Here is a 57,671-nt window from a genome sequence, read left to right as displayed (position 1 = left end):
TCCATCCTCCGGCACGGAAGCCGAGAAGCTGATGCCGGTCGCCCCGAGCCCGATGGAGCTCGACGTGTTCGGCATCGTCCGAATGACCGGCTGCTCGCTCGCGAGCAATTGCTGAATCGTGCCGATCGTCAGGCCTGCGATGAGGGAGACGATCAGTTGGTTCGGGCGAAGATGCGGCTTCAGGGCGAGCAACGCCGTCGCCGAATCCTTCGGCTTCATGCCGAGCACGACGATATCGGACTCCGCGAGGGCGGCGTTCTTCTGCTCTTCGGTAAGCGCCGGCACGACGCCGTAACGCTTCTGCAGCTCGAGCAGACGGTCGCCGTTGGAGCGGTTAAGAACCGTCACGTTGCCGGGAGCGGCGACGCCGGTCTCGACGATTCCCCGAACGATCGCTTCCGCCATCGAACCGGCTCCGTAGAAAACAATTGTTTTATTAAGCAGTGAAGAAGATGAAGCTGATGCGGTTGTCATGGCGCTTAATCACTCCTGGTCGATTTATAGTTTTGTTAAACCCAGCCAATTATCCGCGCACTTGACCGTTGCCCTTGATGATGTACTTCGTCGAGGTCAAGGCAGGCAGCCCCATCGGCCCGCGAGCGTGCAGCTTCTGCGTGCTGATGCCGATCTCGGCGCCGAAGCCGAACTCGAAGCCGTCGGTGAAGCGGGTGGAGGCGTTGTGGTATACGGCCGCCGCGTCTACTTCCGCGAGGAAGCGTTCGGCGTTCGCTTGCGTCTCGGTAACGATGCACTCCGAATGCATCGTGCCGAAGCGGCGGATGTGGGCGATCGCTTCGTCCACGCTGTCCACGAGCTTCACATTCAGAATGTAGTCGCCGTATTCGGTCGCGTAATCCTGCTCGGTTGCGCTCTTGATCCACGGAAGCAGCGATTTGGCGCGCTCGCAGCCGCGAAGCTCCACGTTCTTCTCGCGGAATCGTTCCGCCATGGCGGCGAGGCGGCTCTCGGCATAAGCGGAATGGATAATCAGCGTCTCCATCGCATTGCATACCGATGGCCGCTGGACCTTGGCGTTAAGCGCGATCTCTTCGGCCATGCTTGGTTCGGCCGTGGCGTCCACGTACGTATGGCAGATGCCGGCTCCCGTCTCGATGACGGGCACGGTCGCATTCAGAACGACGTTCTGAATAAGAGAGGCTCCGCCGCGGGGGATGATGACGTCGATCAGCCCGTTCAGCTTCAGCATCTCGTCGACCGAAGAGCGGTTGGCGTCTTCGATCATCTGCAGCGCGTCAGCCGGAAGCGCGGTGTCGGCAAGCGCCTGCCTCATCAATTCGACGATGACGCGGTTCGATTCGAGGGCGGCGGAACCGCCGCGCAGAACGACGGGATTGCCTGTCTTCAGGCAGAGGCCGGCGGCGTCGACGGTCACGTTCGGCCGCGCCTCGTAGATCATGCCGATCACGCCGAGCGGAACGCGGTGCTTCTCGATGTGGAGGCCGTTCGGCCGATCGAACGACTCAAGCACCGTTCCGATCGGATCGTCCAGCTCGACGACTTGCCGCAAGCCGTCGGCAATCCCTTCGATCCGGCTCGGGTTCAGCCTCAACCGGTCGAGCAGCGACGAACTGGTGCCGTTCGCTTCGCCGCTGCGGATATCCTTCGCGTTCGCTTCCAGGATCGCGTCCTGCCCGGCGATAAGCGCGTCCGCCAGCTTGAGCAGCGCCTCGTTCTTCTCCTTCGTCGTCGCCAGATTCATGGCTGCCGCAGCTTCCTTCGCCAGCGCCGCCTTCGTTCTTACTTCGCTAATTCTCGCTTCGCTAATTTTGACTTCGCTCATGATTGTGACGCCTCCTTCACGTGGGTCGTTACCCATTCGTCTCGATGAATCACTTCGATCCGGCTTGGCTCGACGCGCCTCAGCGCCTCGTCGCTCGACAGGCCGGCGGCCGCCGTCACTTGCCAGGAGGCGTAGTTGGTGACGCCTCTGCCAAGCGTTCGTCCGGCCGCGTTCACGACCTCGACGACGTCGCGCGGATGGAATTCCCCGTCGATGCCCGTTATTCCGGCAGGGAGCAGGCTCCTATGGCCGACAAGCAGAGCTTCCTCGGCGCCCGCGTCCACGATGATGCGGCCTTGCGGAACGGCAAGATAGCCGATCCACTTCTTCTTCGCCGGAAGCGAGTGGAGGGAGGTCGTGAAGTAAGTGCCGCGTCCTTCGCCCTCCGCCGCTTTGCGCAGATCGCCGGGCTCCGTCACCCGGCCGATGAAGGTCGACACGCCGCCGCCCATCGCGATCCGCGCCGCCTCGATCTTCGAGCGCATGCCGCCCGTGCCGACCGCGGAGCCGGCGCCGCCGGCGATCCGGTACAGCTCTTCGGAGATGACCTCGATGCGGTCGATTCGCTGTGCGCTCGGGTCCTTGCGCGGGTCGGCGGTGTACAGACCTTCGATGTCGGTCAGAACGTAGAGCTCGTCGGCTTTGACCAGCGCCGCGACAAGCGCGGACAGCGTATCGTTCTCGCTGAACTTCAGCTCGTCGATGGCGACCGTGTCGTTCTCGTTGATGACGGGAACGACGCCGAGCCGCAGCAGCTCCTCGATCGTGCGCTGCGCATTCTGCGACCGGGACCGATCGCTGAAGTCCGGCCGGGTGAGCAGAATTTGGGCGGCGGCGATGCCGTGGACGGAGAACGCCTCCTGATAAGCTTCCATCAGCAGCGCCTGACCCACTGCGGCGGCCGCCTGCTTCTCGTAGACGAGCTTGGGGCGGGAGGTGTAGCCGATGCGCTTGAAGCCGGCCGCCACCGCGCCGCTTGTGACAAGCAGCACCTGATAGCCGCTTCGCCTAAGCCCAGCGATCTCCGTTGCGAAGAAGCGCACCTTCTCGCGGCTGAGGCCGCCTTCCTCGGAAGTAAGCGAGCTGCTTCCTATCTTAACGACGATTCGTCGCGTCATTGCCATCACAATCCTCTCGTGCGAACTTGATAGGGGGAAGGGGCATCCGGATACAAAAAAAGAAACTTCCGTCCTTCACACAAAGGACGGAAGTTCCCTTCCGCGGTACCACCTTCGTTGCTGCCGCCATAGCTTCCGTTAACCAACGGGGCGTCAGCCTCTCGAGATCCTGGTAACAGCAGGAGCTGTCCGGCTCGTCGCCGGCCGCTCGGGGGCGGGAGAAGCGGTCGCATTCGTCGAATTCTTCCAGCCAAGGAATTCGATCTCTGGCGAATCGGGTCCGCGTCATTCCCCTTCATAGCGTTTACGATCGGGAGCCGCCCGGACGCCGGACGGCTTCATGTACTGCTTAGCATATCACGCGCCGCAAGCCTTGTAAAGGCAAGATGGCCTTGTTCAAGCCTTGTTCAGCCCTCTTCACGCGGGGGGAGGCATGGTGCGCTCTCCGCCCGCCATGGCAACTCATCTGCACCTGCCATAGCTGCCTGGGAGCCCGCGCTTGAGTAATGGCTGCTCATCTGGAGAAGCCGTCCGGAATTATCCGAATATCCGCAGCCGGCCGATTCGCTCGGCGACCTCGCGAAGCCGCTCTTCCGGAGCGAGCAGGCCGAGGCGCACGAAGCCTTCGCCGTGCTCGCCGAAGCCGATGCCGGGAGCGACGACGATGTCGGCTTCCTCAAGCAGCTTGTCGGCGAAGGATGCCGATGTGAACCCTTGCGGAACGGGGAGCCAGCAGAAGAACGAGCCGGCCGGCTTAGGCGCATGCCAGCCGATCGCCGCCAGGCCGTCATACAGTGCGTCGCGCCGGCTCTCGTAGACGCGCACGAGCTCGGCGACGGAATGCTGCGGCCCCGCGAGCGCCTCGGCGGCAGCTTCCTGGATGCCGCCGAACAGGCTGCAATAATAATGGTCCTGGATCAGATTGAGCATCTCGACGATCTGCTTGTTGCCGAGCGCGAAGCCGACGCGCCAGCCGGCCATATTGTAGGACTTGGACAGCGTGTAGAACTCGATGCCGACGTCCTTCGCTCCCGGCGTCTCAAGGAAGCTGACCGGCCGGTTGCCGTCGTAGCCGATGGCGCCGTATGCGAAGTCGCTGGCGACGACGACGTTGTTCTGCTCCGCGAAGCGAACCGTCTCTTCATAGAAGGAACGGCTGGCGACCGCCGCCGTCGGGTTGTTCGGGTAGTTCAGGAACATCAGCTTCGCGCGTGCCAGCTTGTCTGCCGGGATCGCCTCGTAATCGGGCAGGAAGCCGTTGCTCTCAAGCAGCGGCATAAACGCCATCTCCGCTTCCGCCAGCGCAACGCCGGACCAGTAGTCCGGATAGCCGGGATCGGGAACGAGGCAGACGTCGCCGGGATTGAGCAGACACTGGCTGATCTCGACGAGTCCCGTCTTGCCGCCGAACAGCACCGCCACCTCGGTGTCCGGGTCGAGGTCGACATTGTAATCTTCCTTATAACGCTTCGCAACCGCCTCCTTCAGGAAACGGAATCCGCGGAAGGGGGGATACTTGTGGTACAGCGGATTGTCGGAGGCCGTCTTCAGCTTCTCGACGATCGTCCGGGGCGTGGGGCGGTCCGGATTGCCCTGGCCCAGATTGATTACATCGCGGCCGGTCGCCGCTCTTGCGTTCGCTTTGCCGACCAACGCGGCAAAAAACTGTTCAGGCAGCGACGTCAGACGGCGCGCCGGTTCGATTCGAATCGTCATAATTGCTCGTTCACTCAGCTTTCGGTGCAATTTGTCGTATCTGGTTTGTCCTTGAAGGAGCGGCGCGTCCTGCTGTCGTGCTCATGAATGTTAAAAACCGCATTCATTTTCCGACAAATCGCCTCCGACAACCGCTTTTATGCTAAAAACCGCATACAATCGTCCCCAATGAGCCGTTGCTTGCCGTTTTTATGCTAAAAACCGTATTCATCTCGCGAATAACAGCCCCTGGCGCCAAATGAATGTTAAAAATCACATATAATACGCGAACCCTTGACTCCTGCCATGCGCAATCCCGAAATCGTTAATCGCACAAAGCCAGCTTGTCCGGAATATAAAAACTGTAGCACAACGAAGGCGCAATGAGCAATCGGAAAAGCCGGGAATGAGTCAGGTTGGGCGAGAGAGGCGTGGAGGGAGAGAGGCATGGAGGGAGAAAGGGTCGCGGGGGGAGATAGGGGCGTGGAGGCAAGGGATAGGCGCGTGCCCCTGAGTTTAGCGCGAGTTTACTGTGAGTTGATCGTGTGTTGGCCGCGGAACTCTGGACCTTGTCGCCTCCGCCAGGAATAAGGTACGATACGATTAGAGGAAAGGCCCGCGTATGGCCGCACGATTGAACCCGAAGGAGAGCTTGCCCCATGTCTAATCCCAATCCCGATTCCAATTCCAATCCGAATCCCAACCCGCTGCGCATCGCGCTTATCCAGATGCATATCGACGCCGGACAGCCGGAGTCGAACTTCGCCCGCCTGGAGGAGCGGCTGAACGAAGCGGTCGCCGCCTCGCCGCAGCCGGACGTCATCGTCGTGCCGGAGATGTGGAACACCGGCTACGCGCTGGAGCGCATCCGGGAGCTGGCCGATCCGGCCGGGGGCCGAACCCGCGCCTTCATCTCCGAATTCGCGAAGCGTCACGGCGTCAACATTATCGCGGGCTCGATCGCGGAGCTGCATGAGAGTGAAGAAGCGCAGCCGGCGAAGGTGACGAACACCGTGTACGGCTTCGGACGCGACGGCGGGCAGATTGCCGAATATTCGAAGATCCATCTGTTTAAGCTGATGGACGAGCATCTTCATCTCGAAGCGGGGGAGAAGCCCGGACGCTTCACGCTGGAGGGAGTGCCGGCCGGCGTGATGATCTGCTACGACATCCGCTTCCCGGAGCTGGCCCGCATGCTTGCTCTCCAGGGAGCCAAGGTGTTGTTCGTGCCGGCGGAATGGCCGCATCCCCGCCTCCATCATTGGCGCACGCTGCTCCAGGCGCGGGCGATCGAGAACCAGATGTACGTCGTGGCGTGCAACCGGTCGGGCAGCAGCGGAACGACGCACTTCTTCGGCCATTCGATGGTTATCGATCCTTGGGGAGAGGTTGTCGCCGAAGCGGGGGAAGAGGAGACGATTCTGACCGCCGACATCGACCTGAACCTCGCGGACGAGGTGCGCGGGCGCATTCCGGTGTTCGCCGACCGCCGCCCGAGCCTGTACGAATAAGTTAATCTTTCTGTTTATTGAGGTCCTCCATCGTCTTGCGGAAAATCTCGATAAAAGCTTCGGCCGCATTGGACAAATAACGGCCTTTGCGATAGGCGATGACGAGGGTGCGTGTCGGCTTGTTGTTCAAACGAATGTAGACGGGGGCATGGACGGCGCCGAGTCCGCTTCTGGCGACCATGTGAGGCACGAACCCGATGCCCATCCCGGCGGCGACGAGCGACTGCACCGTCTCGATGTTGCTGCTCTCGAACACGACGCGCGGCGCGAATCCGGCCTGCTGGCACAGGTCGTAGGCGATCGCCCGGAAGCCTTGGCCCCGCTTGAGCAGAACAAACGATTCGTCCTTCATGTCGGCGAGGTCGATCGCCTCCTTGGCAGCGGCGGCAAGGCGATGGTCGGGAGGGACGGCCAAATAAATCTCTTCCTCGATGATCGGCTCGTACGCGAGCGAGGGCTCGATAAGGGGGAGCGACAGCAGGCTCACATCGGTGCCGCCGCTGGCGGTCAACTGTTCAAGCTGGGTTGTCGTCTCTTCGACGAGGGCGATCTCGATGTTCGGGTGCGACAGCCGGAAGGCGGTAAGCACGTCGGGAAGGACGTGCGCTCCGGTAATCGGCAGGCTTCCGACGAGAATCCGGCCTTTGCGCAGGTCGGCGATGTCCTCCATCTCCTGGCGGAGCTGCTCGGTCATGTCGACGATCTGCTTCGCTCTCTCGACGAAGATGGAACCGGCATAGGTCAGCTCGACGGAGTTTGTGCTCCGCTTGAACAGCAGGATGCCGAGCTCCTTCTCGAGCTTGGACAACTGCTGGCTGAGCGACGGCTGTGCGATATGAAGTTTCTCGGCGGCACGGGAGAAGTTGCGTTCGATCGCGATCTGGATGACGTAATGAAGAAGACGGAGCTCCATTCCCGGTCTCCTCTCTTGGGTGAATTGGAATCATTATAGCACGAAACTATAGAAGAATGATAAATGATAGGCTGGATCTCCTTTCCGCTAGAATCGGAAGCCGGGGCCGGCTACAATTAATTGAACAATGTCTCGAAGCGGGGGATTGCTCGTTCACGATTCGGACACATTTTCCAAGGGGAGCTGATCTGATCTGAATCGGCCAATAGGGGAAAACCCGTACTGGGCAAGCGATGCGGCGTTTAGGTGGATAGGTTCAACCTATAACCCTTATAGTTATTATATCTTGGAGCAATGAACGAAGCGGTGATATAGTAGAGACATGATCATACGACGGGGTGAATGAACAATGAGCAAGAAGACGATGTTCGAGAAAATCTGGAACAATCACGAGATTTATTCCGAAGCGGGCAAGCCGAGCATTCTGTACATCGACCTGCATCTGGTACACGAGGTAACGTCGCCGCAAGCGTTCGAAGGCCTGCGCATGACGGGCCGCAAGGTTCGCCGTCCGGACCTGACGTTCGCAACGATGGACCACAACGTACCGACGCAGGATCGCTTCAATATCGCCGATCCGATCTCCAAGCAGCAGGTCGATACGCTGACGAACAACTGCAAGGAGTTCGGCGTCAAGCTGTACGACTTGAACACGATCGACCAAGGCGTCGTTCACGTTATGGGACCTGAGCTGGGCCTGACCCATCCGGGCAAGACGATCGTGTGCGGCGACAGCCACACTTCGACGCACGGCGCATTCGGCGCCCTGGCGTTCGGCATCGGCACGAGCGAAGTCGAGCACGTTATGGCTACGCAGTGCTTGCAGCAAGCGAAGGCGAAGACGATGGAAGTGCGCTTCGTCGGCAAGCGTCCGGCCGGCATCACGGCGAAGGACCTCATCCTCGGCCTGATCGCCAAGTACGGCACGGACTTCGCCACCGGCTACGTTATCGAATACACGGGCGAAGCGATCCGCGATCTGTCGATGGAAGAGCGCATGACCGTCTGCAACATGTCGATCGAAGGCGGTGCTCGCGCGGGCCTGATCGCTCCGGACGAGACGACCTTCAACTACTTGCGCGGCCGCGAATACGCTCCGCAAGGCGAAGATTTCGACCGTGCGGTCGAGCAGTGGAAGGCTCTTACTTCCGACGAAGGCGCCGTGTACGACACGGTTGTCGAGCTTGACGTCGAAGCTCTCGTTCCGCAAGTAACCTGGGGTACGAGCCCGGGCATGGGCACCGGCATCTCCTCCACGGTTCCGTATCCGGAGCAACTGCCGACGGAGAACGAACGCAAGGCCGCCGAGAAGGCGCTGGAATACATGGATCTGAAGCCGGGCACTCCGATGTCCGAGATCCCGATCGATTACGTCTTTATCGGATCTTGCACCAACGGTCGAATCGAAGACCTGCGCGCGGCTGCCAAGGTAGCCCAAGGCCACAAGGTCAGCCCGAACGTAACGGCGATCGTTGTGCCGGGCTCCGGCCGCGTCAAGATTCAAGCCGAGAAGGAAGGCCTGGACAAGATCTTCACCGCGGCAGGCTTCGAATGGCGCGAAGCGGGCTGCTCGATGTGCCTCGCGATGAATCCGGACGTTCTGAAGCCGGGCCAACGCTGCGCTTCGACTTCGAACCGCAACTTCGAAGGACGTCAAGGCCGCGGCGGACGCACGCACCTGGTATCTCCCGAGATGGCTGCCGCTGCAGCGGTCCAGGGCAAGTTCACCGACGTTCGTGGCTGGGAATTCCGTTCCGAAGTCACGGTATAAGAAGGGAGATTCGATACGATGGAAGCATTCAAACAACTTACGGGCATCGTCACGCCGGTCGACCGCGTGAACGTGGATACAGACGCTATTATTCCTAAGCAATTCCTGAAGAGAATCGAGCGCAGCGGCTTCGGCCAATTCCTGTTCTTCGAATGGCGTTGGGACGAACAGGGGAATGTCATTCCCGAGTTCAGCCTCAACCAGGAGCGTTACCAAGGCTCCAGCATCCTGATCTCCCGCGCGAACTTCGGCTGCGGCTCCTCGCGCGAGCACGCTCCTTGGGCGATCATGGACTACGGCTTCCGCGTCGTTATCGCTCCTTCGTTCGCGGATATTTTCTACAACAACTGCTTCAAGAACGGCATCCTTCCGATCAAGCTCAGCGAAGAGCAAGTCGAGGACCTGTTCCAACGCACGAACGCGAACGTCGGCTACAAGCTGACGGTCGACCTCGAGAACAAGGTGATGACGGACGGCGCGGATCTGACGATCCACTTCGACCTTGACGAGCACCGCCGTCAATTCCTTCTGCAAGGCCTGGACGACATCGGACTGACTCTGCAGCACAGCGATCTGATCGCGGCTTACGAGTCCAAGTACGAAGCGCGTCTGGCGAACAAGTTCTGATTAAACGCGTCAGGAAGCGATAAACGCTCTTCTGGCGAGATACACGGCAGCAAGCAAGGCTCCGGTTTCCGATACGGCAATATTCGGGAACCGGAGTCTTTTTTTCCTCTTCTTCTCGCAACTTTTGACGAATACCCTCGTCTAATGTTTCATGGACAAGCTGGGTGGGTACCCCATCGGCAAGATAGACTTCCAGAACATTACACACTGAGGTGAAGCATGAAGAAGTGGACGTCCCTGTTGTTTGTCGTTGCCGTCATGCTGTTCATGGCTTGCGGAACCGCCTCTGCTGAGACGGTGGCTCCGAAGCTTGTGCTGGACGGCAAAATTCTGAACCCCGTTGAGCCTCCGGCCTTGATCGGCAACTACACGATGGTGCCTGTGCGGATCGTCGGGGAGAATCTGGGCTACAAAGTCGATTACGACAGCAGCAAGAAGCAAGTGACGGTGTCGAGCGAGACCTCGAAGGTCGAGATGGTGCTCGAGCAGAAGTCGGCGCTCGTCGACGGCAAGGTCGTCGCCCTGCAGGCGGCACCGACTGCGAAGTCGAACAGCACGATGATCCCGTTGCGGTTCGTTGGAGAAGCCTTCGGACTGCAGGTGTACTGGGACAATCCGACCAAGTCGGTGTACCTGTACAGCCCTACCCCGCCGGCGGGGAGCACCGGGAGCTCGGGAGAATCCGGCGGCTCCGCAGGTGGAAGCGATTCCGGCAGTACGGGAGGCGAAGCGAGCCTGCCGGAATCCGGAGGCACGGAGACTGGCGGCACGGACGGATCGACGGGAGGGACGACGGTCCCGCAGACGACGATCACGCAAGTTCAATCGGTCAGCTACGCGGACAATTCGATCGTCATCAAGTACGCAGGCGGCTTCCTCGTGCCGAAGACGTCCGTCCTGACGGGACCCGACCGGATCGTCATCGACCTGCCTTCGTCGCAGTTCGCGACGAACTTCGAACCCGCGCTGGGGGTTGACGCGAATTCGGTGGTGAAGTCGCTCGGGGAGCTGGCGGTAACCGATCACGCCGCCTTGACGAAGATCCGCTACTCGCTCTTCTCGGACAGTCCGAAGACGCTGCGGTTCGTGCTCGATCTCAGCCAGAAGTGGAGCTACGAGATCGTGAACGACGCGTCGCTTCGAACGCTTACGGTCAAGCTCGTCGATCCGTCGACGGTGACGACGACGAAGCCGGACGTGGGAGCGGGAACGTACACGGTTGTTCTGGATGCCGGACACGGCGGAAGCGACCCCGGTGCGCCGAGCATTACGGGCAAGTTCGAGAAGGACTTCAATCTGGCGGTTATTCTAAAGCTGCAAGCGATTCTGGCGGCGGACACAAGGCTGAACATCGTCCTGACCCGTTCGGGAGATACATACCCGACGCTGGCGGATCGCTACAATCTGGCGAACTCGATCAGCGCCGATCTGTTCCTGTCCGTGCACGGCAACAGCAATACGAAGAGCACGGTGACGGGAACGGAAGTCTACTATACGAGAGACGACAGCCTCGCCTTCGCCAAGGCGGTTCAGACGTACGCGACGCCGACGACCGGCCTCAAGGACCGCGGCGTCATCAAGCAGAGTCTGGCGGTTACCCGCGAGACGAAGATGCCGGCCGTTCTGTTCGAAGCCGGTTATCTATCGAACGCGGGGGACGAGAGCGTCATGTTCCTGGAGACGTTCCAGAGCAATGTCGCCCAAGGCTTGGCCAAGGCTATCAAGAAGTATTTGCAGCTCGAGTAGCAGGCTGCCGCATTCATAATGATGGAATAGGAGAGATAGAGATATGGCGATTGCTATGCGAGGCAAGTCCTGGATCAGCTTGATCGTGATTCTGACTCTAGTATGGACCGGGTCCGCGTTGCAAGCTCCGCGGGCTTCGGCCGCGGCGGCGACGCCGTTCTCGGACGTGGCGGCGGGGCATTGGGCCGAGAAGCACATTGCCAAGCTGGCTCTTCAAGGATTGCTCAAGGGCAACGAAGGGAAGTTCTCCCCCAATGCCGCATTGAGCCGTCAAGAGGCGGTTCTGATCGCAATTCGCTTCATGGGGCTGGAAGACAAGGTGGATTCGAGCGCCGTCTCGTTCCCGGACTCATTCTATGTCGATAACTACTTCAAGACGTATATCAACTTCGCCTTCAAGCAGAATTTGATCGATATGGCCGAAGAGTTCGAGCTGGCGAGCGCGGAAGCCGGCAAGAATTGGGGAAGCAGCCCGGCAACTCGCGAATGGGTGGCCCGGCTGCTCGTCCGCGCGATCGGCATGGATGCGGACGCAAGCGCCGCCGCTTCGACGGCAACCTCGTTCGCGGACAATTCCGCGATTGACCCGGATTATCTCGGTTACGTGAACGTGGCGGTGCAGCACGGGCTTGTCAAGGGCACCGACGGCAACAAGTTCGATCCGAAGGGCACTCTGACGCGTGCCGCCGCCGCCACCTTGTTCAGCCGGGCGGAGTCGCAGATCGCAACGTCCTTCTCGGGACAAGCGTCCGGCATCTGGCTGAAGATCAGCCCGACGGAGCTGAAGATGCTCCATTCCGACGGCACGATCACGACGTACGGCGTGACGGACAGCACGCTTTTCTCGCGGGCGGACTCCGAGAGTCTGCTGAGCGAGAGCGACCTTACGCTTTACGGCAAGGCGATCGTCATCGGCTCCGGCGACGGCACGGCCGCGTATGCGGAGCAGCTTGACGATACCGCGCAGGTCCAGGCCGTCGAAGGAGAGCTTGTCGTCGTCAATTCGAGCAAGAGCCTGATCTCGCTGCTCGCGGGCGAAGACGTAAGCTCGTATTCGTTCGATTCGGAGATGCTTCCGGTCGTTACGGATTCGGAAGGAAGCTCGATCGCGCTTGGCGACATTCCGGCGGGAGCGAAGCTGAAGCTTCTGATCGACGGCTTCAGCAGCTCGAAGCGGGTCGTCGCGGTGTCGCTGACGACTTCGACGGTGAACAAGACCGGCAGCGGCACGATCGTCGGATACGATTCGACGCTCGGTACGCTTACGGTCAAGGACGATGCGACGGCGGTTGCAGAATCGCGGAATATCGCGGCGACGGCAACCATCCAGAAGGACGGCCAATATGTCGGCAAGAGCGAGCTGAAGGCCGGTTCGTCCGTCTCCTACAAGGTTGTGGACGGCCAATATACGGACATCGTCATCACCAAATCTCCTGCGGAAGCGGTAACCGGTTATTTCTTCAAGGCGGATACGACGGAGCAGACGATCCAATATACATCGGCTCTGAACTCGAGCGATATCAAGGCCAAGTTCTATGACGACGATATTACGGTGTCGATCACCGGAGTTGCGGACGCGGATCTTGACGATCTGTACAAGGGCGATCAGGTTGAGCTTACCCTTGACGAATCCGGCTACGTCGTCGCCATTCAAGTGACCAACCGCTCGATCAAGACGTTGACGGGAGGAACGATCTCCTCGTACGTAGCGGACGACGGCATTCTGGTCATCAAGGACAGCGATGGCAAGTCGACAGCCTATTCTTTGGGCTCTGGCACTCGATACAGCTATAACGGCAACACAATCACGAAAGCAACCGCCGTGAGCTACTTCATTAAGGGACGCAAGGCGGATATCGGCTATTCGGATTCCAATCTGTACTATATCGATATCATCTCGAAATACAGCGGTACCGTCCTCGCTAACAATACAACGAGCCGTGTGCTGACACTCGAACTTGCGGACGGCTCCACACAGACGCTTTATTACGCTTCGCCTGCGGTCGAACTGTTCGGGAACTCGAGCGCTACGTACGCGAGCATTGCTGTCGGCGACAGCGTGACAGCATACCTGACGAGCGATCTGTTGAATGTCGTCACCATACAGGTGAACAAGACAGCCCAGCTTGAAGTCGTGTCGGTCGACACGAGCGCGAACAAGCTGACGGCGAAGAACGCTACGACCGGCGTCGAGACGACGTGGACGATCGATTCGTCCATCAAGTTCTACGGCGAGAGCGGAGCCGCCTCGACGTTGTCCGCACTCACGGCGGGAATGACGATCAACGCGGCGCTGCTCGGCAACACGCTGAAGTCGGTTCAGACGGTGCGCGTCACCCTCGGGCAGTTGGAGTCGGTGAACGCCGCGGCGAGCACGCTTACCGTTCTGCCTTACGGCGGGGCGTCGACCGTCGTCAACACGACCTCGACGGTGGTCGTCACGAAGAACGGCGCGACATTCAGCTCGCTGTCCAATCTGCAAGCCGGCGACCGCGTTGAAGTGCGCCTGAACGAAGCCGGGCAGACGGTCGTCACCGTTCTGGCTCCGGTGACGAAGACGGTCTGGTATGTGAACGCATCGACAGGCATTCTGAACTTCCTGAAGTCGTCGACCGGCGTATCGGACAGCGTTACCGTCAGCTCTTCCGCTTACATTCATTCGGGAGACACGACGATCGCCTTGTCGAGCCTTGGCAACGGAGACTCCGTTACCGTGTACTCGATTCGCAGCAAGGCGGTCGAGATCGTCAAGAACTAATCGCAATCGAGCGCCGTTGAGGCCGTCCTCCGCGATCCTTCGGGATCGGGAGGGCGGTCTTTTCCACAAATAATACGTTGTCCGGGGCATTCCCGTTCGGGAAGGGTGTTGCCGCCCGTCCGAAGATTCGGTACACTTGGGAAGGTAAATCGTCTTGCTATATTCCTGTCGATAGGAAGATTGGAGTTATCTTATGAACGCTGCGAGAATGAGGCATATACTGGATACGATAGCCGGCATGTTCCCGGATGCGCACTGCGAGCTTAACCATCGCAACCCGTTCGAGCTGACGATCGCGGTGCTGCTGTCTGCCCAATGCACGGACGAGACGGTCAACAAGGTGACGGCTTCGCTCTTCGAGAAGTATCGGAAGCCGGACGATTACTTGGCCGTTCCGCTCGAGGAGCTCGAGAACGACATTCGCCGTATCGGCTTGTACCGCAACAAGGCGGCGAACATCCAGAAGCTGAGCCGGATTCTTATCGATAAATACGACGGAGAAGTGCCGCGCCGCCATGAGGAGCTGACAGAGCTTCCCGGCGTCGGGCGGAAGACGGCCAACGTCGTCGTCTCCAATGCGTTCGACGTGCCCGCGATCGCCGTCGACACCCATGTGGAGCGCGTCTCCAAGCGGCTGGGCATCGCGAAGGCGGACGACAGCGTGCTCGAGGTGGAGAAGCGGCTGATGAAGCTCGTTCCTCGCGAGGAGTGGACGATTACGCATCACCGGCTTATTTTCTTCGGGCGATATCATTGCAAGGCGCAGAACCCCGCGTGTCCGGTGTGTCCGCTTATGGACGTCTGTCCGGAGGGCAAGCGGCGGATGAAGGCGGCGCTGAAGCCGGCTCCCGCCCGCAAGCCTGCCAAGGCCGAGAAGCCGAAGGCGGCCGCGGGCAGCCGCGCAAGCAGCAAGGCGAAGCAAGCCAACGAATCTTGAGGATCGAGCGTCGGGAGACGCTTCCGCATCGGGGAAAGGATATCGAAATGACGCTACATGGGACGGATACGAATCAGATGGAATTAACGAAGTACGGGAATGCGCTGCGGCGAATGGGAGAGACGGCCGGAGCGGCAGGCGACGGCATTCAGGAAGAGAAATTCGGCGAACTCGCCGACAAGCTGGACAGGGGGCTGCTCACGATCGCGTTCTGCGGACACTTCTCCGCCGGCAAGTCGACGCTCGTCAACGCGCTTATGGAGGCGCCGCTGCTGCCGTCGTCGCCGATTCCGACGACGGCTAACGTCGTCACCGTCCGCGATGGGGAGCCGGGCGCCCACGTTCTGTTCCGCGCGAAGGACGGGAGCGTCGTCGAGACGCCGAACCTGCCGGTCGAACGGCTTAGCGATCTGGCCATCGACGGAGAGGGTGTCGCGTCGATCGACGTGACTTATCCGGTTCCCTTGCTGCGCGGGGGGCTGGCGCTCGTCGATACGCCGGGGGTGGACTCGACCGACGGGGCCCACCGCGCCGCGACGGAATCCGCCCTTCATCTGGCTGACGTCGTGTTCTTCGTCAGCGACTACAACCACGTGCTCTCGGAAGTGAACTTCCGCTTCATGCGGACGCTCCATCGCTGGGGCAAGCCTACTTATCTGATCGTCAATATGATCGACAAGCACCGGGAAGAGGAGGTCGGCTTCGCGGCGTTCCGCGATGGACTGCGCCAGGCGATGAGCAACTGGCAGATCGAGCCGGCCGGCATTCTCTTCCTGTCGCTGCGCGAGCCGGAGCATCCGCTCTCGCAATGGGAGGAGCTGATCGGCGTCATCGAAGCGCTGAAGCCGCTCCGGGCGCCGCTCATGCTGCGCAGCGCCGGGAGGTCGGCGGAGTACCTCGCCGAGCAGTTCCGCGAGCACGTGAAGCAAGGCCATGCCGAGCGCGCGAACGAGCTGGCCGAGCAAGCGGGAGGCCTTGAGGAGATCGCGCGCCTCGGTGCGCAGCGCGAGCGGGTCGAGGCGCGGCTGGCAGAGCTGGATGCGGAAGGCGAGACGAGGCTGCTGGGCTTCCGCGACCGGCTCGACAAGCTGCTCGGCAACGCGAACCTGACCCCGGCGGAGACGCGCGAGCGCGTCAGGGAAGTGCTCGAGTGCCTGCAGAGCGGCTTCAAGGCCGGCGGCTGGTTCGGCGGCGCGGCCAAGACCGAAGCGGAGCGCGAGCGCCGCCTGCAGGAGCTGGCCCGCGACTTGAACGGGCAGTTGGCTGCGAACGTGCAGAGCCATGTTGCGGAGCTGCTGCGGCAGGATGCGAAGGAGATCGGGCGGAGCGGGCCGGAGCTTGAGGCGAAGCTGGAGAAGCTGACGCCCGTCGTCGCGCCGGACTGGATTCGCCAGGTTGCGAAGCCGGGAGCGGCCGCGGACGGCCAGGCGACGCTGCACTTCTCCTCGGAGCTCAGCGCGGCGCTTAAGGGGCTCGTCCGCAGGGAGGCGCTGCTGCTCGCCGAGGAGCTGGACGAGGCGCGGAAGCCGGCCCGCGAGGCGGAGCGCGGCACGCTGCTTGCCGAACGCGGACAGTTGTCGTCCGGCGAGGAGGCGGCGGCGCAGCTTGCCGCGCTGGAAGAAGAGGAACGCGAGGCGGAGCGCGGGCTGCTCAGCCTGCTTCCGGACGCGCCGGAAGCGGCGAACGCGGTTCTTCCGGCGCCGCGCGAGATCGATGCCGCCGAACTGGCGACGCGCACGGATTGGGCGCGCGGCGAGACGGCCGCAGTGCCGATCGCGGAGGCGGCCGGGGCGGAGCGCGGAGCCTTGAACCGGGCGGCGGGCGAGCCGGCCCAGCCGGAGACGGCGTTTATCGGCGCGCAGCAGGGCGCGGCAGAGCTTCTGGAGCGCGCGGCAGGCTTGCTGGCGCCGTTCCCGATGCTGCGGAAGCAGGCGGAGGGGCTGAAGGCGAAGGCGGAGAGGTTCCGGGCGAACCGCTTCACGATCGCCTTGTTCGGCGCGTTCAGCGCCGGCAAGTCGTCGTTCGCCAACGCGCTTGTCGGCATGCCCGCGCTTCCCGTGTCGCCGAATCCGACGACGGCGACGATCAACCGGATCGTGCCGCCGGAGGACGGCTATCCGCATGGAACGGCGCTGATCCGGATGAAGACGGCGGAGGCGATGCAAGAGGACGTCATTCATTCGTTGAACCGGATCGGCATTCCGGAGAAGGACATCGAAGGGGCGGCGGGCGATGTCGGCTCCCTGCTGAGGCTCGCCGCGCGGATGTCTCCGGATGAGCTCCACCCGAAGGGACGGCCGCATCTTGCGTTCCTGCGCGCCGCCGCGTCCGGCTGGAGCCGGTACGGGGAGAAGCTCGGCCTCGAGCTGAAGGCCGAAGAGGAGGAATATCGCCGCTTCGTGGCGGAAGAGGAAGCCTCGTGCTTCGTCACCTCGGCGGACCTTCATATCGATGCTCCGCTGACGCGGAGCGGGGCGGTGCTCGTCGATACGCCGGGGGCGGATTCGATCAATGCCCGGCATACCGGCGTCGCCTTCCAGTACATCAAGGATGCGGATGCCGTGCTGTTCGTGACCTACTACAACCACGCGTTCACGGAAGCCGACCGCAACTTCTTGAACCAGCTCGGAAGCGTCAAGGACGTGTTCGAGCTGGACAAAATGTTTTTCCTCATCAACGCCGCCGATCTCGCATCCTCGCGGGAAGAGCTGGACTCCGTCGCCGAGCACGTGGAGACGCAACTGCTGAAGCACGGAATTCGCAAACCGCGGCTGTATCCGGTGTCGAGCCTGAACGGACTGCGGGCGAAGCGGGAGCGGTCCGCTGCGGCGCTGCAGGCGTCGGGCCTCGCAGCCTTCGAGAAGGCGTTCCGCGAATTCTCCGAGGAGGAGCTCGGCGGCCTCGCCGTCGCGGCTGCGCAGAAGGAGCTGGCGCGCATCGACGGGCTGTTGGCGAAGCTGCTGGAATCGGCGAACGAGGATGCCGCCACGAGGGAGGCGCGCAAGCAGCGGATGCTCGGCGTCGCCCGCGAGCTGCAGGAGCGCATGGAATCGTCGAAGAACGAGGCGGCCGTGCAGCCGATCGTTCAGGAGATGGGCGATCAACTGTACCATCTGCGGCAGCGCGTGAAGTATCGCTTCGGCGAGCACTTCATGGCCGCCTTCCACCCGTCGGTGCTGCAGGACGACGGGCGCGATCTGAAAAAGCTGCTGCCGGCCTGCTGGGCGGATCTGCAGCGAAGCGTCGGCGAAGATCTGCTGCAGGAGCTCCGTTCGGCCGGCCTGCGCGTGGAGAACGCTCTTCATAAGCTTGTGGCGAGACGGATCGAAGAGGAGGCGGCCGCCGCTTCGCTCGACGGCTTCGTTCCCGAAGCTCCGGCGAAGTCGAAGCTGGAGCTGCCACTCTCCGAGCCGTTCCCGTCGGCGCTCGGCGTAGACGCGAAGCGGCTGTGGAACGCCTTCCGCAGCCCGAAGCACTTCTTCGAGAAGAACGCCAAGGCCGCGCTGCGCGAGGAGTTGGAGGCGGAGCTGCTGCGCGAGGCCGACGTCTGGCTCGAGCAGGTGAAGCAAGTTTGGACGGAGCGGACCGCCGCCGCGTTCCGCACGGATTCGGCGCGCGCCGCCGAAGGGCTTGCGGGCGAACTGACCGCGTTCGCGCAAGGGCTGGAGATCACGATTGGGGAAGCGGGCGAGGAGCGGAAGCTGGACGACCTGCGGAAGCAATGGGCAACGATCACATTATCGTCACAGAAAGTTCACGTTTAGTTCACGTTTGCGCTCGAATAGGTTCAAATTCGGCCTTTTTCTATCGTGTCGTCGATAGAGGAAGGCCTTTCCTTATGTTTGCGCTTCTTTGCACGGAAATGGGAATTGACTGCGGCAAGTAGGGGAGGATACGGCATCATTTCGAAGAAATCCAAGGGAACCGGGGCGTTCGGGGAAGTTCCTCCCTCCCCAGGACGCCATATCCTTTCCTTTGTCGTTTGAAGGGGAGAGCGCTTCCTGTTACACTGCGCACGTAACCGACATCAAGGAGGAGTGGCTGTTTTGAACGTTTTTCGCGGATTGCGGGCGTTTTTCTGGCAAGACAAAGGATTTCTCCTGGGCGCCGTGCTCGGGCTGGCCGTCGCTACGGCGCTGGGGCTTGGCTACCCGCTGCTGCTTCGGGTGCTGATCGACGACATGATCGTACCGGGCGAATACGCGGGTCTCACAGGGCTCGCCCTGCTCGCGGTCGGAATTATCGTCCTGAAGGCGTGCAGCCAATACGTCCATGGCTTCAGCGGGGGGCGGCTCGGCAATCGCCTTGCTTACCGGTTAAGGCAGGCCAGCTACAAGAAACTGCAGGAGCTGTCGTTCCCCTTCTACGACACGGCACGAACGGGCGACCTCATGTCCCGCCTGACGGCGGACATCGAAGGCATTCGCAACTTCATCGGCTTCGGCTTCGCGCAATTGCTGAACACCGCCTTCCTCGTCCTGTTCGGCTTCATCATGATGGCGACCATCGATTGGCGCCTCACGCTCATGACGATGGCGATCATTCCGGTTCTCGGCTACATCGCGGTGAAGTTCGAGCTCGGCATCCATCCGGTATTCCGCTCGATCCGGGCGGCTGTGAGCCGGTTGACGGTCAGCGTCCAGGAGAACATCATGGGCGTCCGGACGGTCAAGTCGTTCCCAAGCGAAGAGCATGAGATGAAGAAGTTCCGCTCCGGCAACGAGAACTATCGGGACAACCACCTGAATCTCGCTTCCGTCTGGGCGAAGTATTTTCCCGCTATCGAATTTATTGCGAACGCAAGCGTCGTGCTGCTGCTCCTCGTGGGCGGAATCATGGTCATCAACAAGTCGCTCACGCTCGGCTCGCTCGTCTCCATGAACGGGATGCTCGGCATGATCGTTGCGCCGCTCTGGAACCTCGGCTTCCAGATCAACAACTATACGCAGTCCAAAGCGGCCGGAGAGCGCTTGCTGGAGCTGCTGAACAAGCCGATTCATGTGAAGAACAACGAGCACGCCATCGTGCTTGAAGATAAGGACATCCGCGGCCATATCCGGTTCCGCGACGTCAGCTTCCGCTATCCGAACCACGAGAAGCAGCCTTCCGCCTTGCTGGGCATCGATCTGGATGCGCCTCCCGGATCGGTCATCGGCTTGCTCGGCGGGACGGGCTCGGGCAAGTCGACGATCGTGCAGCTGCTGCTGCGGGCGTACGATGTCGGAGACGGCTCGATTACGCTGGACGGCATCGATATCCGCGATCTCGACCTGGCGACGCTGCGCCGGCAATCGGCGATCGTGTTCCAGGAATCGTTCCTCTTCTCGACGACGATCCGCGAGAACATCGCCTACGGCAAGGCGGACGCATCGGACGAGGAGATCGTCCGGGCGGCCAAGCTGGCCCAGGCTCACGACTTTATCATGGAGCTGCCGCTCGGCTACGATACGATTGTCGGGGAGCGGGGCATGGGGCTGTCGGGCGGTCAGAAGCAGCGGATCGCCATCGCCCGCGCGCTGCTGCTCCAGCCGCGCATCCTCATTCTGGACGATTCGACGAGCGCGCTCGATATGGAGACGGAGCACGTCATCCAGCAGGCGCTCCGCGAGGTGATGAAGGACCGCACGACGTTCATCATCGCACACCGCATCTCCTCGCTCCGGCAAGCGGACGAGATTCTCGTCATGGCGAAGGGGCGCGTCGTTCAGCGCGGCAAGCACGAGCAATTGATCCGGCAGCCCGGACTCTACCGGGAGACGTATCAGACGCAGTATGCGGATCGACCGGAAGAGAGCGAACGCGAACGGCCGAACGGGCAAGAGAGGAGAGTGACGGGATGAGCCGCCAGTTCAAGTATCAAGACGACGAGCTGATCGAGAAGGCATTCAACTGGAAGCAGATGGGGCGCCTGTTCACCTTCGTCAAGCCTTACCGTAGCGACGTGAACAAGGTCGTCTTCGTCATGACGGTGTTCGGAATGCTGACGAAGCTCGCCATTCCGTTCCTCATCAGCCAAGCGATCGACAAGGCGCTGAGCCCCGAGGACGGAACGGGGAGCCGAGGCTTGCTGGCCGGGATCATGGGCGTTATGCTGGCGATGTTCCTGCTCCGGTGGTGGGCGCAGCGCTACACGATCCTGAAGACGAACGAGATCGGCCAGAAGGTGATTTACGATCTTCGCACCCGGCTGTTCAATCACATTCAGCGGCTGAGCTTCCGCTTCTTCGACAAGCGTCCCGCCGGCTCGGTGCTCGTTCGCGTCACGAACGACGTCAATTCGCTGCAGGACCTGTTCACGAACGGCGTCGTCAACTCGGCGATCGATATCGCCCAGCTCGCAGGCATTATCCTTATTCTGCTGGCACTTAACTTTAAGCTTGGCCTTGCGATCATGATCACGGTGCCGCTCATGTTCCTTGTCTCAACCGCCCTGCGGAAAAAAATCCGCTTCGCCTGGCAGACGGTGCGGATCAAGCAGTCCCGCATCAATTCGCATCTGAACGAGAGTATCCAGGGGATTCGCGTTACGCAGGCGTTCGCCCAAGAGAACGAGAACATCGCGTTCTTCGACGGCATGAACCGCAGCAACATCCGCTCGTGGAACTTCGCTTCCGCGCTGAACCAACTGTTCGGGCCGGTCATCGAGGTGACGTCCGCGGTCGGCACGCTGATTCTGCTGCTCTACGGCACGCACCTGATCCGTACGGGGGATATGACCGTCGGCCTTCTGGTCGCCTTTATTACGTACATCGGCTACTTCTGGGAGCCGATCACCCGTCTCGGGCAGATGTACTCGCAGCTGCTTATCTCGATGTCCTCGGCCGAGCGCATCTTCGAGTATCTGGACGAGAAGCCGGCCGTTGCGGAGAAGGAGGAGGCGATCGAGCTGCCCGAGGTGAAGGGCGAGGTCGTCTTCGACCAGGTCGAGTTCGGGTACGAGGCGGACCGTCCGGCACTGCGCAGCATCAACCTGAACATCAAGCCGGGCATGACCGTGGCGCTCGTCGGCCACACCGGCTCGGGCAAGAGCACGATCGTGAACCTGCTGTGCCGGTTCTATGACACGGTCAAGGGAAGCGTTCGGATCGACGGCATCGACGTCCGCGACATCCAGCTCGACAGCTTGCGCAAGCAGATCGGCATTGTCATGCAGGACACGTTTATTTTCTCGGGGACGATCCGCGACAATATCCGGTACGGGCGCCCTGATGCGACCGACGCGGAAGTGGAAGCGGCCGCCCGTTCGGTGCGGGCGCACGAGTTCATCTCGAACCTGCCGGGCGGTTACGACACCGAGGTGGAGGAGCGGGGCAGCGCGCTGTCGATGGGACAGCGGCAACTGCTCAGCTTCGCCCGGGCGCTGCTCGCCGACCCGCGCATTCTCATTCTCGACGAGGCAACGGCCAGCATCGACACGGAGACCGAGCTGCGCATCCAGGAAGCGATGCGCACGCTGCTCGCGGATCGGACGTCGTTCATCGTCGCCCACCGCCTGTCCACCATCCGCCACGCCGACCTGATCGTCGTGCTCGATCACGGCGTCATCGTCGAGCAGGGCAACCACGAGCAGTTGATGAAGCACGGCGGCCATTATCGCAACCTGATCGACGCCCAGTACCGCTTCTTGTCGGCGTAAAGTAAGCTATGCTATGCACTCTGCACGAGACACCGCCCCAAGGCCATCCTCGATGGCTTTGGGGCGGTTGCGTTCTGAGGACGACCCTGCAATACTTGCATGTGAGCCTGTGACAGCCAGCCTTCAAACCCATGCTTCCAGCGGAATGGCCGAGGGTTCTCGATAGGCGGGCGGACAGAGTGGTCTGCATACCCCCACCCTGTATATGGCGCCGCATTGCCGGCTACCGCCCCTCCCCTTTTCGCAAAAGGGTGCCTTATCCCATCTGATCAGTGTCCTAATTACTGGAAAAAAAGGGGGCCTGAACAGCAGGGATAAGGCACCCTTTTTTTGGGAGGATGAAAGGCGCATGTGACGGATAATCTTATTTTTGTTCGATATGGATATATTATCCACATTCGGGACTCTGGTTGCCGTGCGCGGACAACGAACCAAGAACCAAGCTATTCCTGCAACAACTCCGTACAGCTCCAATTTCCTTCCGCTTGAAGAGGCGTGGAGAGAAGGAGAAAGGGCGAGAGAGCTAAGTTAGCTGCATGGGCGAAAAAAAAGGGGAGATTGTACTTTGAAGAAGAGATGAAGCGAGGGACGAGGCACCAAACGCAGTTCGTCGGCAGTTGCCGTCTGGAAGAGGTGCCGAACACTCAACTGTGGGAGAGACAATCAAACTTGCGCGTATCAACGGACATCTGGCGGATAAACCTAACCGGAGAAACAAACAACATTTCCCAAATTTGAAAATACCGACAAGAAGGAGTATCTTGGATTATCAGAAAGACCGATAGCCGCATAATGCCCCCGGATGGATCGCAACGAAGCAACTGAGCCTGCCTGACGGTGGAATCATGCGAAATCCGAGTCAAAGGATCTTGGCGAGAAGGAAGGAGCATTACATATGGCTTCAATGGCGGACGATTCCAGGTCGCCAACTGAATATACACCCAATGCTGGCCCGACACGCGCCAATGGGTCCGGCCTCGATCCCGGCCTCTATCCGGGCCCGCGCGAGCCGTCCAGGCGGTCGCGGCGGCTGTGGCCGGTGCTCGGCTTCACGATGCTCGGCTGCCTGTTCCTGATGCTGGCGGGCTTCGGCTGGGCGGTGCGGGATACGTGGAATCCGTCCCGCGGCATCGCGCTCCCCGAATCGTCCGCTCCCGCGGCGGCAGCGGGGGATTGGGCGTCCAAGGAAGAGGCGCTGGCGATTGCGATCGGCGACTCGCTGACCCGGGGCATGGGCGACGATACCGGGAACGGGTACGTCCGCGGTGCGCTCGACTTGCTCGGCGAAGCGCGCGCCCCGAAGAAGGTGCGGCTTCTGGCCAACATGGCGGTGAGCGGCCTTACGGCGACGAAGCTGAACGAGCAACTGCGAACGAAGAGCTTCGCCTCCTCCGTTGCGCAGGCCGATCTCGTCCTGTTCACGATCGGAGGCAACGATCTGTTCCGCTCGGCCGGAACCGGAGGCTCGCTCGACCAGGGCGGAGATCTGTCGCTTAAGCGGCTGGCGGACGAGCTGCCGGCGACGAAGCCGAGGCTGGCGGAGACGTTCAAGCTGCTGCGCGAGATCAATCCGGGAGCCCGGCTCGTCTATGTCGGCTTGTACAATCCGTTCTACGACGTTCCGCAAGCGCGGCAGATCAGCGGAACGATCGCGGCGTGGAACGAGTACGCGCAGGACCTCGCGATCGAGGACGGCAACGCGACGGTCGTGCCGACCTATGACCTGTTCGAAGCGCACGTGGCCGGCTATTTGTCGTCCGATCATTTTCACCCCAATGGGGTTGGTTATTCGCGAATCGCGGAGCGGGTCGTGCAGGCGCTGAGCTGACCCTCGCGGGGCAGGGCTCCCGTCGATTCCACTCTCAACCAGGAGGATACCCGATGAAGATGCATACCCTTGAGCGCGAGGTCGTCCTGTCGGTGCAGAACGTGAAGAAGGTCGTCTCGGGCCGGACGATTATCCGCAACATGACGTTCGACGTGCGGGCCGGAGAGGTGTTCGGCTTCCTCGGACCGAACGGCTCGGGCAAGACGACGACGATCCGGATGCTGGTCGACCTCGTCAGACCGACGGAGGGCGCCATTCTCATCTGCGGGGAGGATGTGAACCGCAGGCCGGAGCGCGCGCTGCGCCATGTCGGCTGCATCGTCGAGAACCCGGAGATGTACCCGTTCCTCACGGGCTGGGAGAACCTCGAGCACTTCGCGCGCATGCTGCCGGACGTGAGGCCGGAGCGCATCGCGGAGGTCGCGCGGATCGTCCACCTCGACCATCGCATCCACGACAAAGCGAAGACATACTCGCTCGGCATGAGGCAGCGCCTCGGCATCGCGCAGGCGCTGCTCGGCAAGCCGCGGCTGCTCATTCTGGACGAGCCGACGAACGGCCTCGACCCGAAGGGAATCCGGGAACTGCGCGCCTTCATCCGCGAGCTGGCCGCGCAGGGGCTGAGCGTGTTCGTCTCCAGCCATCTGCTCGGCGAGATTCAGCTTCTGTGCGACCGGGTCGCGATCATCGCCCGGGGGGAGGTCCTTGCGACGGGACCGGTGGAGCGGCTGGCGAGCCGGGCGGTGTCGTACACGGTGTGGCAGTTCGATCGGCCGGAGGCGGGAAGGAGCTTGCTGGCGCGAAGCGAGGCGGTTCGGCTGGTCCGCGAGGACGGGCACCGGATCGACGATTCGGCGCTGGCCGCGCTGCCGGGGGCGATTGTGACGGAGATGGACCAGGGGACGATTCCGGAGTGGATTCGCCGCTTTACGGACGAAGGCATCGGGGTGGAAGCCGTTCACCGGACGGCCCCGTCGCTGGAGGAGCTATTCTTGAAGCTGACGGAGGGAGAGACGGTTGGGTAACTGGTTCGCGCTCGTGCAGAACGAGGTTCTGAAGGTGTGGAGAAAAAGACGTTTCGCCGTTCTCGTGCTTGTGCTGCTTGTTCTTATTCCGATTTTCGTATACGCTCAGATGAAGATTGCGCACGGCGACGCGGTTAAGTTCACGGACTGGCGTTCCGTGGTGCAGCAGCGCATCGCGGACAACATGAACGCGCTGGCGAGCGACCGCATCCCGGAGGAATGGAAGCGCTGGAAGCGCGCTCTCGTGCAGCAGTTGCAATACTATCTGGACAAGGGCATCAACCCGGACTCTCCGAATGCGGTGACGTTCACGGCGGATTTTCTCGCGAATGCGGTGACGCTGTTCATCCCTCTGATGGTGCTCGCGATCGCAAGCGATCTCGTCTCGTCCGAGCGGGCTTCGGGCACGATCAAGATGCTGCTCACCCGGCCGGTGCGCCGGTGGCGAATTCTCGCGTCCAAGCTGGTCGCCCTGACGCTGTACGTGTCTCTCGTCATTCCGACGACGGCGCTTCTCTGCTACTTGATCTCGGGGCTTGCGTTCGGATACGAGGGATGGGGGGCGCCCGTGTTCGTCGGCTTCCGCCTCCACGGGACGGCGATCGACACCTCGCTTGTTCACGCGGTTCCGCAAGGCGTGTACCTGCTGATGGAGATGGGGCTCGTCTGGTTCTCGGCCATGACGGTCGCCGCGATCGCCCTGATGGTGTCCGTTCTGCTGCAGAGCGCCGCCGCAAGTCTCGTCACGATGATGGCCGCGGTCATCTCCGGAACGATTCTGGCGAGCATGGCGTCATCGTGGCACAGCGCCAGGTTCCTGTTTAACGTGAACCTGAATTTACCCGCTTATTTGCGGGGAACGCCGCCTCCGATCGAAGGAATGTCGCTCGGGTTTTCCCTTGCGGTTCTAGCGGTCTGGGGGATCGGGGCGCTGGCGGCGGCTTTTGCGGTCTTTACGAAGCGCGATGTGTTGAATTAGAATATACGTCAGTGAGTTCAAGCGAACAGTAAGCAAGGAGGACCCTACGTGGCCGATCAATTAGACCTATTCGCCGAAGCGGCGGCGCAGGCCGGAACGGAATACGGCGCGGACGATATCCAGATTCTCGAAGGCCTGACAGCGGTGCGCAAGCGCCCCGGCATGTATATCGGCAGCACCACTTCCACCGGTCTTCACCATCTGATCTGGGAGATCGTGGACAACGCCGTGGACGAGCATCTGGCGAGGTTCTGCACCCGGATCGACGTGACGGTTCATGCGGATCAGTCTGTAACGGTTGTCGACAACGGCCGCGGCATTCCGACCGGCATGCACAAGTCGGGCGTTCCGACGCCGCAGGTCGTCTACACGATTCTGCACGCGGGCGGCAAGTTCGGCGGCGGCGGATACAAGAAGTCAGGCGGCTTGCACGGCGTCGGCGCTTCGGTGACGAATGCGCTGTCGGAATGGCTCGAAGTCGAGATTTACCGTGAAGGCAAAATACATAAGATGAGATTCGAGACCTGGACGGACAGCGCCGGCAAGGAGCACGTCGGCGAGCCGGTGGGCGGCCTGAAGGTGCTCGGCAATACGTCCAAGACCGGGACGAAGGTTACGTTCAAGCCCGACCCGAAGGTGTTCCACGGCAATGTGACCATCAACTACGATACGCTGTCCGAGCGTCTGCAGGAGATCGCGTTCCTCAACTCCGGCCTGAAGGTCGTGCTGACCGACAAGCGGTCGGGCAAGGAGGAGACGTTCCACTACGAGGGCGGCGCGAGCGAGTTCGTGCAATTCCTGAACGAAGGCAAGACGGTGCTGACCGATGTCGTCCACTTCACGACCGAGAAGGACGAGATCGAGGTGGAGGTTGCGCTCCAGTACAACGACGGCTACACGGAGACGATCGCATCGTTCGTCAACTCGATTCCGACGCGCGGCGGCGGCACGCACGAGACCGGCTTCAAGACGGCGTACACGCGCGTCATGAACGAGTATGCGCGCAAGATCGGCCAGCTCAAGGAGAAGGACAAGAACCTCGAGGGCAGCGATCTGCGCGAGGGCATGATGTGCGTCATCAACATCAAGATGTCGGACGTGGAGTTCGTCGGGCAGACGAAGGACCAGCTCGGCAGCGCTTCCGCGCGCGGCGCGGTCGATGCCGTCGTCTCCGAGAAGATGGCCGTGTTCCTTGAGGAGAATCCGCAGACCGGCCAGCAGCTTATCCGCAAGTCGGTTCAGGCGGCCAAGGCGCGCGAGGCGGCCCGCAAGGCGCGGGAAGAGATCCGCAGCGGGAAGAAGCGAAGCGACAGCCCGAGTCTCGGCGGCAAGCTGTCCCCGGCACAGTCGAAGGACGCATCGCGCAACGAGCTGTTTATCGTCGAAGGCGATTCCGCCGGCGGCTCGGCGAAGCAGGGCCGGGATTCGAAGTACCAGGCGATTCTGCCGCTGAAGGGCAAGCCGATGAACCCGGAGAAGGCGAAGCTCGTCGACATTCTGAAGAACGAGGAATACAAGGCGATTATCGCGTCGATCGGAGCCGGCATCGGCTCGGAATTCGACGTCGAGGAGAGCAATTATTCGAAGATCGTCATCATGACGGATGCCGACACGGACGGCGCCCATATTCAGGTGCTGCTCCTGACCTTCTTCTACCGGTACATGAAGCCTCTGATCGATAACGGCAAGGTGTTTATCGCGCAGCCGCCGCTCTACAAGATCACGCGGAAGTCGGGCAAGCTCGAGACGGTCCGCTACGCGTGGACGGACGAGCAACTGCAGAATTACATGAAGGAGATCGGCAAGGGCGCCGAGCTTCAGCGGTACAAGGGGCTCGGGGAGATGAACCCCGAGCAGTTGTGGGAGACGACGATGAACCCCGAATCCCGGACGCTTCTTCAGGTGCAGGTCGAGGACGCGGCGAAGGCCGAGCGCAGGGTATCGACACTGATGGGCGACAAGGTCGATCCGCGCAAGCGCTGGATTATCGACAACGTCGACTTCACCGAATACGAAGAATAACCTCGGAGAGGGGAACAACCTAAGCGATGAGCATGCTCGAACAATTTCTGCCGGCGTTCCTGGAAGAGGTCGTCGGCGACCGCTTCGGACGCTATTCCAAATATATTATTCAGGACCGCGCCATTCCCGACGTTCGCGACGGTCTGAAGCCGGTGCAGCGGCGCATTCTGTACGCGATGTACGACGGAGGCAACACGCCGGACAAGCCGTACCGCAAGTCGGCGAAGACCGTCGGCGACGTTATGGGCAACTACCACCCGCACGGCGACTCGTCGATCTACGAGGGCATGGTGCGCATGGCGCAGCCGTGGAAGATGGGCCATACGCTCGTCGACGGTCACGGCAACTGGGGCTCGATGGACGACGATCCGCCGGCGGCGATGCGCTACACCGAAGCGCGGCTGTCGGCGATCGCGATGGAGCTGATCCGCGACATCGAGAAGCGGACCGTCCTGTTCAAGGACAACTTCGACAATACGGCGAAGGAGCCGGTCGTGCTTCCCGCGCGTTATCCGAATCTGCTCGTCAACGGGGTCAGCGGCATCTCGGCCGGCTTCGCGACGGAGATTCCGCCGCACAACCTGAGAGAGGTCATCGACGCGTGCGTCGCCTTCATGGACAAGCCGGACATGACGACGGCCGAGCTGATGGGGATCGTCAAGGGGCCGGACCTGCCGACGGGCGGCATCATCATGGGCGAAGAGGGCATCCGCGAGGCGTACGAGACCGGCAAGGGCCGGATGTACATCCGCTCGAAGACCGCAATCGAGGACATGCGGGGCGGCAAGCAGCAGATCGTCATCACCGAGATTCCGTACCAGGTCGTCAAGGCGAGACTCGTGAATGCGATTGATAACCTGCGTCTGGAGAAAAAAGTCGAAGGAATCGCGGAGGTACGGGACGAGAGCGGGCGCGCGGGGATGCGGATCGTCATCGAGCTGAAGAAGGACGCCGATGCGGAAGGCATTCTGGCTTATCTGCTGAAGAAAACCGATCTGCAGGTAACGTACAGCTTCAACATGGTGGCCATCGTCAACAAGGCGCCGCGTCAGCTTGGGCTGAAGGCGATCCTTGAAGCCTACATCGCCCACCAGAAGGAAGTCGTCACGCACCGCACGCAGTTCGACCTGGAGAAGGCTGAGGACCGCGCGCACGTGCTCGAAGGGCTTGTCAAGGCGCTGAACTTGCTTGACGCGATCATCGAGACGATCAAGGCGTCGAAGAACCGTCAGGACGCCCAGAACAACCTGGTGGCGAAGTTCGGCTTCTCGGAACGGCAAGCCGACGCCATTCTGACGCTGCAATTGTACCGTCTGACGAACCTCGAGATCACGTCGCTCGAGAAGGAGCACGCGGACACGCTGAAGAAGATGCAGCAGCTCCGCGCCATTCTCGACAACCCGAAGAAGCTCATCGGCGTCATCAAGGACGAGCTCGGCGAGATTCGCGGCAAGTACGGCATCGACCGCAGATCCGTTATCCAGGGCGAGGTGGAAGCGCTCAAGGTGAATCTGGAGGTGACGGTGCCGGCGGAAGAGGTCATCGTGACGCTCAGCCGCCAAGGCTACGTGAAGCGCACGAGTCTGCTCAGCTTCACCCGTTCCGGCGGCGACATGGGCAGCTCTGGCGTGAAGGAAGGCGACGGCATCCGCTGGAGCCTGACGCCGAACACGCTCGATTCGCTCCTGCTCTTCACCCAGAAGGGGCAATACTTCCTGCTGCCGGTTCACCAGATTCCGGAGTTCAAGTGGAAGGACACGGGAACCGCGATCGTGAACGTGCTTCCGCTTACGAAGGACGACCGGATCGTCAGCCTGATCCATGTGAAGCCGGGCGATTGGCCGGATGCGGAAGGGAAGGGCGGCAGCTTGTCCTCGCTCGTGTTCGTAACGCGCGGCGGCCAGGTGAAGCGAACGCCGCTCGCGGAATACTTCACGACCCGCAGCAGCGCGATCGCCGCCGTGAAGGTCGGCGCAGGGGATGAAGTCGTGAATGTCTACCTCAGCGACGGCACGGGCGAGGTGATGCTTGTCACGGAGCAAGGCATGAGCATTCGCTTCCTCGAGAGCGAAGTCAGCCAGCAGGGCCGAGTGGCAGGAGGCGTGCGCGGCATCTTGCTCCGCGAAGGGGATGCGGTTGCGGGCGGCTTCGCCGTCGGCGGCGATGAAGGGGAGATTCTTGTCCTGTCCGATCTCGGCTACGCGAAGCGTTCGCTGCTGTTCGATTATCCGCAGCAAGGGCGCGGAGGCAAGGGCATTCAGACATTCGAGTTCAAGGAAGGCAAGCGTGTGAAGCCGAACGGAACGATTCTTGTCGGCGCTTTCTTCGTCCGCGAAGCCGTCGTGCTTGAGGCGGTGACCGCCGGCGGCACGTCCCTCGAATTCGACTCCGAAGCGGCGCCGATCGACGATCGCAAGGCGCACGGGAAGGCGATCGGGCAAGTCGAGCGGGGCGATCTGCTGACGGAAGCGTTCCATAAGCCGATCCATAAGGCTCAATCGTAGGGGCCGTCCCGCAGCTCCGCACGATCCAGCCATTTCAGCAGCATATCCAATACGACCCACAGCGGCACCGGCTCGTCAAGCCGTTCCAGCCAATGTGGGTCTTCCAATATTCCGGCTTCTTTGGCCATCTGCCCGATCATCTTTTTCCGTTCGTCCAGCTTGTTCATTCCGATTCGCCTCCGCGATGCGATCCTGCACGTATCCAATATTTTCAACACGGTCTGTCACCAGTATATGTCTTCGCTTGTCGCATCGTACCTGATTATGAGGATTTAGGTCGTAAATATTTAACTTCATTAATCTATCATTCGACAGGGGCGATCAGTATAATAGAAAGAGAAGGCATTGTTCGGGAGATGGAGGGGATAAGATGGAGATAGCGGCGGAATTTGTGCGAAGCTGGTTGAAGCTCTCGAAGGATTGGAGCACGGAGATGGACGCGGAGCTTGCTCCCCAATTGACGGCCGGGCAGTTGCAGGTGCTGGAGCTGCTGAAGCAGTTCGAGCCGATGAAGCCGTCCGATCTGCTGCCCTATCTGGAGACGACGCCGGCCGCGGTCACCACCTTGCTCGACCGGATGGAGCGGAACGGGCTCGTCAGACGGGACCGGGACGAGCAGGATCGGAGAATCGTCTGGGTCCGCATGACCGATCTCGGGCGTTCGGAGGCGGAACGGGGGCTCAAGGTGCGCAGCGACATCGTGACGCGATCGCTGGAGCGGCTGTCGCTGCACAATCGTCAACTGCTGATCTACCTGATCGGCAAGGTCGCCGGAACGTGGGAGCCGCCGGCAGGCGCTTCCTCTCCGTCGGATAAGGGAACGGACAAAGGAACGGACAAGTCGGCGGAAGCCTCCGCTCCCGCCGACTTGTCCGAGACGGTCTCCGAGACCGGGGCGTCCTTGGAAGAGATCTCGGAGACAACCTCCGGGGACAACTCGTAGAACAAATCGTAGAACAACCCGGGATTCTGTTCTTTACGAAGCAGCTTTTTTTATTAGAGCCGCTTACTCGAAGGCATCATCTATTATTCCCAAAAGGGTGCCTTATCCCTGCTGTTCAGGCTCTATTTTCCAATAATTAGGATACTGATTGGAGGGGATAAGGCGATGCGGAGGGGCGAAGTTCAAAATGTAATCGGAATTTCGATCTTATTTTCCGAGATTGGGCGCAAAACGCAAATTAGAGTCGAAATTTCACTCTTAATAGCCAGTACGGGGCGACTACTCGCGAAATAGAGTCGAAATTCCACTCTTATTCGCGTGAAACAGATGAATTCGGGGAATTATGATCGAATTTTCGATTATAGTTCGCGTGTGATTGTTATTCCCCTTCTAGACGCTTATGCCCCTTCTCCCTTTGACTCAGGAACCTCCTCTACCGGCTCTCTCGCGCCAACCTTTTTTTGCAGGCGCTCGTCATCCATTCCTGCAAAGGGGAGAGTCTGTTGCTTGGCGATCCGGATCGGCTGAGCGGGCACCTGGGAGCCAGCTTGGCCCATCCTCGGCCCGATCCTGCCCTGCCTCAACCGTTGCCAGATGTTCACGGCGCTTCCCTATCCTGAACGAGTGCCAGAAGAGACATAATGCGGCCAGAGGGAATAGATAGGGCGGAGGGGCGAGGGGTTGTCGTGCTGGGTGGCAAGTTGGGCTCTGTGCGCTGAGTGAGGGTATTCAGGGGGCTGCGTCGCCTCTTGCACCCCTGATCCCAATCTGCAGTTCCGTTTCCATGATATCTAAAGTCCCATCATTGCTCCCCGATCAGCCTGCATCCGGCGACGACAGTCGCTTCAGATGCAGGCTGATCGCATTCAGGTAACTGTTCATCTTGGCGTATTCGGCGCTGGTCCACTCCTTGCTCGCCTTGTCCGCGAGCGCCTGCTCCAGCGGCACAATCGTATACCGCTTCGTCTCTCCTGCGACGCGCTGGTTCACCCACGTCGGCGTTGTCTCGACATCGCTCCAGACCGTGTCCGTGCGGCCGTCCGGCCAGACGGTCTTCGTCAGCTTGAGGTGCAGGATGACGCCGACATCCTTCCATTCTTCCTTCTGGTTGGAGATGAAGTTGCCCATCGAGTAGATGACGAAGCCTTCGCGCTTGCCGCCTTCCGCTTCGGGATCGTCGACCTCGATCGTCTCGTACGGCTGGATCACATGCGGATGAGAGCCGAGAATGATGTCCGCGCCGGCTTCGATGACGGAGCGGGCGAGCGTCTTCTGCTCGTCGTTCGGCATTCTCTGGTATTCCACGCCGAAGTGGAGGGACACGGCGATTGCGTCGGCCCCGGCCGCCTTCAGCTTGGCGATGTCGCCCTGGATCTTCGGCAGGGAGATCAGGTTGACGCTGTACTCCTTGCCTTCGGGAATCGGAATGCCGTTCGTTCCGTAGGTATAAGACAGGAAGCCGAGCTTGATGCCGTTCTTCTCGACGATGACCAGCCGCTGCGAGTCGTAGAGCGATTCGGACGTGCCGAACGGAATCAAGCCGACCGCCCGGACGTTGTTCAGCGTGCGCTGGACGCCCGCATAGCCGCGGTCGAGGGCATGGTTGTTCGCGGTCGACACGAGACCGAAGCCCGCGTCGACGAGCGCGTCCGCCAGCGCGTTCGGCGCGTTGAAGCGGGGGTACCCGGAATACTTCAGGTCCGCGCCCGCGATCGGCGTCTCCAGGTTGGCGACGACCCAATCCCCTTGGCTTAAGATCGGCTTGACCATGCGGAACCAGGGGGTGAAGTCGTAGCTCTTCGCGACGGCATCGTAATAGCCGGGCAACTGGGGAGAGTGAACCATAATGTCCCCGACGGCAAGGAGTTCGGCTTCGGTCGTCACCGGTTCCGTCGTCTCCGGCGTCTCAGGGACGGAGGAGGCGGGCGGAGGCGAGGAGGCAGGCTGAGCGGCGGAAGCGGAGGGGGAGGAGGCGGAGGCGGACGGAGACGGGGAAGCGTCCTTCGAAGCCGAAGGCGCTGTCGAGCCCCCGGGCAGTCCTGCCGTGCAGGCGGACAGAAGAAGAAGGCTGCCAAGCAGCAGCCCTCTTACGGTTCCCCGTATGCTGGATGTCGTCTTCATGTTCGGAATCCCTCCCATTATCGGTATCCGAGCGCCTGGTCGGCAGCCGAGCTTCAGGACTCGCTCTCCCAACGCCCGTAAATCCCGCAGGGGAGACTCAGGCCGCTGGCGGTGATCGGCAGGCCGACCTCGCCGCAGTCGATGACGCCGCCGTACTTGCGGCCGATCGACATGTGCAGCATGTTGTACAGGACGGTCGGCGAGAAGCCGGTCGTGTACGAGTTCACGAGCACGAACAGCGGGTTGTCCGACAGGATGTTGACGCAGCTCTCGAGGAAGGGGAACAGGTTCTCCTCCAGCTTCCACATCTCGCCGCCCGGTCCGCGCCCGTAGGACGGAGGGTCCATGATGATCGCATCGTACTGGCGGCCGCGGCGCTGCTCGCGCTGCACGAACTTGAACACGTCGTCCGTAATATAGCGAATCGGCGCCGACTCGAGGCCGGACAGCTCCGCGTTCTCCTTCGCCCATTGCACCATGCCCTTGGCGGCGTCGACGTGGCACACCTCGGCGCCGGCGGAGGCGGCCGCAACGGTCGCTCCTCCGGTGTAAGCGAACAGGTTCAGCACGCGGATCGGGCGTCCCGCGTTCTTGACCCGGTTCATCATCCAGCTCCAGTTCACGGCCTGCTCGGGGAACAGCCCGGTATGCTTGAAGTTCGTCGGCTTGATATGGAACTTCAGCGGGCCGTATTGCAGCGTCCAGCGCTCGGGCAGCGTCTTCTTGAACTGCCACTGACCGCCGCCGGAGGAGCTGCGGAAGTAATGGCCGTCCGCTTGGCGCCAGTTCGCCGTCTCCTTCTGCAGGGGCCACAGAATCTGCGGGTCCGGGCGACGGAGAACGTATTCGCCCCAGCGCTCCAGCTTCTCTCCGTTCCCGGTATCGAGCAATTCGTAGTCTTTCCATTCGCTAGCCAGTCTCATCGGTCGTTAACTTCCTTTTCCAATTCGTATAGGTCGTACTCGGCAGGGCAGATGTTCACGCTTCCGCGCGGGAGGTCTCCTGTCCGTAGGAGAAGCGGTAGCCGAACCCGCGCACGGTCAGAATGTAGGTCGGGTTGACAGGATCGGGCTCAAGCTTCTTGCGAAGGTTGCTGATGTGCACCATCAAGGTGCGGGTGTCGCCCATGCTGTCCGAATGCCAGACAAGCCGATACAGCTCGTCGAGCGGGAAGACGCGGTTCGGCTGCCTCGCCAGGACGGTGAGCAGCTCGAATTCTTTCACGGACAGCGGAATCGTCTCGCCGCCGCGCTTCACCTCGAACCGCTGCAGATCGATCTCCAGCTCGCCGAACGTCAGCGTCGATTCCAGCGCTTCCGGAGGCCGCTCCCGTGTCCTGCGCCTGCGGATATGGGCCCGGACCCGCGCCACGAGCGTGCTCGGACTGAACGGCTTCGTGATGTAGTCGTCGCCGCCCTCGGACAAGGCGTGAATGATGTCGCCGTCTTCGCCCTTGCAGCTTAAGAACAGGATCGGAATATTCGCTCCGGACCCTCTGCGCAGGGCTCGGCAAACTTCGATGCCGTCGGGCTGCCCCAGGTTGATATCGAGAATGATGAGGTCGGGAGCGATCGAATCGGCCAGCCGGATAGCCTCCGACCCGTTGTCCGCCGTATGGACGCGGAAGCCCTCTCTCTCCAGATATAACGCAATCAATTCCGTAATCTCCAGTTCGTCGTCGACGACAAGAACCGAAGCGTTAGCCAAACTCACGGCTTCATCCCCCATGCGATAGTAAGCAATCTTACGTACATATAGCATTTATTATACTTAAAGCGTTGACGGAGAATCAATGCGCGTTTACGATGATGGGAGTTGAATTTACTCGGGAGAGATTGTCATGCTTGGAAATATAACGCATCCGTTCCGTGTCGGCATTCGCCTCGTTATTGTTCTGGGGACGGTGGTTGCGCTGCTGCTCTCGATCTCCGGCTGCAATGCGGGGGAGAAGGAGGAGACCGCATCCGCCGCTGCGGGCGTTCTCGATCTCCGCGGCCGAGCCGTCGAGAAGGAAGGGTTGCTTCCGCTAAATGGCGAATGGTCCTTCGAATGGCACGGGGAGGAGGGGGAGACGCCGAAGGAAGGAACGATCCAGGTGCCGGGCCTGTGGGGGCAGACGCCGATGGGCGACGGGACGAAGCTGACTTCGCACGGCAGGGGCGTCTATCGGCTGACGATTCTGCATTCGCCATTCGACGGCCTTCTGGCGATACGCATTCCGAACCTGTCGACCGCTTACCGTCTCTACGTGGACGGCAATCTGCAGATCTCCAGAGGAGTCGTCGGCGACTCCGCGCAGACGACGACCCCGTACCAGCTCCCGGCGATCGCTTACTTCAGCGGGCTTGCGGAGAAGACCGAGCTCGTGCTGGAGGTCGCGAATTACCATCACCGCAACGGGGGCATTCGCACGGAGCTGCAGCTCGGCACGCTGGGCCAGGTGCAGACGCTGCGCTATCAGCTGCAGTCGCAGGAATGGGTGGTGCTCGGAGCGCTTCTCGCCATCGGCTTCTATCATATCGGCTTGTTCGTCTTGAGGCGCCGCGAGCTGGCGAATTTGTTCCTTGCGCTGCTCTGCATCGGCATCGCCTGCCGGATGGGAACGATCGGCGAAGGGATCTTCGCGCACTGGATTCCGTCGATTACGTGGACGTTCGCCATGCGGATCGAATATTCGGCGTTCGCGTTAAGCACGCTGTTCGGATTCACCTACTATCAGAAAATGTACCCGGACGAAATCCCCTCCGGCCTGCTGAAGCTGGCCGCCGGAGTCGGAGGCGCGCTGGTGCTGCTGTGTCTGTCTCTTCCGGCCGTGACGTTTAGCGGCTGCGTCGCGGCCTATCAGGCATACGTTGTTCTGCTCAGCTTCGCCTGTCTGTTCGGGCTGAGCCGGGCGCTCTACCGCCGCCGGGAAGGGGCGAAGCTGGCGACAGTGGGGGCCGCCGCTCTGGTTCTCTCCGTCGTGAACGATATCTTTTTCTACAATGGGTGGCTTCGGTCGTTCGATCTGGTCTCGTTCGGGATGCTGTTCCTTGTTCTGATGAATTCGTTCGCCATCTCGCACCGGTTCTCGATGACGTATTCGCGGGCGGAGCAGATGAAGGTCGAGCTGACCGAGTGGAACCATTCGCTGGAGGAGAGAATCGCGAAGCGAACCGAGGAACTGCAGAAGTCTTACATGGAGCTTGAAGTGAGCAAAAGCGGTCTCGAGAGAATGGAGCAGTCCCGAAGGCAGCTCATCAGCAATATCTCGCACGACCTGCGGACGCCGATTACGCTGCTGCAGGGTTATCTGGAGGCGCTGCGCGACGGTGTCATCAGCGAGCCGCAGCACCGGGATCGGACGGTCCGCCTGATGCTGACGAAGGTCGAAGGGCTGAACGGAATGATCCAGGACCTGTTCGAGCTGTCGATGCTCGAAGCGCGGCGAATGCGGATGAACTTCGAACCGACGCGGCTTAACGAATGGCGCGATCGGCTCTGTGCCGAGTATGAGCCGGAGCTGACGGAGAAGGGCATCCAGTTCGGCTGCGAAGGAACGGACGAAGAGCGGATGTCGGCGACGGTGCTGATCGACGAGCATCGGATGGACCGGGTGTTCGCCAATCTGATCTACAACGCGGTGCGTCATACGCCGCAGGGAGGGAACATCTCGCTCCGCTTCGGAGTCGCTCCTTCGGAAGGCTATGTCGATATCGATGTGATCGATAGCGGGACGGGAATTCGGGAGAGCGAGCTGCCGCTCATCTTCGATCGCTTCTATAACAGCAACAAGTCGCGCCACTCCTCGTCAGGCGGTAGCGGGCTCGGCCTCTCCATCGCACGGGAGATCGTGGAGACGCACCGGGGCGAGCTGTCCGCACGGAACGGGGAGTCCGGCGGAAGCATATTTACGATTCGGCTGCCGCTGCTGACGGAAGAGAGCATGCCGGATGCGGAGCAGATCACTTCATGAGCCGTCATGATCCCGTTTTGGTCAATTGCCCGCGGCTCCTCCGCAACACTAGCGTCTGCCCCTCGCCGGATTGTCCTGCCTCATCATCTCGTGAAGAAGGCTGAGCGACTGCTTCCGCTGTTCATGGTTCATTCCCCGAAGCAGCATAAGAATCTCCTTGGAATCGGTCGCATCCGGCAAATCAATGATGTGCATGGATTGGGAGGGAGCATTGCCGCCAATAATGTAATCGAGGGAGACGTCGAAGTAGGCGGCCAGCTTGATTAACGTCTCATAGATAGGTTGCCGATTGTTGATCTCGTAATGGCTGTACGCGGATCGGGTAATCCCGATGTGGCGGGCAACTTCCTCTTGAGATACATTCCGTTTCAGCCGAAGCTCTCGAAGACGTTCTCCCATGTTCATGATTTAATCTCCTTGCGACCTTGGAATTAAGACGTGGAACGGTGAAAGGATCGTTTTCGATCCGAATTTGCGCGAGTTGGCGCGTGAGTTGGCGTGAGTAGCTAAAGTTGTACTATTAGTAATTTATGATACAAAACGTATCTGTGTCAAGGGTTTATCCACGAAAATCTAAGATACTGTCCATATTTCGCGAAAAAATTTCCATTTTCATACTATATGTAGCATATGAGCGCAAAATGGAATGCAGCGGACGCGGCCGGATCGGAGGAAAGCGCATGCAATACGAGAACTTAACGCTGCATACGGATAAGTATGAGATCAACATGATGTACGCGCATTGGCATCACGGCACCGCCAAGCAGCGGGCCGTCTTCGAGGCTTACTTCCGCAAGCTGCCGTTCGGCAACGGCTTCGCCGTCTTCGCCGGACTTCGGCGGTTCGTCGAATATGTCCGCTCGATCCGGTTCGACGAGGAGACGATCGCCTATCTGAAGGGGCAGGAGGAGAATTACGACCCGACGTTCCTCGACGAGCTGCGGCGTTACCGGTTCAGCGGCGACATCTGGTCGGTCGAGGAAGGCACGATCGTCTTCGCGAACGAACCGCTTGTCCGGATCGAGGGAACCGTCTTCGAGACGCATCTGCTCGAGACGGCGCTGCTGAACTTCATCAACTACCAGACGCTTATCGCGACGAAGGCGGCGCGAATCCGGCAGGTCGCGGGCACCGATCCGCTGATGGAGTTCGGAACGCGGCGCGCCCAGGAAGCCGATGCGGCCGTATGGGGGGCGCGCGCGGCTTGCATCGCGGGCTTCAACTCGACCTCGAACCTTCGGGCGGGAATGCTGTTCGGCATCCCGACGGCAGGAACGCACGCTCACGCGTGGGTGCAGCAGCACGACTCGGAGGAGCAGGCGTTCGAACGGTTCGCCGAGGCGCTCCCGAACCAGGTGACGCTGCTCGTGGACACGTACGATACGCTCGCGAGCGGAGTGCCGGGCGCGATCCGGACGGCGAAGCGGATGGAGGAACGCGGGCAGCGAATGCAGGCGATCCGGCTCGACAGCGGTGACTTGGCTTACCTCTCGAAGGAAGCCCGCCGCATGCTCGACGAGGCGGGGCTGCCGTATGTGAAGATCGTCGCTTCGAACGATCTCGACGAGAACATCATCATGAACCTCAAAGCCCAGGGAGCGCGCATCGACAGCTGGGGAGTCGGCACACAGCTCATCACCGCGGCCGATCAGCCGTCGCTCGGAGGCGTCTACAAGCTGGTGGAGCGGGAGAAGGACGGGCAGCGGGAGCCGGTCATCAAGATCTCGGCCAACCCGGAGAAGGTGACGACTCCCGGCGCGAAGGACGTCTACCGCATCGTCAGCCGGACGACGGGGCTGGCAATCGCCGACTACGAGGCGCTGACGGGCGAGCCGGAGGCGCTAAGCGGGCAGCCGCTCGAGCTGTTCGACCCGGTGCGCCCCTACATCCGGCGGACGGCCGCGAACTACGACGCGGAGGCACTGCTGAAGCCGATCTTCGCCGGCGGCGAGCTCGTGCACGAGCTGCCTTCGCTGGAGGAGCTGCGGGCGTACCATGCGAAGCAGCTCAAGCTGTTCCGGCCGGAGCTGCTCCGGAAGCTGAACCCGGAGAGCTACCCGGTCGTGCTCAGCCCGAAGACGTGGCGGCTGAAGATGGACATGCTCGAGAAGCATAAGGAGTTCGGCAGCGAGTAGTCCCGTCGATAAAGCCGGTGAATCGCCGAAGCTGCGCCGCGCCTGCGTCAAGGCCTCGGAAGCGGCAGGCCAAGTCAGCGATCCCTCCGATCCCGCGCCAACGCTGTGCAAACCGGCAGGACGCCACAATTTTATGCGAAAAACCACATTCATGCAGCACGATAATGGGCGGTTCGAGCGATTTTATGTGAAAAATAGCATAAATGGAGGAAATTCCTCCTCGATTTTCTGTATGTATGCTAAAAATCACATAAAACGCCGCGATTCCCCCAAATCCAAGCCAGCGAATGTGAAAAACCACATAAAATTGCAAAAGCCGCCGGACCAAAGGCGCGAATCGTGTGGCGGCGGATGAAGGTGGGGAAGATTGAGAGAGAATGAGCGCGTGTGAGGGAGAATGATGGAGTATGAGGGAGCGCGACGGAATGTGAGAGATGGGGGGAAGGGAGGGAGTACGAGGGAGAGAGGATTGAGCGAGGGGCAGTGAGGGGGGCAGAGAAAGAGGTGGCGGCGTGCCTCCGATGAAGTCGGTGAAGCTGCCAATGCCGCCGATACCGCCAATGCCAGGAATTTATGTGAAATTTCACATTCGTGCAGCGCGATAAGGGGCAGATTGGGCGATTTTATGTGAAAAATAGCATAAATGGAGGAAATTCCTCCTCGATTTTCTGTATGTATGCTAAAAATCACATAAAACGCCGCGATTCCCGCTAATTCAAGCCAGCGAATGTGAAAAACCGCATAAAATCGCAAAAGGCGGAGGACCAGGGTGCGAATAGTATGGCGGGGAACCATCAGGGCGAGCTTCCCTGACGGTCTCGCAGTACGCGCTGCTGCTGTCCATTTCGTGTCAACCACCAAACCACCGCGTCCCCGCCATTAAACCAACTTCAAGCTTGTCCCCTAACCATCCGCATCCGCCATTAAACCAATTCCGAACCACCCACCAAATCATCCGCATCCCCGCGTATCGTCCCAGTCCTCGAACTAACTCCAAGACCAAGACCCAACCGTTCGCCACCCTACCGTTGAATCATCCCCCGCCGTCCATACCCCGCGCCCCGCCATCGAATCATCCCCCGCCGTCCATCCCCCGCGCCCTGCCATCGAATTATCCCCCGCCGTCCATCCCCCGCGCCCCGCCATCGAATCATCCCCCGCCGTCCATCCTCCTCCGCCGCTTCCTGTCGGGGCAGTCTGCCCTCAACCGGGCGTCCGGTTCGGAAATCCAGGCCGAATCCTGAGGTCAATATGGCGGCCATTCTTCTCAATGCGACGGCTTTTCGTCTCAATAAGGCTCTTGATCGTGTCCTTTGTCTATCGCTTCTTCAACGGCTTCCTGCGCGTGCTTCGCGGCGAGCGGGTGCATCTCCATGCCGCGGACGCGGGTGCGCGAGCCGACCGGCACGCCGTGGCGGGTCAGGCCTTCGCGCAGCCGCTTGCCGTACTCCTCGTCCGCTTGCTCCGCGAGGGCGATCATCTTGTCCTGGATGTCCTTCGGGCAGATGGAGAGATCGTTCACGAGATTGCCGAGCAGCTCGTCTCTCTCCCAGGCCTCGAAGCCGCGGTACGTCTCGCCGGCCTGCTTCGTGTTGCTCTGGCGATCGATCGACTCGCGGACGAGATTGCCTTCGACGTGCGGCGTATATTCGGTGCCGGCCTGCTTCGCCTCCTCGAGCCCTCCCATGCTGGACGGCTCGTAGTTGATGTGAAGATTCTGGCCCGGCGCCTTGTCGTTGAAGTAGCGAAGCTGGCCGCCCTCCTGGTTGGTCGCGACCCGCTTCTTCGCCGCGTTGACCGGCAACTGCAGGTAGTTGGCTCCGACGCGGTAACGCTGGGTATCGGAGTAGGAGAATGTGCGCCCTTGCAGCATTTTGTCGTCCGAGAAGTCGAGTCCGTCGACGAGCACGCCGGTCCCGAAGGCGACCTGCTCCACTTCGTTAAAGAAGTTGTCCGGGTTCTTGTTCAGGACCATCCGACCGACCGCCCTCCACGGGAACTTGTCCTCCGGCCACAGCTTCGTGTCGTCGAGCGGGTCGAAGTCGAGCTCCGGGTTGGCGCCGTCCGGCATCAGTTGCACCAGAAGCTCCCACTCCGGGTAATCGCCGCGTTCGATCGCCTCGTACAGGTCTTGCGTGGCGTGGCTGAAGTTTTTCCCCTGGATCGCTTCCGCCTCCGCCGAGGTCAGGTTCTTGATCCCTTGCTTCGGCTCCCAATGGTACTTCACAAGCACGGCCTCGCCGTCGTCGTTGACCCACTTGTACGTGTTCACGCCCGAGCCCTGCATCATGCGGTAGTTGGCCGGAATTCCCCAAGGCGAATAGACGAACGTGACCATATGGAACGATTCCGGCGAATGGGCGCAGAAGTCGAAGAACCGCCGCGCGTCCTGGATGTTCGTCACCGGGTCCGGCCGGAACGCGTGGATCATGTCGGGGAACTTCATCGCATCCCGAATAAAGAAAATCTTCAGGTTGTTGCCGACGAGATCCCAGTTGCCGTCCTCGGTATAGAATTTGACGGCGAAGCCTCGCGGGTCGCGGACGGTCTCGGGCGAATGCAGGCCGTGCACGACGGTCGAGAAGCGGACGAAGACGGGTGTCATCTTGCCCTGCTGCTGGAACAGCTTGGCGCGGGTATACTTCGACACCGGTTCGCCGCCCACCGTTCCGTACGCCTCGAAGGTCCCGTGAGCGCCGGCGCCCCGGGCATGGACGATCCGCTCCGGCACCTTCTCCCGGTCGAAGTGGCTGATTTTCTCAATGAAGTCGTAATTCTCGAGCGTCGCGGGGCCCCGGTTGCTGATCGTGCGGATGTTCTGGTTGTTCGTGATCGGATGGCCTTGCCGATTCGTCAGCGTTCCGTCGTCGCCGCCATCGGTGTTGTTGCGATTGGTCGGTTCCATGTCTCGATCCCCCTGATTCTGCATCATTGTGCGCAATGTCGCTTGCGGTAGAATTTCCTGAATTGGAAAAGGCTATGCGAGAATGGAAACGAGAATTAAGAGCGGAGAGAAAGCAGGCAGGAGAACAACGGGGAGGGAGGGACGCGGGATAGCACCTGGCGGGCGAGGCGCGAGGCGGGCGGAGTCGTTCGCAATGACCAGGCAGGGACAATAAATTCGTCGTGAATGGGTATTGCCGCAGGGACGTTGTCGCAGTATGCTAAGGATGTCCCACCCCAATAACCTAATATAAGGATTCGATAACAGTGACGATCGGTGTGATGGACTCGGGGCTCGGCGGCTTGACCGTGCTGGCCGAAGCGCTTCGGCGAATGCCGACCGAGAATTATGTATATATGGCGGATACCTTGCATGTGCCTTATGGGCCCAAGTCCGCCGAAGAGGTGCGCCATTGCGTGCTGGAGGTTGTGGATACGATGGTGCAGACGGGAATCGACGCGCTGGTGGTTGCATGCAATACGGCCACCAGCATCGCCGTGGATGAGCTTCGGGCCCGCTATTCGTTCCCGATTGTCGGGATGGAGCCGGCCGTCAAGCCGGCTGTCGAGATGAACCGGGCGACCGGCAAGCGGGTTCTTGTATTCGCGACGCAACTGACGCTGCAGCAGCCCAAGTATTACGCGCTCGTGTCCCGCGTGGACGAGGTCGGCATCGTCGATTCGCTGCCGCTGCCGGAGCTCGTCGAGTACGGCGAGGCTTTGCAATTCGATCGGGATGTGATCCGGGCGTATTTCCGCGCCAAGCTGGCGAACTACGATCTGGACCGATACGGCATCGTTGTGCTTGGGTGCACGCATTATGTTTATTATGCCGAGCTCTTGCGCGAGGTGCTGCCGCCGCACATCGGCATCGTCGACGGCAATGCCGGGACGGTGAGGCGTCTGGCCGCGCTGGTGCACCGGCTGGGCATCCCGCCCGGCTGCGAAGGCGGACAAGTCCGCTTCCTGTGCTCAGGCGGCGAGCCGGATTACCTGGAGAAGATGGGCAGGGCGCTCGCCCGCCTGCGAGAGACGCCGCGGACCGGCTTCTGACGGCTGCGGAGAGGGCGCCGGAGAACGAGAGAGGAGCCGTTCCGAAGTCAATGACTTCCGGACGGCTCCTCCACATTAGAACACCTTCGTTGTCCACGACTCGCAGTTCCATACCTCGGTTGCGACGTCGCGGTAGAACTCCGGTTCGTGGCTGATGAGCAGGACGCTTCCCTTGTACGCCTTCAGCGCGCGCTTCAGCTCGTCCTTCGCGTCGACGTCCAGGTGGTTCGTCGGTTCGTCGAGCACAAGGATGTTCGATTCGCGGTTGATCAGCTTGCACAGCCGGACCTTCGCCTTCTCGCCGCCGCTCAGGACGGAGATGCGGCTCTCGATATGCTTCGTCGTCAAGCCGCACTTGGCGAGGGCGGCGCGCACCTCGAACTGGCTGTACGAAGGGAACTCGTTCCAGAGCGACTCGATGCACGTCAGCTCCTGGCTTTCCTTGGCTTCTTGCTCGAAGTAGCCGATAAGCTGATTGTCGCCGCGCTCGACGGAGCCGGACAGCGCCGGGATAAGGCCGAGAATGCTTCTGAGCAGCGTCGTCTTCCCGATGCCGTTCGCGCCGACGAGGGCGATCTTCTGGCCGCGTTCCATCTTCAGGTCCAGCGGGCGGGAGAGCGGCTCGTCGTAGCCGATCACAAGCTGCTTCGTCTCGAAGATAAGGCGGCTCGGCGTCCGGCCGTCCTTGAAGTTGAATTCCGGCTTCGGCTTCTCCCTGGCCAGCTCGATGACGTCCATGCTGTCGAGCTTCTTCTGGCGGGACATCGCCATGTTGCGGGTCGAGACGCGGGCCTTGTTCCGCGCGACGAAGTCCTTCAGATCCGCAATCTCCTGCTGCTGCCGCTTGTAGGCGGATTCGAGCTGGGACTGCTTCGCTTCGTGCAGTTGAACGAAGTTGTCGTAATCGCCGACGTAGCGGTTCAGCTCCTGGTTGAACATGTGGTAGATCAGGTTGACGACGCTGTTCAGGAACGGAATGTCGTGGGAGATCAGAATAAACGCGTTCTCGTACTCCTGCAGGTAACGCTTCAGCCATTCGATATGAACCTCGTCGAGGTAGTTCGTCGGCTCGTCGAGCAGCAGGATGTCCGGCTTCTCGAGCAGCAGCTTCGCCAGGAGCACCTTCGTCCGCTGGCCTCCGCTCAGATCGTTCACGTCGCGTTCGAGTCCGATGTCGCCGAGCCCGAGCCCGCGCGCCACTTCCTCGACCTTCGCGTCGATCAGGTAGAAGTCGTTGCTGTTCAGCAGATCCTGAATCGTGCCGACTTCCTCGAGCAGCCGTTCCAGCTCGTCCGGGTCGGCCGAACCCATTTTGTCGTACATCGCGTTCATCTCGGCTTCCGCGTCCATCAAGTATCGGAACGCGCCCCTAAGCACGTCGCGGATCGTCATTCCCTTCTCCAGCACGGAATGCTGGTCGAGGTAGCCGACCCGAACCTTCTTGGACCATTCGATCTTGCCGGCGTCGGGCTCGAGCTTGCCCATGACGATGTTCATGAAGGTGGATTTGCCTTCGCCGTTGGCGCCGACGAGTCCGACATGCTCGCCCTTGAGAAGCCGGAAGCTGACATCGTTGAAGATGGCGCGATCGCCGAAGCCGTGGCTTAAGTTTGTTACCGTCAGTATGCTCATGGAATGATGACACCTTTTCCCTCAGTGAATTGTTGGCGAATTATCGCTCTCTAACGCTACATTATAAGCGGAGTCGGCACAAGAGCTCAACGGGCAATACGCGAGCAAGAAGATGAGGGGTGCGAAACCGCCGGCGAAAAGGGTATAATTGGAATGGCAGCGAGAGCTGAGCCGCACAGTACCGATCGAAGGAGAGGGGAACCGTTCATGAACAAGATGGAACTGCTGCTTCACGGATGGGATAGCTGCTACGACAGGGAGGACTGGTATCCGCCGCTGAAGGATGCCTTAAACGGGCTGACCTGGGAGCAGGCGGCCTGGAAGCCGCGCACCGCGCGCGTGAACACGATCTGGGAGACGGTGCAGCATTTGATCTTCTACAAGATGAGGCTCTATCTCCGGCTGACGGGCGAGGAGTCCGAGTACCCCGAAGGGATCAGCAACGACGACACGTTCGGCGTTCCCGTGCAGGACGAGGCGGCTTGGCAGGAGGCGTTGCAGAGGCTGGACACGGTTCATCAGGCGATCCGGGCGCTGCTGGAGGACATGGACAAGAAGGATTTCGAACGCCGAATTCCGACCACGCCGATCGGGCTCTGGGTGAACAGTTTGATTTTGCACGATGCGTATCACACCGGACAGATCATTCAACTGAGGAAAATGCAAAAGTCGTGGCCCGCGAAGAGATCGTTCGAATAAGTCTGCGGAGAGGAACGAGCTCATGAGATTTATCGATCTGAGCGCACCGTTGCGGGACGGAATGCCGGTGTATCCGGGCGATCCGCCGGTAGAGGTGCGCGTCGTTCATACTTACGAACGGAATAGCTGGGAAGTTCGGAGCCTCTCCATGGGAAGCCACAGCGGCACCCATGTGGATGCTCCTTCTCATATGCACGAAGGGGCCGCCACTCTGGACGAGCTTCCTGTCGAGCGCTTCTGCGGGGTGTCGCGCCTCGTCGAGCCCGAAGGAGCTTGGCCGGTCGGAATCGGCCTGTTCTTCGCGTTGCCGGCGGGGCTGGAGCTGCTTGAGAAGCTGATTCGACACCGCCCGAGGTTCGTCGGGGGAGAGCTGTCGGAGCCGCTTGAGCGGGCATTGCTCGCGGAGGGCATTGTAACGTACACGGATCTGTGGGGGCTGGAGCGGCTTCCGCGGAACAAGAGCTTCCAATTCTTCGGCTTCCCTCTGCGCATCGAAGGAGGGGACGGGTCGCCCGTGCGGGCGGTCGCCGTTCTGGACGAAGATGAGGAGGAGGGCGAGGGCGAGAATGGGTGCGAGACGGGGCCGGAGGCCGACTGTTGATTGGAGGAGCAAGCATGTTCGAGCAGCAGGCGATACTAAGGAGCAACAAGCTGGTAACGGTGGAGACGTTGGCGGACGATCTGCGAAGGCTGGGACTTCGGGCAGGGCAGACGGTCATCGTCCACTCCTCACTGAGCCGGATCGGCTGGGTATGCGGCGGGCCTGTCGCGGTCGTGCAGGCGCTGCTGGACGTGTTGACGGACGAGGGGACGCTTGTCATGCCGACCCATTCGGGCGATTATTCCGAGCCGTCGAAGTGGCAGCTTCCGCCCGTGCCGGAGAGCTGGTGGGAAGGGATCAGGGCCTCGATGCCGGTCTTCGATCCGAGGGTGACGCCGACGCGGGGCATGGGGGCGATTCCCGAATGCTTCCGGACGTGGCCGGGAACGCTGCGCAGCGACCATCCGGCGCTCTCATTCGCGGCGCGGGGCAAGCATGCGCAGACGATTACGATGGACCACTCTCTGAGCTATGCGCTCGGAGAATGCTCCCCGCTTGCAAGGCTGTATGACCTAGGCGCGAAGGCGCTGCTGATCGGAGTCGGCTACGACAGCAACACCTCGTTCCATCTGGCGGAGAATCGGGTGCCGAATGCGCCGGAGACGATCGAAGGCGCGCCGGTGCTTGCGGATGGGAAGCGGGAGTGGCGAGAATATCGGGAGATCGACTTCGATACGGATCGGTTCGAAGAGATCGGAGCCGCGTTCGAGAGCGAGAGGACCGTCGTCAAGGGGAAAATCGGGGTAGCAGAGTCGCGGTTCTTCGATGTGAGGGAAGGTGTGGATTACGCCCGCGATTGGTTGTTTGAACATAAACGTTCGGAAGGATGAATTTTTGTTTTTGTTTGATTTTGCGTATTCAAAACAAAACAAAGATGATATAATCCGGAATATAGCCATAAAAACAAAAATAAAACCAACAATCCGGAGGTTCGAAACATGGTACAAAGCTTGTGGGATTCTTCGAAGGCTTCTCAATTCGAGAGCGGACTCGACCAGCTCGTTTACCGTTCCAACATCATCGGCGCGGATCGCCGCGTGTGCAACTGGGGCGGCGGCAACACGTCCGCGAAGACGGTCGTCAAGGACTTCCGCGGCCGCGACGTTGAAGTTATGTACGTTAAGGGCAGCGGCTCCGACCTGGCGTCGATGAAGGCCGGCAACTTCACAGGCCTGCGCATGGACGACATCCGTCCGCTGTTCGAGAGAAGCGAGATGCCGGACGAAGAGATGGTCGCGTACCTGGCGAACTGCATGATCGACACCAAGCATCCGCGCGCTTCGATCGAGACGCTGCTGCACGCGTTCCTTCCGTTTAAGCATGTCGACCACACCCACCCGGATTCGATCATCAGCCTGTGCTGCGCTCATAATGGCAAGGAACTGGCCAAGGAGATTTTCGGCGACCGCTTCGTATGGGTTCCTTATATCCGTCCGGGCTTCACGCTGTCCAAGATGATCGCCGAAGGCGTTCTGGGCAACCCGAAGGCCGAGCTCGTTCTGATGGAGAAGCACGGCCTTGTCACCTGGGGCGAGACGAGCGAGGAAGCTTACGCGCAGACGATCAAGATCATCAGCGAAGCGGAAGCGTTCATCGAAGCCCGCGCGAGCGAAGACAAGCTGTTCGGCGGCGTGCGCCACGCGGCTCTGCCGGCCGACATTCGCCGCAAGATTGCGGCTGCCGTCATGCCGACCGTTCGCGGCGCGGTCAGCGACGCCAAGAAGATGATCCTCAGCTTCGACGACCAGGACGACGTGCTGGCCTTCGTCGGCGGCGAGAATTCGCCGAAGCTGTCCCAAGTCGGCGCGGCTTGCCCGGATCACCTCGTTCACACGAAGGTCGTTCCGCTGTTCGTCGATTGGACGCCGGACGCGGAAGACATCGAAGGCCTGAAGAACATCCTGAAGACGAGCATCGCGGCGTACAAGGAGCAATATCAAGCGTACTTCGAGCGCAACAAGAACGAAGGCGACGTCATGTTCGAAGCCGCTCCGCGCGTTATCCTCATTCCGGGCGTCGGCATGATCAACACGGGCAAGAGCTGGGCGAACTCGCAGGTGAGCGGCGCGCTGTATCACCGTGCGATCGCCGTTATGCGCGGCGCAACGGCGCTGGGCGACTTCGTCTCCCTCAGCGAGAACGAGTCCTACAACGTCGAATACTGGCCGCTTGAGCTTTACAAGCTGTCCCTCGCACCGCCGGAAGCCGAATTCTCCCGCCAGGTGGCGTTCATCACGGGCGGCGCGGGCGGCATCGGCAGCGAGACGGCTCGCCGCCTCGTCTCCGAAGGCGCTCACGTCGTCCTGGCCGACCTGAACCTCGAAGGCGCGCAGAAGGTCGCGGACGAGATCAACGCCAAGTTCGGCGAGAACCGCGCGATCGCGGTCAAGATGGACGTAACGAGCGAAGAGATGGTCATGGATGCCGTCGCTCAGACGGCTCTGGTGTACGGCGGCATCGACATCATCGTCAACAACGCCGGCCTGGCGACGTCCAGCCCGTTCGACGAGACGTCGCTTAAGGAATGGAACCTGAACATGAACGTGCTCGGAACGGGCTACTTCCTCGTGGCCCGCGAAGCGTTCAAGCTGATGAAGCAGCAAGCGATCGGCGGCAACATGGTGTTCATCGCGTCGAAGAACACCGTCTATGCCGGCAAGAACGTGACCGCCTACAGCTCCGTCAAGGCGCTGGAAGCTCACCTGGCCCGCTGCATCGCGGCTGAAGGCGGCGAATTCGGCATCCGCGTCAACACGATTCTTCCGGACGCCATCCTGCAAGGCTCGGCGATCTGGAACGGCAACTGGCGCAACGAGCGCGCGGCCGCTTACGGCATCGAGCCGGACCAACTGGAAGAGCACTACCGCAAGCGCACGACGCTGCTCGTCAACATCTATCCGCGCGACATCGCGGAAGGCGTCGCCTTCTTCGCTTCGTCGAAGTCGGCCAAGACGACGGGCTGCATGCTGACGATCGACGGCGGCGTGCCTGCGGCGTTCACGCGCTAATCCGTCAAGACCCAGAAGGGAGAGGGACGAACGTGCATTCCGCTAGAGGAGAGAAGCATTGGATCATTCCCGATGCGTACATTCCGGAGATCAGCTCCGGCAGCCTGCTTAGCCATGAATCCGTCTGCGTGCTGAACGTGTCGTCGGAGGAAGCGCTCATCAACTTCACGATCTACTTCGAGGACCGCGACCCGATCGAGGACATCCTTGTCGTCGTTGCGCCGAGACGCACCAAGCATATTCGCACTTCGTCCCTGAACAAGGAGGGAACGCCGATTCCGGTCGGCGTTCCTTACGCCATCGAGGTGCGAAGCGACATTCCGATTATCGTGCAATACAGCCGTCTGGACTCGACCCAGGCTGAGAACGCTCTCATGTCGGTCGTCGCTTATCCGTTACGGTAACCAAGGAGGAGAGAAGCGGAACATGGATCAGAAAATACTGCGAAACTACGAGATCGCCAAGGAGCAATACGCGGAGTTCGGCATTGACGTCGATCAGGCGCTGGAGCAGCTTGCGAAGATCAAAATATCGATGCATTGCTGGCAAGGGGACGACGTCAAGGGCTTCCTGTTCAAGGATCAGGACCTGTCCGGCGGCATCGCGGCCACCGGCAACTATCCGGGAGCGGCCAGGACGCCGGAGGAGCTTCGCGCCGACCTGGATAAAGCGTTCTCGCTGATCCCCGGCAAGCATAAGGTCAACCTGCACGCGATTTACGCCGACACGGACGAGAAGGTCGACCTCGACAAGCTCGAGACGAAGCACTTCCAGAAGTGGATCGATTGGGCGAAGGCGAACGGCCTCGGCCTCGACTTCAACCCGACGTGCTTCTCCCACGAGAAGTCGAGCGACGGCCTGACGCTGAGCCATCCGAACGAAGAGATCCGCCGCTTCTGGATCGATCACGTCAAGGCGTCCCGCCATATCAGCGCCTCCTTCGGCGAGCAGCTTGGCCAGACAAGCGTCATGAACGTCTGGGTTCCGGACGGCTACAAGGACATCCCGGCCGACCGCCTCGGCCCGCGCAAGCGGCTGAAGGAATCGCTCGACGAAGCGTTCGCGGAGGAGCTGAACAAGTCTTACCATCTGGACGCGGTCGAGAGCAAGCTGTTCGGCCTCGGCGCGGAAGCGTACACCGTCGGCTCGCACGAGTTCTACATGGGCTACGGACTGCAGAACAACAAGCTGATCTGCCTCGACGCGGGCCACTTCCATCCGACGGAAGTGATCTCGAACAAGCTGTCCGCGCTCTCGCTGTTCGTGGAAGGCATTCTGCTGCACGTGAGCCGTCCGGTCCGTTGGGACAGCGACCACGTCGTCATCCTCGACGACGAGCTGCTGGACATCGGCAAGGAGCTCGTTCGCGGCGACCTGCTCGGCAAGACGCACATCGGCCTCGACTTCTTCGATGCCAGCATCAACCGCGTGGCGGCTTGGGTCATCGGCACCCGCAACACGATCAAGGCGCTGCTTCGCGCGATGCTGGAGCCGATCGAAGCGCTGCGCCAGGCGGAGCTGGCCGGCGACTACACGACCCGTCTCGCCTTGACGGAAGAGTTCAAGACGTATCCGTTCGGCGCGGTATGGGATTACTACTGCGCGAAGTCCGGCGTTCCGGTTCGCGAAGAGTGGCTCGCCGAAGTGAAGAACTACGAGCAGGAAGTTCTGCTCAAGCGATAATCGTTAGCGGGCAAGGGGGATTCCCATGGCGAGCATTCTCGCGTACGACCTCGGCGCGAGCAGCGGCAGGGCGCTGCTTGGCCGATTGACCGACAATCGAATCGAGACGGAGGAGCTTCACCGCTTCGGCAACGATCCGGTTCAGGTAGCCGATCGTCTTCATTGGGACATCCTTCGTCTCTATCACGAACTGAAGCAAGGCTTGCTGAAGGCGAAGCATCAAGGAGTCGAGGTGTCGAGCCTGGCGATCGACTCGTGGGCGGTCGACTTCGGCTTCCTCGGCGCAAGCGGCGAGCTTCTCGGCAACCCGTATCACTATCGGGACCGGCATACGGACGGCATCATGGAGAAGCTGTTCGCGGACATTCCCGCGGCGGACATCTTCGCGCGGACGGGCATTCAGTTCCTGTCCTTCAACTCGATCTTCCAGCTTTATGCGTTGAAGCAAGCGAATTCGCCGCTGCTGCGCGAAGCGAAGCGCTTCCTGATGATTCCGGACCTGCTGCGCTACTTCATGACCGGCGAGCAGGTGAACGAGTTCACGAACGCGACGACAACGCAGCTTTACAATCCGAAGCTTGGGGGCTGGGACGGGGAGCTTCTCGGCAAGCTCGGCTTGTCCGAATCGCTGTTCGGCCCGGTCGCGCAGCCCGGCCAGGCGGTCGGCTCGCTGCGCCCTTCGCTGACGGAAGAGCTCGGCGTCCGTTCGATTCCGGTCTACGCCGTCGCCGAGCACGATACCGGCTCCGCCGTCGTCGCGGTGCCGGCGCTCGACCGCTCCTTCGCGTATCTTAGCTGCGGCACCTGGTCCCTCATGGGCACCGAGGTCGAGCAGCCGGTCATCAGCGAACGGGCGAGAGAGCTGAACTTCACGAACGAGGGCGGCGCCTACGGCACGTTCCGTCTGCTCAAGAACATCATGGGGCTGTGGATTCTGAACGAATGCCGCCGCGAGTGGGAGCGGGCGGGACAATCGTATTCCTTCCCCGAGCTGGTGCAGATGTCGAACCGGGCCGATCCGCTCGCGGCGTTCATCGAGCCGGACGACGACCTGTTCCTTCATCCGGGCGACATGCCGGGGCAGATTCGCAAGTATTGCGAACGGACCGGCCAGCGGGCGCCGGAGGGACCGGGGGCGATCGTTCGCTGCATCCTCGAGAGTCTGGCCTTGAAGTACCGTTATGTGCTAGAGTTGACGGAAGAGCTGTCCGGGAAGCGGTTCGGCGGCCTGCACATGGTCGGCGGCGGCATCCAGAACAAGCTGCTCTGCCAATGGTCCGCGAACGCGATCGGCAAGCCCGTCTGGGCCGGCCCGGCGGAAGGCAGCGCCATCGGCAATCTCGCGGTCCAATGGATCGCGAGCGGCGAGCTGGCGGACATCTGGGAAGCGCGGAAGGTTATCCGCGACTCGTTCCCGGTTGACGTCTACGAGCCGGCGGACACGGAGATGTGGCAGGAGGCGTACGGCCGCTTCCTGACCGTCACTTCTTTGAGAGCCTAATCAAAGAGAGGGTAATCGGCCGCACGGGAGAGAGGGGGGAATTCCATGTTAGTCGCGGAACGTTATGAGAGGATCGTGCAGCTTGTCAACGACAGAGGGAGCATCCGGGTATCCGAGCTGAGCACGCTGTGCCAGGTGACGGAGGAGACGATCCGGCGCGATCTCGACCGCCTGGAGCTGGCGGGACGTCTTCGCCGTTCGCACGGCGGCGCCGTCAGCGTCAAGGACCAGCCTCAGCAGCCGGAGATTCCGTATGCCGAGCGCGAGATCACGTTCGCCGAAGAGAAGCGGAGAATCGCCGAAGAGGCGATCAAGCGAATTCGTCCGAAGGACCGCATCCTGCTGGATGCGAGCTCGTCGGCCTGGTATATGGCGATGGCGATGCCGGACATTCCGCTGACCGTACTGACGAATTCCATCAAGGTCGCGACGGAGCTGGCCGCCAAGGAGAGGATCGAGGTCATCTCGACCGGCGGCATCCTCGCGCAGCGCTCGCTCTCGTTCGTGGGGCCGCTGGCGGAGCGCTCGCTCGACGCGTACCACGTCGACAAGGCGTTCCTGTCCTGCAAGGGCGTGCACCTGGAGCGCGGCTTCAGCGAGTCCAACGAGCTGCAGGCCCGCATCAAGAACAAGATGGTCGGCATGGCGGACGAGGTGATTGTCCTGGCCGACGCCAGCAAGTTCGGCAACCAGGCGTTCACCCGCGTTGCCGACTTGGCGGACGTGAACGCGATCATCACCGACCGCAGGGTCGAGGAGGAGTCGGTCGCGCGTCTGCGCGATCTCGGCCTGTCGATAACTATCGTGTAGGGCAAGGAAGATGGAGCCCGGGCGGTTGCCCGGGCTTTTTTGGCGTTGTTGGCGGTAATGGCGATGATAGCGGTGATGCCGATTGCCGATGGTGCCGTCGATACGGATGGTGCCGAGGGCTGGCTGCCGCGAATTGCGCGAATTTTGTGTGAAATTTCACATTCGTGCAGCGCGATAAGGGGTTGTTTGGACGGTTTTATGCGAAAAACTGCATTCGTGAAGGAAAATCCGGCAGGAATTGCGGTATATATGCCAAAAATCATATAAAACGCCTCGATTTGTTCAAACCCAAGACGATGAATGCGAAAAATCATATAAATTCGCGGCGATCGTCGGATCAAGGGGGGATACGAACGGTCCTTCATCGCTGTGGAGCAGTGCCCATAGCTTGCTTCGCACCCTCCGCTGCCCGCATTGTTCCGCTTTTTTCGGCTACGACACAATTTTTCTCAACGTTTTCTCAACGAAGGGTTTGACAGTGATAATCATTATCAATTACAATAGGGTTAACACAGAGTCAAAGGAGCATGTACGAGATGAGAGAATGGGCGGAGCGAATCGCAGAGGGCAGCATTACGATTACGGGCGTGTTCAAGAACGTTGTTCCGGCGGAGAGCGTGAGCATCGGCAATCGGATTCCGTCTTCGTACGGCTCGTATCTGCTGTTCACACTGCGCGGCAGAGCGGAGCTGTTGCTTGAGGAAGGCGGCCGCAGCCTGCATTCGGAGAAGATTGTACACGGGGGACCGGGGCTGAAGCCGGTGCTGAAGAGCGGTTCTCTCGATTATGAATATTGCTTGATCTTCTATACGCTGCGTTCGGGGACGGGGAGAAGCGTTCGCCGGCTGCCGGAAGGAACGTCCGAGTTCCCGATGAGCAACAGTTGGAAGATCGTCGAGCTTCTGCGCAAGCTGCATCATGTGGCGAGTTTGCCGGGGCCGATGTCCGCGTTCCGTTCGAAGGAGCTGTTCTACAGCGTTCTGCACGAGCTGTGCAACGATTCGGGCACGGAGCGGCAGAGGGTCGACAAGAGCATCATGGAGCAGTCGATCCAGTTCATCAACGACCGCTTCCGCGAGCCGCTGACGCTGAGGGAGCTGGCGAACCTGCACGGCATGGGAATGAAGTCGTTCACCGAGATGTTCGTGCGCTACACCGGGGTTCGCCCGATGATCTACCTCGAGCAGAGGCGGATGAAGAAGGCGGAGGAGCTGCTCGCGACAAGCGACGGACGCGTGAGCGAGATCGCCCGCAGCGTCGGCTACTCGGACCCGTCCCTGTTCAGCAAGCTTTTCCGCAAGTACACCGGCAACGCGCCGGACGTGTACCGCGAGACGAGCGAATGGGCTCAGCGCACGTCGTAAGGGTGCGCACAACGTGAAGGCGGCGAGTGTCGCGAGAATGGCGTATGATGTGAGGGCGGCGAATGTCGCGAGAGTGGCGTGCAATGTGAAGGTAGCGAGTGTCGTGAGAATAGCGTGCGATGTGAAGGTGGCGAGTGTCGTGAGAATGGCGCATGTCGCGAGGACGGGGCTCGAACGGCAGGCAGATGCCGAAGAGTAGCTGAATACGCCGGTCGCCGGTCGAAGCGGGAGCAAGCGCGCGGCCGGCTGGATGGATCGGACCAATCGGGATTGCTCGTATGAGGCGTGCAGGCGCTCTCTATGCGAACAATCTTATTTTTCGGCCGGAAAGTGATTTTTTTCACATACTTTCGGCGATTTTTTTCCTATAGTGGAATCAGGCTTAAGAGAACATATTGGAGGGATTCGCATGACTGTCCATCTGCCTTATGAACCATCGGCCCAAGAGATCAACCATCCGCTCTATCGGCTTAACGATGCCATCGAGAAGTTGAAGGAGGAGCATGCGCTGCTGCAGGAGGGGCTGCAGGAGATCTACGATAAAGTGTGCGCGCTTCGCAGGGAAGACGACCTGCTGATTCTCAATTACAAGCTGAGAACGCTGCGCTTCACGGTGCTGGAGTTCAAGAAGGTGCTCGCCGAGCATTCGAAGTGGGAAGAGACGGAGCTGTTCCCGATGGCCGCCTGGTACTTCGGCAACGATATGGAATTGTTCACGATTATGGAGCATGAGCACGAGCAGGCCGAACGACGCATCGATGCGTTCCTGCATCTCGCGGACGAGAAGCTGATTCCCGTCAGTCATGCCGACGCGATGCACTTGGCTTCGCAATTGCTGCAAGCCTATGCCCTCCTTAAGAATCACTTCCAGGAAGAGGAAGAGATTCTCGTGGCGTTCGCGGACCGCTCGAACTCGTTCGGGTATTAGGCGGCCGCCATGGATGCCTCGGCGTTGGAAGCCGTCGTCGCTAAGGCGGAAGCCAAGAGAAAAAGTTTGCAGAACAGTCCCGTCCGGTATGCGGTGTCGTCGGCGCTCGCGGGCGCGTATGTCGGCATGGCGGTCGTGCTGATGTTCGCCGTCTCCGCGCCGCTGTACGCCGTTCACTCGCCATGGACTTCGTTGGTGATGGGCGCCTCCTTCGGCATCGCTTTGATCTTGGTTATGTTTGCCGGTGCGGAGCTTTTTACCGGGAACAATATGGTCTATGCGGCGGGGATGCTGGCAGGGCGGGCGAAGTGGAAGGATGCGGCGGGCAACTGGCTGTGGTGCTGGCTGGGGAACTTCGCCGGGGCGGCGGCATTCGCGTGGATCGTCTGGCGATCGGGCGCGTTCGCGGGCATCTCCGCGGAGCATCAACTGTTCGTCCTGGCCGGGAAAAAGATGCATCTGCCGTTCGAGCAACTGTTCTGGAGAGGAGTCGTGTGCAACTGGCTCGTCTGCCTGGCGGTGTGGCTCACCTATAAGCTGAAGAGCGAGACGGCGAAGATGCTGGCTATCGCTTGGTGCCTGTGCGCTTTTGTGGCTGCCGGCTTCGAGCATAGCATCGCCAACATGACGACGCTGTCGCTCGCCCTGCTGCTGCCCCACCCGGATACGGTCACGGTGGCGGGACTTGCGCATAATCTGATTCCGGTCACGCTGGGCAACATCGTAGGCGGCGCTTTGTTCGTCGGAGCGGCTTACTGGTTCGTGGAAGGTAAGGGAGCGAGGAAGGCGAAGGAAGACGAGCCTGTCGGAGGAGTGCGGGCGGCTCTCGGAGGGAGAGCGGCTGGCCAGAGGGAAAAGACGGTTCTCGTGGGGAAGGCGGTTGACGGAGTAGGGAGAACGACTCTTGGAGGGAGGACGATTGGCCAAGTAGGCAGAGGGACTCTTGGAGGGAGGACGGCTGGGAGCGAGAGGGTGACGGAAGTCGGGCTGTCGCAGGAAGTCGCGGCGGCAGAGGAGAAGGACATAGGGGATGAAGCGCAAGCGGTGTTGAGCCAGGATGCGCGAATGAGCGAGTTGCAGGCGGGGCTGCAGCGGGATGCGCGAATGAGCGAACTGCAGGAGGTAGCGGAGCGAGGCGAGGCTGTGCGTTGGATGGAAGAGACGCGGGAGAAAGTCGATGTCAAGCATGAGCCGCAAAGGGGATAGGGAGAAGCAACAACGTGCGCAGGAGGGATTCGTATAATTCTATATCGCGAATGGTGAACAGGACGTCGATCGGAGATCGGCGTTCTTTTTGTTATAGGCTTTAGCCTGTTGAGTGCGTGAAACGCGCGAAACAAAAAACCACCCGCTATGCGGGTGGAGGGAACGAGGGTTTGACCACCAAGACCATTCCGATAAAATTGAGATGTTCAGGCTCAATG

The 57,671-nt window shown here is 60.8% G+C and carries 43 protein-coding genes (1 of these 43 running past the window's edge); 31 read left to right on the top strand and 12 right to left on the bottom strand.

Annotation, left to right across the window (positions count from 1 at the left end):
• The 4 genes from proC to E6C55_RS08810 form a co-directional block, all read right to left on the bottom strand.
• On the bottom strand, positions 1-474 hold the 5' portion of the coding sequence (gene proC / locus E6C55_RS08825; RefSeq protein WP_136369419.1) for a pyrroline-5-carboxylate reductase. Its footprint begins 408 nt before the window's first position; 474 of the gene's 882 nt are visible here — the first part of the coding sequence; it begins with the start codon at positions 472-474; the stop codon falls past the left edge of the window.
• A gap of 49 nt (positions 475-523) precedes the next feature.
• Positions 524-1,801, bottom strand: coding sequence for a glutamate-5-semialdehyde dehydrogenase (locus E6C55_RS08820; RefSeq protein ID WP_136369418.1), 1,278 nt, complete (start codon positions 1,799-1,801; stop codon positions 524-526).
• Positions 1,798-2,919, bottom strand: coding sequence for a glutamate 5-kinase (gene proB / locus E6C55_RS08815; RefSeq protein ID WP_230986616.1), 1,122 nt, complete (start codon positions 2,917-2,919; stop codon positions 1,798-1,800). The genes E6C55_RS08820 and proB overlap by 4 nt, the downstream gene beginning before the upstream one ends.
• Before the next feature lie 537 nt (positions 2,920-3,456).
• Positions 3,457-4,635 (bottom strand): pyridoxal phosphate-dependent aminotransferase, encoded by a 1,179-nt coding sequence (locus E6C55_RS08810; protein ID WP_136369416.1) that lies wholly within the window; start codon positions 4,633-4,635, stop codon positions 3,457-3,459.
• Between the two features lie 638 nt (positions 4,636-5,273).
• On the opposite strand from E6C55_RS08810, the gene E6C55_RS08805 reads away from it, so the two are divergent.
• Entirely contained in the window at positions 5,274-6,125 is an 852-nt protein-coding gene (locus E6C55_RS08805; RefSeq protein WP_136369415.1) for a carbon-nitrogen family hydrolase, read from the top strand.
• A 1-nt stretch (position 6,126) separates the two neighbouring features.
• Here the strand turns inward: E6C55_RS08805 and E6C55_RS08800 are convergent, their stop codons facing one another.
• Positions 6,127-7,038, bottom strand: a complete 912-nt coding sequence (locus E6C55_RS08800; protein ID WP_136369414.1) for a LysR family transcriptional regulator — start codon at positions 7,036-7,038, stop codon at positions 6,127-6,129.
• A gap of 349 nt (positions 7,039-7,387) precedes the next feature.
• Between E6C55_RS08800 and leuC the strand changes: the two genes are divergently transcribed.
• The 13 genes from leuC (at position 7,388) to gyrA (ending at position 30,871) form a co-directional block, all read left to right on the top strand.
• Positions 7,388-8,809 carry a 3-isopropylmalate dehydratase large subunit gene (gene leuC, locus E6C55_RS08795; RefSeq protein ID WP_136369413.1) on the top strand — a complete coding sequence of 474 codons (1,422 nt, stop codon included), beginning with the start codon at positions 7,388-7,390 and terminating at the stop codon, positions 8,807-8,809.
• Between the two features lie 18 nt (positions 8,810-8,827).
• On the top strand, positions 8,828-9,436 hold the full coding sequence (leuD, locus tag E6C55_RS08790) for a 3-isopropylmalate dehydratase small subunit (RefSeq protein WP_136369412.1): 609 nt from the start codon (positions 8,828-8,830) through the stop codon (positions 9,434-9,436).
• A 219-nt stretch (positions 9,437-9,655) separates the two neighbouring features.
• On the top strand, positions 9,656-11,182 hold the full coding sequence (locus tag E6C55_RS08785; protein WP_136369411.1) for an N-acetylmuramoyl-L-alanine amidase: 1,527 nt from the start codon (positions 9,656-9,658) through the stop codon (positions 11,180-11,182).
• 43 nt (positions 11,183-11,225) lie between these two features.
• The gene (locus E6C55_RS08780; protein ID WP_136369410.1) at positions 11,226-13,940 is read left to right on the top strand and encodes an S-layer homology domain-containing protein; all 2,715 of its coding nucleotides are present in this window, start codon (positions 11,226-11,228) and stop codon (positions 13,938-13,940) included.
• 193 nt (positions 13,941-14,133) lie between these two features.
• Complete coding sequence (nth, locus tag E6C55_RS08775; RefSeq protein WP_136369409.1) at positions 14,134-14,877, top strand: endonuclease III; 744 nt, start codon at positions 14,134-14,136, stop codon at positions 14,875-14,877.
• A 47-nt stretch (positions 14,878-14,924) separates the two neighbouring features.
• Positions 14,925-18,641: a dynamin family protein gene (locus E6C55_RS08770; protein WP_136369408.1), complete on the top strand. Its 3,717-nt coding sequence runs from the start codon at positions 14,925-14,927 to the stop codon at positions 18,639-18,641.
• Between the two features lie 282 nt (positions 18,642-18,923).
• Positions 18,924-20,717, top strand: a complete 1,794-nt coding sequence (locus E6C55_RS08765) for an ABC transporter ATP-binding protein (RefSeq protein ID WP_136369407.1) — start codon at positions 18,924-18,926, stop codon at positions 20,715-20,717.
• Positions 20,714-22,513, top strand: a complete 1,800-nt coding sequence (locus E6C55_RS08760) for an ABC transporter ATP-binding protein (protein ID WP_136369406.1) — start codon at positions 20,714-20,716, stop codon at positions 22,511-22,513. The genes E6C55_RS08765 and E6C55_RS08760 overlap by 4 nt, the downstream gene beginning before the upstream one ends.
• Positions 22,514-23,408: 895 nt before the next feature.
• The gene (locus tag E6C55_RS08755; RefSeq protein WP_136369405.1) at positions 23,409-24,341 is read left to right on the top strand and encodes a GDSL-type esterase/lipase family protein; all 933 of its coding nucleotides are present in this window, start codon (positions 23,409-23,411) and stop codon (positions 24,339-24,341) included.
• 53 nt (positions 24,342-24,394) lie between these two features.
• A complete protein-coding gene (locus E6C55_RS08750; protein ID WP_211093549.1) occupies positions 24,395-25,366 on the top strand; it encodes an ABC transporter ATP-binding protein in 972 nt (323 codons plus the stop codon).
• Positions 25,359-26,345 (top strand): ABC transporter permease, encoded by a 987-nt coding sequence (locus tag E6C55_RS08745; RefSeq protein WP_136369404.1) that lies wholly within the window; start codon positions 25,359-25,361, stop codon positions 26,343-26,345. Before E6C55_RS08750 ends, E6C55_RS08745 begins: the two co-directional genes overlap by 8 nt.
• 48 nt (positions 26,346-26,393) lie before the next feature.
• Positions 26,394-28,367, top strand: coding sequence for a DNA topoisomerase IV subunit B (gene parE, locus E6C55_RS08740; RefSeq protein ID WP_136369403.1), 1,974 nt, complete (start codon positions 26,394-26,396; stop codon positions 28,365-28,367).
• A gap of 26 nt (positions 28,368-28,393) precedes the next feature.
• The gene (gene gyrA / locus E6C55_RS08735) at positions 28,394-30,871 is read left to right on the top strand and encodes a DNA gyrase subunit A (protein ID WP_136369402.1); all 2,478 of its coding nucleotides are present in this window, start codon (positions 28,394-28,396) and stop codon (positions 30,869-30,871) included.
• On the opposite strand, the gene E6C55_RS33745 is transcribed toward gyrA, so the two are convergent.
• The gene (locus E6C55_RS33745; RefSeq protein WP_168735542.1) at positions 30,862-31,038 is read right to left on the bottom strand and encodes a hypothetical protein; all 177 of its coding nucleotides are present in this window, start codon (positions 31,036-31,038) and stop codon (positions 30,862-30,864) included. The genes gyrA and E6C55_RS33745 overlap by 10 nt on opposite strands.
• Positions 31,039-31,241: 203 nt before the next feature.
• Between E6C55_RS33745 and E6C55_RS08730 the strand changes: the two genes are divergently transcribed.
• A complete protein-coding gene (locus E6C55_RS08730) occupies positions 31,242-31,814 on the top strand; it encodes a MarR family winged helix-turn-helix transcriptional regulator (RefSeq protein WP_136369401.1) in 573 nt (190 codons plus the stop codon).
• An 816-nt stretch (positions 31,815-32,630) separates the two neighbouring features.
• On the opposite strand, the gene E6C55_RS08725 is transcribed toward E6C55_RS08730, so the two are convergent.
• Genes E6C55_RS08725 through E6C55_RS08710 form a run of 3 tightly spaced genes read right to left on the bottom strand, consistent with a single transcriptional unit; the run spans position 32,631 to position 35,642 of the window.
• The gene (locus E6C55_RS08725) at positions 32,631-33,935 is read right to left on the bottom strand and encodes a CapA family protein (protein WP_168735545.1); all 1,305 of its coding nucleotides are present in this window, start codon (positions 33,933-33,935) and stop codon (positions 32,631-32,633) included.
• Between the two features lie 53 nt (positions 33,936-33,988).
• Positions 33,989-34,858 carry a class I SAM-dependent methyltransferase gene (locus E6C55_RS08715; protein WP_136369399.1) on the bottom strand — a complete coding sequence of 290 codons (870 nt, stop codon included), beginning with the start codon at positions 34,856-34,858 and terminating at the stop codon, positions 33,989-33,991.
• Between the two features lie 55 nt (positions 34,859-34,913).
• Positions 34,914-35,642 carry a response regulator transcription factor gene (locus tag E6C55_RS08710; RefSeq protein WP_211093551.1) on the bottom strand — a complete coding sequence of 243 codons (729 nt, stop codon included), beginning with the start codon at positions 35,640-35,642 and terminating at the stop codon, positions 34,914-34,916.
• Positions 35,643-35,775: 133 nt separating this feature from the next.
• Between E6C55_RS08710 and E6C55_RS08705 the strand changes: the two genes are divergently transcribed.
• Positions 35,776-37,890, top strand: coding sequence for a sensor histidine kinase (locus E6C55_RS08705; RefSeq protein ID WP_136369398.1), 2,115 nt, complete (start codon positions 35,776-35,778; stop codon positions 37,888-37,890).
• A 48-nt stretch (positions 37,891-37,938) separates the two neighbouring features.
• Here E6C55_RS08705 and E6C55_RS08700 read toward each other — a convergent pair whose 3' ends face one another.
• Entirely contained in the window at positions 37,939-38,295 is a 357-nt protein-coding gene (locus tag E6C55_RS08700; RefSeq protein WP_136369397.1) for a helix-turn-helix domain-containing protein, read from the bottom strand.
• A 275-nt stretch (positions 38,296-38,570) separates the two neighbouring features.
• Here E6C55_RS08700 and E6C55_RS08695 point away from each other — a divergent pair, with 275 nt between their 5' ends.
• Positions 38,571-40,025: a nicotinate phosphoribosyltransferase gene (locus tag E6C55_RS08695; RefSeq protein ID WP_136369396.1), complete on the top strand. Its 1,455-nt coding sequence runs from the start codon at positions 38,571-38,573 to the stop codon at positions 40,023-40,025.
• A gap of 1,288 nt (positions 40,026-41,313) precedes the next feature.
• On the opposite strand, the gene E6C55_RS08690 is transcribed toward E6C55_RS08695, so the two are convergent.
• On the bottom strand, positions 41,314-42,930 hold the full coding sequence (locus E6C55_RS08690) for a catalase (RefSeq protein WP_136369395.1): 1,617 nt from the start codon (positions 42,928-42,930) through the stop codon (positions 41,314-41,316).
• A gap of 305 nt (positions 42,931-43,235) precedes the next feature.
• Here E6C55_RS08690 and murI point away from each other — a divergent pair, with 305 nt between their 5' ends.
• A complete protein-coding gene (gene murI, locus E6C55_RS08685) occupies positions 43,236-44,021 on the top strand; it encodes a glutamate racemase (RefSeq protein ID WP_211093547.1) in 786 nt (261 codons plus the stop codon).
• A gap of 75 nt (positions 44,022-44,096) precedes the next feature.
• Here the strand turns inward: murI and E6C55_RS08680 are convergent, their stop codons facing one another.
• Positions 44,097-45,653 (bottom strand): ABC-F family ATP-binding cassette domain-containing protein, encoded by a 1,557-nt coding sequence (locus tag E6C55_RS08680; protein ID WP_136369394.1) that lies wholly within the window; start codon positions 45,651-45,653, stop codon positions 44,097-44,099.
• 207 nt (positions 45,654-45,860) lie between these two features.
• Here E6C55_RS08680 and E6C55_RS08675 point away from each other — a divergent pair, with 207 nt between their 5' ends.
• The 13 genes from E6C55_RS08675 to E6C55_RS08620 all read left to right on the top strand — a co-directional run bounded on the left by E6C55_RS08675 (position 45,861) and on the right by E6C55_RS08620 (position 57,453).
• A complete protein-coding gene (locus E6C55_RS08675) occupies positions 45,861-46,352 on the top strand; it encodes a DinB family protein (protein WP_136369393.1) in 492 nt (163 codons plus the stop codon).
• A gap of 22 nt (positions 46,353-46,374) precedes the next feature.
• On the top strand, positions 46,375-46,953 hold the full coding sequence (locus tag E6C55_RS08670; protein ID WP_136369392.1) for a cyclase family protein: 579 nt from the start codon (positions 46,375-46,377) through the stop codon (positions 46,951-46,953).
• A 14-nt stretch (positions 46,954-46,967) separates the two neighbouring features.
• Positions 46,968-47,783 carry an aminoglycoside N(3)-acetyltransferase gene (locus tag E6C55_RS08665; protein WP_136369391.1) on the top strand — a complete coding sequence of 272 codons (816 nt, stop codon included), beginning with the start codon at positions 46,968-46,970 and terminating at the stop codon, positions 47,781-47,783.
• A 108-nt stretch (positions 47,784-47,891) separates the two neighbouring features.
• Entirely contained in the window at positions 47,892-49,961 is a 2,070-nt protein-coding gene (locus E6C55_RS08660) for a bifunctional aldolase/short-chain dehydrogenase (RefSeq protein ID WP_136369390.1), read from the top strand.
• Positions 49,962-49,993: 32 nt separating this feature from the next.
• Entirely contained in the window at positions 49,994-50,365 is a 372-nt protein-coding gene (locus E6C55_RS08655) for a sensory rhodopsin transducer (RefSeq protein WP_136369389.1), read from the top strand.
• Positions 50,366-50,387: 22 nt separating this feature from the next.
• Positions 50,388-51,644, top strand: a complete 1,257-nt coding sequence (gene rhaA / locus E6C55_RS08650; protein WP_136369388.1) for an L-rhamnose isomerase — start codon at positions 50,388-50,390, stop codon at positions 51,642-51,644.
• A gap of 25 nt (positions 51,645-51,669) precedes the next feature.
• Positions 51,670-53,145, top strand: coding sequence for a rhamnulokinase (locus E6C55_RS08645; RefSeq protein WP_136369387.1), 1,476 nt, complete (start codon positions 51,670-51,672; stop codon positions 53,143-53,145).
• A gap of 45 nt (positions 53,146-53,190) precedes the next feature.
• On the top strand, positions 53,191-53,955 hold the full coding sequence (locus tag E6C55_RS08640; protein WP_136369386.1) for a DeoR/GlpR family DNA-binding transcription regulator: 765 nt from the start codon (positions 53,191-53,193) through the stop codon (positions 53,953-53,955).
• Between the two features lie 63 nt (positions 53,956-54,018).
• Positions 54,019-54,222 carry a hypothetical protein gene (locus E6C55_RS33740; RefSeq protein WP_168735544.1) on the top strand — a complete coding sequence of 68 codons (204 nt, stop codon included), beginning with the start codon at positions 54,019-54,021 and terminating at the stop codon, positions 54,220-54,222.
• Between the two features lie 269 nt (positions 54,223-54,491).
• Entirely contained in the window at positions 54,492-55,319 is an 828-nt protein-coding gene (locus E6C55_RS08635; RefSeq protein ID WP_168735543.1) for a helix-turn-helix domain-containing protein, read from the top strand.
• Positions 55,320-55,332: 13 nt separating this feature from the next.
• Positions 55,333-55,518: a hypothetical protein gene (locus tag E6C55_RS08630; protein WP_136369384.1), complete on the top strand. Its 186-nt coding sequence runs from the start codon at positions 55,333-55,335 to the stop codon at positions 55,516-55,518.
• A 210-nt stretch (positions 55,519-55,728) separates the two neighbouring features.
• Positions 55,729-56,247 carry a hemerythrin domain-containing protein gene (locus E6C55_RS08625; RefSeq protein ID WP_136369383.1) on the top strand — a complete coding sequence of 173 codons (519 nt, stop codon included), beginning with the start codon at positions 55,729-55,731 and terminating at the stop codon, positions 56,245-56,247.
• Positions 56,248-56,256: 9 nt separating this feature from the next.
• Entirely contained in the window at positions 56,257-57,453 is a 1,197-nt protein-coding gene (locus E6C55_RS08620; RefSeq protein WP_136369382.1) for a formate/nitrite transporter family protein, read from the top strand.
• The last annotated feature ends 218 nt before the right edge of the window (positions 57,454-57,671 follow it).

Origin of the sequence: Cohnella fermenti (assembly GCF_004801405.1) — a bacterium.
Taxonomy (GTDB): domain Bacteria; phylum Bacillota; class Bacilli; order Paenibacillales; family Paenibacillaceae; genus Cohnella; species Cohnella fermenti.
This window is presented reverse-complemented; position numbering and strand designations above follow the sequence as displayed.

Excerpts from the sequence above, each read along its gene's own strand:
- E6C55_RS08625 (WP_136369383.1), top strand. The coding sequence starts at position 55,729 with ATGACTGTCCATCTGCCTTATGAACCATCGGCCCAAGAGATCAACCAT.
- E6C55_RS08695 (WP_136369396.1), top strand. The coding sequence starts at position 38,571 with ATGCAATACGAGAACTTAACGCTGCATACGGATAAGTATGAGATCAAC.
- E6C55_RS08690 (WP_136369395.1), bottom strand. The coding sequence starts at position 42,930 with ATGGAACCGACCAATCGCAACAACACCGATGGCGGCGACGACGGAACG.
- E6C55_RS08640 (WP_136369386.1), top strand. The coding sequence starts at position 53,191 with ATGTTAGTCGCGGAACGTTATGAGAGGATCGTGCAGCTTGTCAACGAC.
- E6C55_RS08645 (WP_136369387.1), top strand. The coding sequence starts at position 51,670 with ATGGCGAGCATTCTCGCGTACGACCTCGGCGCGAGCAGCGGCAGGGCG.
- E6C55_RS08770 (WP_136369408.1), top strand. The coding sequence starts at position 14,925 with ATGACGCTACATGGGACGGATACGAATCAGATGGAATTAACGAAGTAC.
- E6C55_RS08725 (WP_168735545.1), bottom strand. The coding sequence starts at position 33,935 with ATGAAGACGACATCCAGCATACGGGGAACCGTAAGAGGGCTGCTGCTT.
- E6C55_RS08620 (WP_136369382.1), top strand. The coding sequence starts at position 56,257 with ATGGATGCCTCGGCGTTGGAAGCCGTCGTCGCTAAGGCGGAAGCCAAG.
- E6C55_RS08635 (WP_168735543.1), top strand. The coding sequence starts at position 54,492 with ATGAGAGAATGGGCGGAGCGAATCGCAGAGGGCAGCATTACGATTACG.
- E6C55_RS08810 (WP_136369416.1), bottom strand. The coding sequence starts at position 4,635 with ATGACGATTCGAATCGAACCGGCGCGCCGTCTGACGTCGCTGCCTGAA.
- E6C55_RS08715 (WP_136369399.1), bottom strand. The coding sequence starts at position 34,858 with ATGAGACTGGCTAGCGAATGGAAAGACTACGAATTGCTCGATACCGGG.
- E6C55_RS08665 (WP_136369391.1), top strand. The coding sequence starts at position 46,968 with ATGTTCGAGCAGCAGGCGATACTAAGGAGCAACAAGCTGGTAACGGTG.
- E6C55_RS33740 (WP_168735544.1), top strand. The coding sequence starts at position 54,019 with ATGATAGCGGTGATGCCGATTGCCGATGGTGCCGTCGATACGGATGGT.
- E6C55_RS08705 (WP_136369398.1), top strand. The coding sequence starts at position 35,776 with ATGCTTGGAAATATAACGCATCCGTTCCGTGTCGGCATTCGCCTCGTT.
- E6C55_RS08755 (WP_136369405.1), top strand. The coding sequence starts at position 23,409 with ATGGCTTCAATGGCGGACGATTCCAGGTCGCCAACTGAATATACACCC.
- leuD (WP_136369412.1), top strand. The coding sequence starts at position 8,828 with ATGGAAGCATTCAAACAACTTACGGGCATCGTCACGCCGGTCGACCGC.
- leuC (WP_136369413.1), top strand. The coding sequence starts at position 7,388 with ATGAGCAAGAAGACGATGTTCGAGAAAATCTGGAACAATCACGAGATT.
- E6C55_RS08700 (WP_136369397.1), bottom strand. The coding sequence starts at position 38,295 with ATGAACATGGGAGAACGTCTTCGAGAGCTTCGGCTGAAACGGAATGTA.
- E6C55_RS08805 (WP_136369415.1), top strand. The coding sequence starts at position 5,274 with ATGTCTAATCCCAATCCCGATTCCAATTCCAATCCGAATCCCAACCCG.
- E6C55_RS08760 (WP_136369406.1), top strand. The coding sequence starts at position 20,714 with ATGAGCCGCCAGTTCAAGTATCAAGACGACGAGCTGATCGAGAAGGCA.
- E6C55_RS08730 (WP_136369401.1), top strand. The coding sequence starts at position 31,242 with ATGGAGATAGCGGCGGAATTTGTGCGAAGCTGGTTGAAGCTCTCGAAG.
- E6C55_RS08670 (WP_136369392.1), top strand. The coding sequence starts at position 46,375 with ATGAGATTTATCGATCTGAGCGCACCGTTGCGGGACGGAATGCCGGTG.
- proB (WP_230986616.1), bottom strand. The coding sequence starts at position 2,919 with ATGACGCGACGAATCGTCGTTAAGATAGGAAGCAGCTCGCTTACTTCC.
- E6C55_RS08785 (WP_136369411.1), top strand. The coding sequence starts at position 9,656 with ATGAAGAAGTGGACGTCCCTGTTGTTTGTCGTTGCCGTCATGCTGTTC.
- E6C55_RS08680 (WP_136369394.1), bottom strand. The coding sequence starts at position 45,653 with ATGAGCATACTGACGGTAACAAACTTAAGCCACGGCTTCGGCGATCGC.
- E6C55_RS08780 (WP_136369410.1), top strand. The coding sequence starts at position 11,226 with ATGGCGATTGCTATGCGAGGCAAGTCCTGGATCAGCTTGATCGTGATT.
- nth (WP_136369409.1), top strand. The coding sequence starts at position 14,134 with ATGAACGCTGCGAGAATGAGGCATATACTGGATACGATAGCCGGCATG.
- gyrA (WP_136369402.1), top strand. The coding sequence starts at position 28,394 with ATGAGCATGCTCGAACAATTTCTGCCGGCGTTCCTGGAAGAGGTCGTC.
- E6C55_RS08820 (WP_136369418.1), bottom strand. The coding sequence starts at position 1,801 with ATGAGCGAAGTCAAAATTAGCGAAGCGAGAATTAGCGAAGTAAGAACG.
- E6C55_RS33745 (WP_168735542.1), bottom strand. The coding sequence starts at position 31,038 with ATGAACAAGCTGGACGAACGGAAAAAGATGATCGGGCAGATGGCCAAA.
- rhaA (WP_136369388.1), top strand. The coding sequence starts at position 50,388 with ATGGATCAGAAAATACTGCGAAACTACGAGATCGCCAAGGAGCAATAC.
- E6C55_RS08800 (WP_136369414.1), bottom strand. The coding sequence starts at position 7,038 with ATGGAGCTCCGTCTTCTTCATTACGTCATCCAGATCGCGATCGAACGC.
- E6C55_RS08675 (WP_136369393.1), top strand. The coding sequence starts at position 45,861 with ATGAACAAGATGGAACTGCTGCTTCACGGATGGGATAGCTGCTACGAC.
- E6C55_RS08750 (WP_211093549.1), top strand. The coding sequence starts at position 24,395 with ATGAAGATGCATACCCTTGAGCGCGAGGTCGTCCTGTCGGTGCAGAAC.
- E6C55_RS08660 (WP_136369390.1), top strand. The coding sequence starts at position 47,892 with ATGGTACAAAGCTTGTGGGATTCTTCGAAGGCTTCTCAATTCGAGAGC.